This window comes from Agromyces arachidis (genome assembly GCF_052805135.1).
This window is the reverse complement of the sequence record NZ_JBRBDK010000001.1, coordinates 336,686-393,313: the sequence shown is the minus strand read 5'-3', so window position 1 is coordinate 393,313 and position 56,628 is coordinate 336,686. Positions and strand designations below refer to the sequence as shown.

General features: G+C 71.8%; 49 protein-coding genes and 6 tRNA genes (2 of these 55 only partly in view). 23 read left to right on the top strand and 32 right to left on the bottom strand.

Annotation, left to right across the window (positions count from 1 at the left end; translation table 11 throughout):
• Both pdxT and pdxS read right to left on the bottom strand, forming a co-directional pair.
• Positions 1–446, bottom strand: the 5' portion of a protein-coding gene (gene pdxT / locus ACUY4T_RS01910; protein ID WP_446017195.1) for a pyridoxal 5'-phosphate synthase glutaminase subunit PdxT. 220 nt of this gene lie to the left of the window's left edge; the window shows 446 of its 666 coding nt (coding positions 1–446); its start codon is at positions 444–446; the stop codon falls past the left edge of the window.
• On the bottom strand, positions 440–1,330 hold the full coding sequence (pdxS, locus tag ACUY4T_RS01905; protein WP_446017194.1) for a pyridoxal 5'-phosphate synthase lyase subunit PdxS: 891 nt from the start codon (positions 1,328–1,330) through the stop codon (positions 440–442). The genes pdxT and pdxS overlap by 7 nt, the downstream gene beginning before the upstream one ends.
• Positions 1,331–1,441: 111 nt before the next feature.
• Here pdxS and ACUY4T_RS01900 point away from each other — a divergent pair, with 111 nt between their 5' ends.
• Together ACUY4T_RS01900 and pdxY are read left to right on the top strand one after the other, a co-directional pair.
• Complete coding sequence (locus ACUY4T_RS01900) at positions 1,442–2,797, top strand: aminotransferase class I/II-fold pyridoxal phosphate-dependent enzyme (protein WP_446017193.1); 1,356 nt, start codon at positions 1,442–1,444, stop codon at positions 2,795–2,797.
• 7 nt (positions 2,798–2,804) lie between these two features.
• A complete protein-coding gene (gene pdxY, locus ACUY4T_RS01895; protein WP_446017192.1) occupies positions 2,805–3,656 on the top strand; it encodes a pyridoxal kinase PdxY in 852 nt (283 codons plus the stop codon).
• A 7-nt stretch (positions 3,657–3,663) separates the two neighbouring features.
• Here pdxY and ACUY4T_RS01890 read toward each other — a convergent pair whose 3' ends face one another.
• Positions 3,664–4,233 (bottom strand): HIT family protein, encoded by a 570-nt coding sequence (locus ACUY4T_RS01890; RefSeq protein WP_446017191.1) that lies wholly within the window; start codon positions 4,231–4,233, stop codon positions 3,664–3,666.
• On the bottom strand, positions 4,230–6,128 hold the full coding sequence (gene thrS / locus ACUY4T_RS01885) for a threonine--tRNA ligase (RefSeq protein WP_446017410.1): 1,899 nt from the start codon (positions 6,126–6,128) through the stop codon (positions 4,230–4,232). The genes ACUY4T_RS01890 and thrS overlap by 4 nt, the downstream gene beginning before the upstream one ends.
• Before the next feature lie 243 nt (positions 6,129–6,371).
• Between thrS and ACUY4T_RS01880 the strand changes: the two genes are divergently transcribed.
• On the top strand, positions 6,372–7,220 hold the full coding sequence (locus ACUY4T_RS01880) for a lysyl oxidase family protein (RefSeq protein ID WP_446017190.1): 849 nt from the start codon (positions 6,372–6,374) through the stop codon (positions 7,218–7,220).
• Between the two features lie 43 nt (positions 7,221–7,263).
• Here ACUY4T_RS01880 and ACUY4T_RS01875 read toward each other — a convergent pair.
• The 3 genes from ACUY4T_RS01875 to ACUY4T_RS01865 form a co-directional block, all read right to left on the bottom strand.
• A tRNA-Val gene (locus ACUY4T_RS01875) sits at positions 7,264–7,338 on the bottom strand.
• A 31-nt stretch (positions 7,339–7,369) separates the two neighbouring features.
• A tRNA-Cys gene (locus ACUY4T_RS01870) sits at positions 7,370–7,440 on the bottom strand.
• Between the two features lie 57 nt (positions 7,441–7,497).
• Positions 7,498–7,570: transfer RNA gene (locus ACUY4T_RS01865), tRNA-Gly, on the bottom strand.
• A 305-nt stretch (positions 7,571–7,875) separates the two neighbouring features.
• Between ACUY4T_RS01865 and ACUY4T_RS01860 the strand changes: the two genes are divergently transcribed.
• Positions 7,876–7,951: transfer RNA gene (locus ACUY4T_RS01860), tRNA-Val, on the top strand.
• A gap of 57 nt (positions 7,952–8,008) precedes the next feature.
• Here the strand turns inward: ACUY4T_RS01860 and ACUY4T_RS01855 are convergent.
• From ACUY4T_RS01855 to zapE, 3 genes are all read right to left on the bottom strand, one after another.
• Complete coding sequence (locus tag ACUY4T_RS01855; protein WP_446017189.1) at positions 8,009–8,560, bottom strand: type II toxin-antitoxin system PemK/MazF family toxin; 552 nt, start codon at positions 8,558–8,560, stop codon at positions 8,009–8,011.
• A 42-nt stretch (positions 8,561–8,602) separates the two neighbouring features.
• Positions 8,603–9,826 carry an ammonium transporter gene (locus ACUY4T_RS01850; RefSeq protein WP_446017188.1) on the bottom strand — a complete coding sequence of 408 codons (1,224 nt, stop codon included), beginning with the start codon at positions 9,824–9,826 and terminating at the stop codon, positions 8,603–8,605.
• 198 nt (positions 9,827–10,024) lie between these two features.
• Positions 10,025–11,080 carry a cell division protein ZapE gene (gene zapE, locus ACUY4T_RS01845; protein ID WP_446017187.1) on the bottom strand — a complete coding sequence of 352 codons (1,056 nt, stop codon included), beginning with the start codon at positions 11,078–11,080 and terminating at the stop codon, positions 10,025–10,027.
• A gap of 143 nt (positions 11,081–11,223) precedes the next feature.
• Here zapE and ACUY4T_RS01840 point away from each other — a divergent pair, with 143 nt between their 5' ends.
• Complete coding sequence (locus tag ACUY4T_RS01840; RefSeq protein WP_446017186.1) at positions 11,224–12,126, top strand: sulfurtransferase; 903 nt, start codon at positions 11,224–11,226, stop codon at positions 12,124–12,126.
• A 35-nt stretch (positions 12,127–12,161) separates the two neighbouring features.
• Positions 12,162–12,602, top strand: a complete 441-nt coding sequence (locus ACUY4T_RS01835; RefSeq protein WP_446017185.1) for a SufE family protein — start codon at positions 12,162–12,164, stop codon at positions 12,600–12,602.
• Positions 12,603–12,629: 27 nt separating this feature from the next.
• Here the strand turns inward: ACUY4T_RS01835 and ACUY4T_RS01830 are convergent, their stop codons facing one another.
• Positions 12,630–13,850, bottom strand: coding sequence for an alpha/beta hydrolase family protein (locus ACUY4T_RS01830; RefSeq protein ID WP_446017184.1), 1,221 nt, complete (start codon positions 13,848–13,850; stop codon positions 12,630–12,632).
• Between the two features lie 94 nt (positions 13,851–13,944).
• On the opposite strand from ACUY4T_RS01830, the gene ACUY4T_RS01825 reads away from it, so the two are divergent.
• The 5 genes from ACUY4T_RS01825 to ACUY4T_RS01805 all read left to right on the top strand — a co-directional run bounded on the left by ACUY4T_RS01825 (position 13,945) and on the right by ACUY4T_RS01805 (position 19,753).
• Positions 13,945–14,535, top strand: coding sequence for a DUF3000 domain-containing protein (locus ACUY4T_RS01825; RefSeq protein WP_446017183.1), 591 nt, complete (start codon positions 13,945–13,947; stop codon positions 14,533–14,535).
• Complete coding sequence (locus ACUY4T_RS01820) at positions 14,528–15,724, top strand: HRDC domain-containing protein (RefSeq protein WP_446017182.1); 1,197 nt, start codon at positions 14,528–14,530, stop codon at positions 15,722–15,724. Before ACUY4T_RS01825 ends, ACUY4T_RS01820 begins: the two co-directional genes overlap by 8 nt.
• A 77-nt stretch (positions 15,725–15,801) precedes the next feature.
• Positions 15,802–17,007 carry a thiolase family protein gene (locus tag ACUY4T_RS01815; RefSeq protein WP_446017181.1) on the top strand — a complete coding sequence of 402 codons (1,206 nt, stop codon included), beginning with the start codon at positions 15,802–15,804 and terminating at the stop codon, positions 17,005–17,007.
• A 5-nt stretch (positions 17,008–17,012) separates the two neighbouring features.
• Positions 17,013–19,157: a 3-hydroxyacyl-CoA dehydrogenase NAD-binding domain-containing protein gene (locus ACUY4T_RS01810; protein ID WP_446017180.1), complete on the top strand. Its 2,145-nt coding sequence runs from the start codon at positions 17,013–17,015 to the stop codon at positions 19,155–19,157.
• A 65-nt stretch (positions 19,158–19,222) separates the two neighbouring features.
• Entirely contained in the window at positions 19,223–19,753 is a 531-nt protein-coding gene (locus tag ACUY4T_RS01805; RefSeq protein WP_446017179.1) for a dihydrofolate reductase family protein, read from the top strand.
• A 13-nt stretch (positions 19,754–19,766) separates the two neighbouring features.
• On the opposite strand, the gene dxs is transcribed toward ACUY4T_RS01805, so the two are convergent.
• From dxs to dut, 5 genes are all read right to left on the bottom strand, one after another.
• Complete coding sequence (gene dxs / locus ACUY4T_RS01800) at positions 19,767–21,710, bottom strand: 1-deoxy-D-xylulose-5-phosphate synthase (RefSeq protein ID WP_446017178.1); 1,944 nt, start codon at positions 21,708–21,710, stop codon at positions 19,767–19,769.
• Between the two features lie 128 nt (positions 21,711–21,838).
• Entirely contained in the window at positions 21,839–24,649 is a 2,811-nt protein-coding gene (acnA, locus tag ACUY4T_RS01795) for an aconitate hydratase AcnA (RefSeq protein ID WP_446017177.1), read from the bottom strand.
• Positions 24,650–24,803: 154 nt separating this feature from the next.
• Positions 24,804–25,586, bottom strand: coding sequence for a DUF3159 domain-containing protein (locus ACUY4T_RS01790; protein ID WP_446017176.1), 783 nt, complete (start codon positions 25,584–25,586; stop codon positions 24,804–24,806).
• Positions 25,583–26,203, bottom strand: a complete 621-nt coding sequence (locus ACUY4T_RS01785; protein ID WP_446017175.1) for a DUF3710 domain-containing protein — start codon at positions 26,201–26,203, stop codon at positions 25,583–25,585. Before ACUY4T_RS01785 ends, ACUY4T_RS01790 begins: the two co-directional genes overlap by 4 nt.
• Positions 26,200–26,658, bottom strand: a complete 459-nt coding sequence (gene dut / locus ACUY4T_RS01780) for a dUTP diphosphatase (protein WP_446017174.1) — start codon at positions 26,656–26,658, stop codon at positions 26,200–26,202. Before dut ends, ACUY4T_RS01785 begins: the two co-directional genes overlap by 4 nt.
• A 38-nt stretch (positions 26,659–26,696) precedes the next feature.
• On the opposite strand from dut, the gene ACUY4T_RS01775 reads away from it, so the two are divergent.
• On the top strand, positions 26,697–27,164 hold the full coding sequence (locus ACUY4T_RS01775) for a DUF3093 domain-containing protein (RefSeq protein ID WP_446017173.1): 468 nt from the start codon (positions 26,697–26,699) through the stop codon (positions 27,162–27,164).
• Here ACUY4T_RS01775 and ACUY4T_RS01770 read toward each other — a convergent pair.
• Positions 27,161–27,454 carry a DUF4193 domain-containing protein gene (locus ACUY4T_RS01770; RefSeq protein ID WP_446017172.1) on the bottom strand — a complete coding sequence of 98 codons (294 nt, stop codon included), beginning with the start codon at positions 27,452–27,454 and terminating at the stop codon, positions 27,161–27,163. The genes ACUY4T_RS01775 and ACUY4T_RS01770 overlap by 4 nt on opposite strands.
• Positions 27,455–27,647: 193 nt before the next feature.
• On the opposite strand from ACUY4T_RS01770, the gene sepH reads away from it, so the two are divergent.
• Positions 27,648–28,745 (top strand): septation protein SepH, encoded by a 1,098-nt coding sequence (gene sepH / locus ACUY4T_RS01765; protein WP_446017171.1) that lies wholly within the window; start codon positions 27,648–27,650, stop codon positions 28,743–28,745.
• On the opposite strand, the gene ACUY4T_RS01760 is transcribed toward sepH, so the two are convergent.
• Positions 28,742–29,056, bottom strand: a complete 315-nt coding sequence (locus ACUY4T_RS01760) for a hypothetical protein (RefSeq protein WP_446017170.1) — start codon at positions 29,054–29,056, stop codon at positions 28,742–28,744. The genes sepH and ACUY4T_RS01760 overlap by 4 nt on opposite strands.
• Positions 29,057–29,198: 142 nt before the next feature.
• Between ACUY4T_RS01760 and ACUY4T_RS01755 the strand changes: the two genes are divergently transcribed.
• Positions 29,199–29,483 (top strand): DUF6504 family protein, encoded by a 285-nt coding sequence (locus tag ACUY4T_RS01755; protein ID WP_446017169.1) that lies wholly within the window; start codon positions 29,199–29,201, stop codon positions 29,481–29,483.
• A gap of 57 nt (positions 29,484–29,540) precedes the next feature.
• Here the strand turns inward: ACUY4T_RS01755 and clpX are convergent, their stop codons facing one another.
• The 6 genes from clpX to ACUY4T_RS01725 form a co-directional block, all read right to left on the bottom strand.
• Positions 29,541–30,818 carry an ATP-dependent Clp protease ATP-binding subunit ClpX gene (clpX, locus tag ACUY4T_RS01750; RefSeq protein ID WP_446017168.1) on the bottom strand — a complete coding sequence of 426 codons (1,278 nt, stop codon included), beginning with the start codon at positions 30,816–30,818 and terminating at the stop codon, positions 29,541–29,543.
• 141 nt (positions 30,819–30,959) lie between these two features.
• Positions 30,960–31,628, bottom strand: coding sequence for an ATP-dependent Clp protease proteolytic subunit (locus ACUY4T_RS01745; protein ID WP_446017167.1), 669 nt, complete (start codon positions 31,626–31,628; stop codon positions 30,960–30,962).
• Positions 31,629–31,645: 17 nt separating this feature from the next.
• Positions 31,646–32,251, bottom strand: coding sequence for an ATP-dependent Clp protease proteolytic subunit (locus tag ACUY4T_RS01740; RefSeq protein ID WP_446017166.1), 606 nt, complete (start codon positions 32,249–32,251; stop codon positions 31,646–31,648).
• Positions 32,252–32,356: 105 nt separating this feature from the next.
• Positions 32,357–32,860 carry a tetratricopeptide repeat protein gene (locus ACUY4T_RS01735; RefSeq protein ID WP_446017165.1) on the bottom strand — a complete coding sequence of 168 codons (504 nt, stop codon included), beginning with the start codon at positions 32,858–32,860 and terminating at the stop codon, positions 32,357–32,359.
• 84 nt (positions 32,861–32,944) lie between these two features.
• Positions 32,945–34,399 (bottom strand): trigger factor, encoded by a 1,455-nt coding sequence (gene tig, locus ACUY4T_RS01730; protein ID WP_446017164.1) that lies wholly within the window; start codon positions 34,397–34,399, stop codon positions 32,945–32,947.
• Positions 34,400–34,450: 51 nt separating this feature from the next.
• Positions 34,451–34,525: transfer RNA gene (locus tag ACUY4T_RS01725), tRNA-Pro, on the bottom strand.
• A 198-nt stretch (positions 34,526–34,723) separates the two neighbouring features.
• Here ACUY4T_RS01725 and ACUY4T_RS01720 point away from each other — a divergent pair.
• The 4 genes from ACUY4T_RS01720 (at position 34,724) to ACUY4T_RS01705 (ending at position 40,068) form a co-directional block, all read left to right on the top strand.
• Entirely contained in the window at positions 34,724–38,530 is a 3,807-nt protein-coding gene (locus ACUY4T_RS01720; RefSeq protein WP_446017163.1) for an SCO7613 C-terminal domain-containing membrane protein, read from the top strand.
• Positions 38,531–38,580: 50 nt separating this feature from the next.
• A tRNA-Gly gene (locus ACUY4T_RS01715) sits at positions 38,581–38,651 on the top strand.
• 136 nt (positions 38,652–38,787) lie between these two features.
• Positions 38,788–39,294: a Dps family protein gene (locus ACUY4T_RS01710; RefSeq protein WP_446017162.1), complete on the top strand. Its 507-nt coding sequence runs from the start codon at positions 38,788–38,790 to the stop codon at positions 39,292–39,294.
• Between the two features lie 63 nt (positions 39,295–39,357).
• Positions 39,358–40,068, top strand: coding sequence for a hypothetical protein (locus tag ACUY4T_RS01705; protein WP_446017161.1), 711 nt, complete (start codon positions 39,358–39,360; stop codon positions 40,066–40,068).
• Between the two features lie 22 nt (positions 40,069–40,090).
• Here ACUY4T_RS01705 and ACUY4T_RS01700 read toward each other — a convergent pair whose 3' ends face one another.
• From ACUY4T_RS01700 to ACUY4T_RS01675, 6 genes are all read right to left on the bottom strand, one after another.
• Positions 40,091–40,750: a response regulator gene (locus ACUY4T_RS01700; protein ID WP_446017160.1), complete on the bottom strand. Its 660-nt coding sequence runs from the start codon at positions 40,748–40,750 to the stop codon at positions 40,091–40,093.
• 9 nt (positions 40,751–40,759) lie between these two features.
• A complete protein-coding gene (locus ACUY4T_RS01695; protein WP_446017159.1) occupies positions 40,760–42,244 on the bottom strand; it encodes a sensor histidine kinase in 1,485 nt (494 codons plus the stop codon).
• On the bottom strand, positions 42,231–43,754 hold the full coding sequence (locus ACUY4T_RS01690; RefSeq protein ID WP_446017158.1) for a multicopper oxidase family protein: 1,524 nt from the start codon (positions 43,752–43,754) through the stop codon (positions 42,231–42,233). Before ACUY4T_RS01690 ends, ACUY4T_RS01695 begins: the two co-directional genes overlap by 14 nt.
• Before the next feature lie 63 nt (positions 43,755–43,817).
• Positions 43,818–45,311: an amidohydrolase gene (locus ACUY4T_RS01685; RefSeq protein ID WP_446017157.1), complete on the bottom strand. Its 1,494-nt coding sequence runs from the start codon at positions 45,309–45,311 to the stop codon at positions 43,818–43,820.
• Between the two features lie 7 nt (positions 45,312–45,318).
• The gene (locus tag ACUY4T_RS01680; RefSeq protein ID WP_446017156.1) at positions 45,319–46,323 is read right to left on the bottom strand and encodes an Fpg/Nei family DNA glycosylase; all 1,005 of its coding nucleotides are present in this window, start codon (positions 46,321–46,323) and stop codon (positions 45,319–45,321) included.
• A gap of 3 nt (positions 46,324–46,326) precedes the next feature.
• Positions 46,327–46,836 (bottom strand): ribose-5-phosphate isomerase, encoded by a 510-nt coding sequence (locus ACUY4T_RS01675; protein ID WP_446017155.1) that lies wholly within the window; start codon positions 46,834–46,836, stop codon positions 46,327–46,329.
• Positions 46,837–46,958: 122 nt separating this feature from the next.
• Here ACUY4T_RS01675 and pepN (ACUY4T_RS01670) point away from each other — a divergent pair, with 122 nt between their 5' ends.
• Complete coding sequence (pepN, locus tag ACUY4T_RS01670) at positions 46,959–49,511, top strand: aminopeptidase N (protein ID WP_446017154.1); 2,553 nt, start codon at positions 46,959–46,961, stop codon at positions 49,509–49,511.
• 3 nt (positions 49,512–49,514) lie between these two features.
• On the top strand, positions 49,515–52,076 hold the full coding sequence (gene pepN, locus ACUY4T_RS01665) for an aminopeptidase N (protein ID WP_446017153.1): 2,562 nt from the start codon (positions 49,515–49,517) through the stop codon (positions 52,074–52,076).
• 24 nt (positions 52,077–52,100) lie between these two features.
• On the opposite strand, the gene ACUY4T_RS01660 is transcribed toward pepN (ACUY4T_RS01665), so the two are convergent.
• The gene (locus ACUY4T_RS01660; RefSeq protein WP_446017152.1) at positions 52,101–52,805 is read right to left on the bottom strand and encodes a hypothetical protein; all 705 of its coding nucleotides are present in this window, start codon (positions 52,803–52,805) and stop codon (positions 52,101–52,103) included.
• 194 nt (positions 52,806–52,999) lie between these two features.
• Here ACUY4T_RS01660 and ACUY4T_RS01655 point away from each other — a divergent pair, with 194 nt between their 5' ends.
• The 3 genes from ACUY4T_RS01655 to ACUY4T_RS01645 are packed head-to-tail and all read left to right on the top strand — an operon-like array spanning position 53,000 to position 56,252.
• Entirely contained in the window at positions 53,000–54,142 is a 1,143-nt protein-coding gene (locus tag ACUY4T_RS01655; RefSeq protein ID WP_446017151.1) for a mechanosensitive ion channel family protein, read from the top strand.
• Complete coding sequence (locus ACUY4T_RS01650) at positions 54,139–54,528, top strand: globin (RefSeq protein WP_446017150.1); 390 nt, start codon at positions 54,139–54,141, stop codon at positions 54,526–54,528. The genes ACUY4T_RS01655 and ACUY4T_RS01650 overlap by 4 nt, the downstream gene beginning before the upstream one ends.
• Before the next feature lie 44 nt (positions 54,529–54,572).
• Entirely contained in the window at positions 54,573–56,252 is a 1,680-nt protein-coding gene (locus tag ACUY4T_RS01645; protein WP_446017149.1) for an FAD-binding dehydrogenase, read from the top strand.
• A gap of 34 nt (positions 56,253–56,286) precedes the next feature.
• Here the strand turns inward: ACUY4T_RS01645 and ACUY4T_RS01640 are convergent, their stop codons facing one another.
• Positions 56,287–56,628, bottom strand: the 3' end of a protein-coding gene (locus tag ACUY4T_RS01640; protein WP_446017148.1) for a DUF8185 domain-containing protein. 345 nt of this gene lie beyond the right edge of the window; the window shows 342 of its 687 coding nt (coding positions 346–687); its start codon lies beyond the right edge, outside the window; its stop codon occupies positions 56,287–56,289.

Genomic DNA, 56,628 nt, shown 5'->3' with positions numbered 1-56,628 from the left:
GCGTGCACCGGCGGGTCGCCGAGCACGGGCACGTCGAGCTCGGTCTCGAACGACTCGTTCTGCGACCCGAACGCATTGCGGCGCACGACGACATCGAGGCCGCCGAGGTTCCGCTGGCCGTCGATCGCGCCGACCAGGGTGTCGGCGATCATGATGAGGCCCGCGCAGGTGCCGTAGACCGGCAGCCCGTCGGCGATGCGGCGCTTCAGCGGCTCGGCGACGCCGAACGCCCGCGAGAGCTTGTCCATCACGGTCGACTCGCCGCCGGGGATCACGAGCCCGTCGATGCCCTCGACGTCCTCGGGCCGGCGGACGAGCACGACGCGCGCGCCGAGCTCGCCGAGCACCCGGGCGTGCTCGCGGAAGTCGCCCTGCAGGGCGAGGACGCCGACGGTCGGACCCGCGGCGTCCGTCGCCCCCAGGGAGTCGTCGCGCAGACTCACCATCCGCGCTCGGCGAGACGGTGCGGCGCGGGCAGGTCGCCCACGTTGATGCCGACCATCGCCTCGCCCAGGCCGCGCGACACCTCGGCGACGACCTTCGGGTCGTCGTAGAACGTGGTGGCCTTGACGATCGCGGCGGCGCGCTGCTCGGGGTTGCCCGACTTGAAGATGCCGGAGCCCACGAACACGCCGTCGGCGCCGAGCTGCATCATCATCGCGGCGTCCGCCGGGGTGGCGACGCCGCCCGCGGTGAAGAGGACGACGGGGAGCTTGCCGGTCTCGGCGACCTCGAGCACGAGCTCGTACGGGGCCTGCAGCTCCTTCGCGGCGACGTAGAGCTCGTCGCGCGTCATCGACTTGAGCTGGTTGACCTCGGAGGTGATCTTGCGGATGTGCTTGGTCGCCTCGGAGACGTCGCCGGTGCCGGCCTCGCCCTTCGAGCGGATCATGGCCGCGCCCTCGTTGATGCGGCGCAGCGCCTCGCCGAGGTTCGTCGCCCCGCAGACGAAGGGGGTCGTGAAGCCCCACTTGTCGATGTGGTTGACGTAGTCGGCGGGCGAGAGCACCTCGGACTCGTCGATGTAGTCGACGTCGAGCGCCTGGAGCACCTGCGCCTCGACGAAGTGGCCGATGCGCGCCTTCGCCATGACGGGGATCGAGACCTCGGCGATGATCGCCTCGATGAGGTCGGGGTCGCTCATGCGGGCGACGCCGCCCTGGGCGCGGATGTCGGCGGGAACCCGCTCGAGGGCCATGACGGCGACGGCGCCGGCGTCCTCGGCGATGCGCGCCTGCTCGGGCGTGACGACGTCCATGATGACGCCGCCCTTCAGCATCTCGGCGAGGCCGCGCTTCACGCGGCTCGAGCCGGTCTCGGACGTGCTCATCGGTGGTTCCCTTCGACGGATGGCGCGGACACGCGCGATTTTCGAGGACAAGAGACTTGCTTGGCCTAGGCCAAAAGATAGCATGGGCGGAGCCCTACGTTCGGAGCAGCCATGGATCACGACCTGACCCTCGAGATCGGCGGCCGGTCGGCCGCCGAGATCGCCGCGAGCGTGCGCGCGCTGATCGAGCGGGGCGCGCTCCGTCCCGGCGATCCGCTCCCCCCGGTCCGCAACCTCGCCGACGACCTCGGGGTCAATCGCAACACCGCCGTCGCGGCGTACCGGCAGCTCACCGCCGCCGGGATGGTCGTGACGCGCGGCCGCGGCGGCACGCGCGTGGCCGACCGCTCCCCCGTGCCGCAGGAGGGCTTCGCCTCCGACAGCGTGCTCCGCGACGTCGCCACCGGGAACCCCGACCCGGACCTGATCCCCGACCCGTCGCGCGCGCTCGCGGGGATGGCGGGCAGGCCCGTGCTCTACGGCGAGCCGGTGATCGACCCCGCGCTCGAGCGATGGGCCATGCAGTGGATGGCCGCCGACCTCGCGCCCGCCGATCTCAGACTCACCATCACGAGCGGTGCGGCCGACGCCGTCGAGCGCCTCCTCGCCCAGGCGCTGGTGCGCGACGACGCGGTCGCCCTCGAGGACCCGTGCTTCCTCACGAGCATCCACACCGTCCGAGTCGGCGGGTACCGCCCGGTGCCCGTTCCCGTCGACGGCGAGGGCATGACCGTCGACGGGCTGCGTGCGGCGCTCGCGCAGGGCGTCCGGGCGGTCGTGTGCACGCCGCGTGCGCAGAACCCGACCGGCGCGAGCCTGTCCGAACGACGGGCCGCCGAGCTGCGGGCCGTGCTGGCGGACCATCCGTACGTCCTGGTGATTGAGGACGACCACTTCTCGATGCTCTCCCGACGCCCGTTCCGCTCCCTGATCGGTCCGGGCCACCGGCGCTGGGCGCTCGTGCGATCGGTGTCGAAGTTCCTCGGCCCCGACATGTGCCTGGCCGTCACCGCCTCCGACTCGGAGACCGCCGACCGGCTCGCCATGCGCCTCACCCCGGGCACGACCTGGGTCAGCCACCTGCTGCAGCGACTCGTGCTCGCCATGGTCACCGATCCGGATGCCGCTGCGCGGATCGCCGAGGCCGGCGCGCACTACGCCGAGCGCAACGACGCCTTCGCCGCGCGACTGGGCGCGCTCGGCCTGCCCACCGAGGCGGGCGACGGCCTGAACCTCTGGGTGCCACTGCCCGTTCCGGCGCGGGACGTCTCGGAACAGCTCATGCGACGGGGGTGGCTCGTGCGGGCCGGCGACGAGTTCGCCCTCGCCGACTCCCCGGCGGCGAGCCGGCGGCTCCGCCTCACCGTCCACGACCTCGGAGATGCCGACGCGGAGCGGCTCGCGGACGATGTCGCCGCCGCCGTCCGGGCCGCGGGCGGACGACTGGTCGCGGCCGGGGTGGAATGATCGAAGCGTGAAGGTCCTCTCGATCCAGTCCGCCGTCGCCTACGGCCACGTCGGCAACTCCGCGGCCGTCTTCCCCCTCCAGCGCATCGGCGTCGAGGTGATGCCGGTCTACACCGTGAACTTCTCCAACCACACCGGGTACGGCGCGTGGCGCGGTCCGCTCATCGCCCCCGACGACGTCCGCGAGGTGATCGCGGGCATCGAGGACCGGGGCGCCTTCCCCGAGATCGACGTCGTCCTGTCGGGGTACCAGGGCTCCGAGGGCATCGCCGACGTCATCCTGGACGCCGTGGCGCGGATCAAGGCGGCGAACCCCGACGCGATCTACTCGTGCGACCCGGTGATGGGCAACGCCAAGAGCGGATGCTTCGTGGCGCCCGCCATCCCGGTGCTCCTCCGCGAACGCGTCGTCCCCGCCGCCGACCTGATCACGCCGAACCAGTTCGAGCTCGGCTACCTGACCGGCACGGAACCCGGCTCGCTCGAGTCGACGCTCGAGTCGGTCGACCTCGCCCGCGACTCGGGCCCCCGCACCGTCCTCGTGACGAGCGTCGAGCGCCCCGACCGCGAGCCGGACACCATCGAGATGCTCGCGGTCGACGATCGCGGGGCGTGGATCGTGCAGACGCCGCGGCTGCCCCTGAAGGCCAACGGGTCGGGCGACGTCACCGCGGCGCTGTTCACGGCGCACTACCGCCGCACGGGCGACGCCGCCGACGCGCTGGCGCGCACGGCGTCGAGCGTCTACGACCTGCTCGCGAACACCCACGAGTCGGGCGAACGCGAACTCCGGCTCGTGGAGTCCCAGGAGGCGTACGCGCACCCCCGCCTGCAGTTCGAGGTGCGGCAGGTCCGCTGACCCCGGGTCAGCGCGGCCAGCCGTCCGCGATCTCCTGGCGGACCTCGCCGAGGAGGCGGGGCAGCGCCTTGGTCCCGGCGATGATCGGGAAGAAGTTCGAGTCGAGCGCCCAGCGCGGCACGATGTGCTGGTGCAGGTGCTCGGCGATGCCGGCGCCGGCGATCCGACCCTGGTTCATGCCGATGTTGAAGCCGTCGCAGCGCGAGACCTGCTTGACGGTGCGCATGGCGATCTGCGTCAGCTCGCCGATCTCGGCGACCTCCTCCGGCGTCGCCTCGTCGTACGTCGCGATGTGACGGTACGGGCACACGAGCAGGTGCCCGCTGTTGTAGGGGAAGAGGTTGAGCAGCACGTAGGCGTGCTCGCCGCGGGCGACGATGAGCGACTGCTCGTCGCTGAGCTCGGGCGCCCGGCAGAACGGGCAGGCGTGCTCGTCGGGCTGCTGCCCGTGCTGGATGTAGACGAGCCGGTGCGGCGTCCACAACCGCTGGAACGCGTCGGGCACGCCGGCGAGGTCGGCCGCGTCATCCGTCGGCACGGCGTCGCGCTCGAACTCGTCCGGTCGGTAGTGCGTCATGCGAACAGGTCGTCCCGGGTCGTCACCTGGCGACGGTCGGCGATCGCCTCGAGGATGCGCCGCTCCGCCTCGGCGATCGTCACGCCGTTCTCCTGCGTGCCGTCGCGGAACCGGAAGCTCACCGTCTCGCCCGAGCGGTCGTTCTCCCCGGCGATCAGCTGGATCGGCACCTTCTGCGTGGTGTGCGTGCGGATCTTCTTCTGCATGCGGTCGTCGCTCGTGTCGAGCTCGGTGCGCACGCCCGCGCCCGCGAGCTGGGTGAGGATGCCGCCGAGGTAGGGCGCGTACTCGTCGGCGACGGGGATGCCGACGACCTGGACGGGTGCGAGCCAGACCGGGAACGCACCGGCGTAGTGCTCGGTGAGCACGCCGAAGAACCGCTCGATGGACCCGAACTTCGCCGAGTGGATCATGACCGGTTGCTGGTGCGTGCCGTCGGCGGCCGTGTACTCGAGGCCGAAGCCCTCGGGCTGGTTGAAGTCGTACTGGATCGTCGACATCTGCCAGGTGCGGCCGATGGCGTCGCGCGCCTGCACGGAGATCTTCGGGCCGTAGAACGCGGCACCGCCCGGGTCCATCACGAGCTCGAGCCCGGAGGCCTCGGCGACGTCGCGCAGCACGTTCGTGGCCACCTCCCACTGCTCGTCGGTGCCCTTGAACTTGTCGGAGTCGGCGTCGCGGGTGGAGAGCTCGAGGTAGTAGTCGTCGAGCCCGAAGTCGCGCAGCAGGCCGAGGACGAACTCCAGCAGGTGCTTGATCTCGCCCGGCGCCTGCTCGGGCGTGACGTAGCTGTGCGAGTCGTCCTGCGTGAGGCCCCGCACGCGGGTGAGGCCCTGCACGACGCCCGACTTCTCGTACCGGTACACGGTGCCGAACTCGAAGAACCGCAGCGGCAGCTCGCGGTACGAGCGCCCGCGCGAGCGGAAGATGAGGTTCTGCATCGGGCAGTTCATCGCCTTGAGGTAGTACTCGCTGTTCTCGAGCTCCATCGGCGGGAACATCGTGTCCTTGTAGTACGGCAGGTGGCCGGACAGCTCGAAGACGTGGGCCTTCGTGATGTGCGGCGTGGAGACGTACTGGAAGCCCTCCTCGATGTGGCGCCGGCGGACGTAGTCCTCCATCTCGCGCTTGATCACGCCGCCCTTGGGGTGGAACACCGGCAGGCCCGAACCGATCTCATCGGGGAAGCTGAACAGGTCGAGTTCGACGCCGAGCTTGCGGTGGTCGCGGCGGGCGGCCTCCTCGAGGCGGTGCTGGTACGCGCGGAGCTCGTCCTTCGTGGGCCACGCGGTGCCGTAGACGCGCTGCAACTGCGGGTTCTTCTCCGAACCGCGCCAGTAGGCCGCGGCGACGCGCATGAGCGCCCAGCCGTTGCCGATCATGCGCGTGTTCGGCAGGTGCGGTCCGCGGCAGAGGTCCTTCCAGGCGACCTCGCCGGTCTTCGGGTCGACGTTGTCGTAGATCGTCAGCTCGCCGCCGCCGACCTCGACGTTCTCGTTGTCGTCGCCGGATGCCGCGGCGCCCTTCAACCCGATGAGCTCGAGCTTGTACGGCTCGTCGGCGAGCTCGACGCGCGCTTCGTCATCGGAGACGACGCGCCGCACGAAACGCTGGCCCGAGCGGATGATGCGGGCCATCTCCTTGTCGAGCACCTTCAGGTCCTCGGGGGTGAACGGCTCGGCGACGTCGAAGTCGTAGTAGAAGCCGTCGGTCACGGGCGGGCCGATGCCGAGCTTCGCGTCGGGGTTGACCTTCTGCACCGCCTGCGCGAGCACGTGCGCCGTCGAGTGACGCAGGATCGCCAGCCCGTCGGGCGAGTCGATCGTGACCGGCTCGACGGTGTCGGCATCCGTCACGGTCGTCGCGAGGTCCCTGAGCTCGCCGTTGACGCGCATCGCGACAACGGATCGATCGGTGAAGAGCTCGAAGCCGTCGGCCACTGTGATCCACTTCCTGTCGGTCGGAACGAACCCTTCAACTGTAGTGCCGGGAGCCCGGACCGCCGTTCGGGGCCCGGGCCGCCGTCGACCGCGGGACGCGCGTCGCCCGTACCCCGAAGCGGGGCGTTGCGGCCGTCTGTGGCGACTGCCACGCTCGGCCCAGAGGCGCCACGAGTCACCTTCAGGATTGGACGCGACATGCTCCGCTCGGCTCTTCTCCCCGCAACCCTCACCGCCATCCTCCTGGCCGCCGGCGGCGGCTCGATCGCGCAGGCGCACGCGACGGACGCCCCGGTCCTGCCGCCGGGCGCCCTGCTGCCGGACGTGATCGAGGAGGTGCCGCACCACCTCCAGATCCAGAACACGCAACAGCGGGAATCCCTGCGCTTCTCCACGACCCACATCAACATCGGCGAGGGCAACCTTCAGATCCGCGGCGGCGGCCAGGTCGAACCCTGCGAGATCGACGGCGTCGCCTACGACGAGTGCACGATCGCCACCCAGGAGATCCTCGACGCCTCCGGGAACGTCGTGGCGACGCACGACGCCGGCTCCGCGGTCTTCCACCCCGAGCACAACCACTGGCACCAGTCGGCGGTCGCGACCTTCGACATCCGCAGCGCGGCGGAAGGCGACGATCCGGACGATCCGGCGTCGATGACGAACGTATGGGTCGAGGGCGTGAAGATCACGTTCTGCTTCGTCGACGTCGAGTTCATCGGCGAGACCGGCAGCGAGAAGAAGGAAAAGCCGCGCACGTACTGGGAGTGCAACGGCGACCTGCAGGGCCTCGCCTCGTGGTGGGCGGACTCCTACCACCAGTCGACCCCGCTGCAGGAGCTGGACGTCACCGACCTGCCCGACGGCGATTACTACCTGACCCACCTCGCCGATCCCCACGGGCACTGGATCGAGTCGGACGAGACGAACAACTTCACCTGGGTGGAGTTCCGGCTCACGCGAGAGAGCGCGAACGCCAAGGTGGAGGTGCTCGACCACTCGCCGTGCGAGCCCGAGATCATCTGCGGCTTCGGCGGCAATCCCTGAGCCCCGGAACGACGAAGACCCCCGGCGATGCCGGGGGTCTGGGTGGTGGGCGATACTGGGATCGAACCAGTGACCTCTTCCGTGTCAGGGAAGCGCGCTACCGCTGCGCCAATCGCCCGGATCAAGCGAACTGCGAGGAGTTCGTCTCGAGGTGGATACGGGATTCGAACCCGTGTATACGGCTTTGCAGGCCGCTGCCTCGCCTCTCGGCCAATCCACCGTTGCTTGGGTTCACCACCAAAGAACAAGAACCGGCTTTCGCCGGTTTCCTGATCAGAGCGGATGACGAGACTCGAACTCGCGACCCTCACCTTGGCAAGGTGATGCGCTACCAACTGCGCCACATCCGCGTTGCTTTCGCATTTCTGCGTGCAGAAAGACAATAACCGAAGACCTGAACGAATGACAAACCGAGCGACCCCGGCGAAGCAGAGCGGCCGGTCACGCGGCGAATCGGCGCGTGCATCCCGGGCGTGTCGAGAGGGGTGGGGGCCGGGTGCTGCAGCGCGGATCCCCGGGTCCGGCGTGCGCATGACGGCCGGCCGCCCTCGGCTGCGGCACGGCGCGCCCGGCCGCCGCGCCGATGTGCGTTCGACGGCGCTCGTGGGCTAGTATCGACTCCGCGGCACCGGCTGGTCCGGCCCGCATCCCTGATGGGCGATTGGCGCAGCTGGTAGCGCGCTTCCTTCACACGGAAGAGGTCGTCGGTTCGAGCCCGGCATCGCCCACCACCAGGCCCCCGGTTCACCGGGGGCCTTTCGCATGCGGCCGCCGTCCCGCCGAGCCGGTCAGCTCCAGCCGTACCTGGCCCGCAGCGCCTCGGTCACCAGGGCGAACCGGCGGTCGTCGAGCGCGGCGGCCTCGCGCCGCATCCCGCCGGCGTGCACCCGGAACACCCGGTCGATGCGGGCCCAGCTCGGGCGCCCCTCGCCGTCCCACGCGCCCGCACCGAGCGCGACCAGGTCCGGATCGGCGGCCTTTCCCTTACTCGTGAGCTGGACGGCCAGGAACTCCCCCGGCGCGCCGGCTGCGACGATGACGACCGGGCGGTCCTTGCCGCGGCCGTCGCGCTCCTCGTAGGGCACCCAGGTCCAGACGACCTCGCCCGGGTCGGGCTCTCCGTCGCGCTCCGGAGCGTACGCGAAGCGCACGCGCCGCACCCGGTCCGGGTCGAGTTCGACGGTGGCGTCGGGGCCCGTGCGGCCCGGCCACTCCTCGAGGTCGTCCGCACGCGACCCCGGCGCGGCATCCGTCCGGAATCGGACCGGCGCCGTGCCGGGTGCGGCGATCGAGCGGACGGCACGCCGGAGGGCGGTGAGGATGTCGCGGGCGTCGGGCACCCCCGCAGACTATCCTCACCGCCCTCGCGGTGGTCGGACCGATCAGACGGACTCGAGCTTGTAGCCCTCCTCGCCGTGGACGATCGTGTCGATGCCCGCCAGCTCGTCCTCGTTCTTCACGCGGAATCCGATGGTCTTCTCGATCGCGAAGCCGACCACGAAGGCGACGATGAACGAGTACACGAGGACGCCGAGGGCCGCGATCGCCTGCACGGCGAGCTGGCCGAGGTCGCCGCCGACGAACAGGCCGGTCTCGGTGGCGAAGAAGCCGAGGTAGAGGGTGCCGATGAGGCCGCCGACGAGGTGGATGCCCACGACGTCGAGCGAGTCGTCGAAGCCCCACTTGAACTTCAGCTCGATCGCGATGGCGCAGACCGCGCCGGCCACGACGCCGAGGAGCGTCGCCCAACCCGGGGTGAGGTTGGCACAGGCCGGGGTGATCGCGACGAGACCCGCGACGGCACCCGAGGCGGCACCGACCGACGTCGGCTTGCCGTCCTTGAACTTCTCGACGACGAGCCACGCGAGGATCGCGGCGGCCGTGGCGACGAGCGTGTTGACGGCGATCAGGCCGACGCCGGGCATGCCCTCCGCGAGGAACTCCGCACCCGCGTTGAAGCCGAACCAGCCGAACCAGAGGATCGACGCGCCGAGTAGGGTCAGCGGCACGTTGTGGGGCTTGTCCATGCCCTTCTGGAAGCCGACGCGCTTGCCGAGGACCAGGGCGAGGGCCAGGGCCGCGGCACCGGCGTTGATGTGCACCGCGGTGCCACCGGCGTAGTCGATGACGCCCGGGAGGCCCAGCGTGTCGCCGAGCGAGAGGATCCAGCCGCCGCCCCACACCCAGGCCGCGACCGGGAAGTAGACGAGCGTGGCCCAGATGCCGGCGAAGATCATCCAGGCGCCGAACTTCGCGCGGTCGGCGATGGCGCCCGAGATCAGGGCCACCGTGATGATGGCGAACGTCGCGCCGAAGACGACGCCGAGCAGGTCGGCATTGGCCGACTCACCGGAGGCGATGCCCGCGAGGCCGAAGTCGGAGAACGGGTTGCCCGCGAACTCCCACGCGCTGCCGACCGCGCTCATGTTGAAGCCGTAGAGCACCCACAGGACGCTGATCAGTCCCATGGCGCCGAAGCTCATCATCATCATGCTGACGACGCTCTTCGCCTTGACCAGGCCGCCGTAGAAGAAGGCGACGCCCGGCGTCATGAAGAGCACGAGCGCGGATGCCGTGACGGCCCACGCGATGTTGCCGCTGTCCATAGGTATTCCTCACACCTCTCGGTTTGCAGGGGACGTACCGCGAGAGGGTTGAGACTGGGGCTCGGTCCCGAGGTACGTGGTTCACCTTGGTGCGGGAACGTTTCGTCGACGGGGCACGGGACGTTTCGCAGCGGTTACGAAATCGCCGCGAACGTAACGAGCGTGTTTCGGGAGGCTGCGACGGCACCCGGAATGGGGTCAGTCGTGCGGCGGCAGCTCGCCGGTCGTCAGGGCGATCATGCGCGACATCGAGCGCTGGTACTTCTTGCGGAACCCGCCGTCGAGCATTCCGCCGCCGAACACCGAGTCGAGCGTCGCGCCGCTGGCGACGATGGGCACCTCGGCGTCGTACACGCGGTCGATGAACGCGACCAGTCGGAGGGCGGCGTTCTGGTCGGTGAGCTCGTGCACGCCGGTGAGCGCGATGACCTCGACCCCGTCGATCAGCTTGATGTACTTCGAGGGATGCACGGTGGCCAGGTGCGCGACGAGCGCGTCGAACGAGTCGAGCGAGACCCGGTGACCGCGACCGGCCAGGGCGGATGCCGCGTGCTCGACCGCCGCGTCGTCGGGCATCGCCTCGGCGTGGCCCTCCGTGTCGCGGCGGCGGTAGTCGAGACCGTCGATGCGGAGCGTCTCGAAGTTCGAGGAGAGCGCGTGGATCTCGCGCAGGAAGTCGGCCGCGGCGAACCGGCCCTCGCCGAGCGCGTTCGGCGGGGTGTTGCTCGTCGCGGCCACGCGCGTGCCGCCGGCCATGAGCTCGCCGAGGAACCGCGTCATCAGCATGGTGTCGCCCGGGTCGTCGAGCTCGAACTCGTCGATGCAGAGCAGGCGCGCGCCGCGGAGCAGCTCGACCGCCGGCGCGTACCCGAGCGCGCCGACGAGGGCCGTGTACTCGATGAACGTGCCGAAGTACTTCGGGCCGGGTGCCACATGCCAGAGCGCCGCGAGCAGGTGCGTCTTGCCCACGCCGAACCCGCCGTCGAGGTACACGCCCGGCAGTTCCGTCTTCGGCTTGCGGTTGCGCGAGAAGAACCCGCCGGGGTTGCGCTGGCCGCGCCATCCGTTCGCGAACTCGTGGAGCTTCTCGAGCGACTGCTGCTGCGAGGGGAAGTCGTGGTCGGGCCGGTACGACTCGAACGAGGCGTGCTCGAACTGCGGCGGCGGGACGAGCTCGGAGGCGATCTCGGCCCCCGTGATCGACGGGTTGCGGTCGACGAGGTGCTCGACGACGGATGCCGCTGCAGTGGTCATAGGCGTGGGGCTCCCCTGTTGCACCTCGTGACGGGTGCGGTGACTCCGTCCGGCGCGCCGCGTAGATTCGTGGTGGACAGGTGACCAGCCTAGTCCGCTCCCCCCGCACGCCCCGCCCGACCGGGCGACCACTGGAGGTTCCCATGTCCGTCGAGTCCGACCACGCCGCCAAGCTCGCGGAGTACGCGCACCCGGAGCGCCTCGTGACCACCGACTGGCTCGCCGAGCACCTCGGCCGGCCGGGACTCTCGGTCGTCGAGTCCGACGAGGACGTGCTGCTCTACGAGACCGGGCACATCCCCGGCGCGGTCAAGGTCGACTGGCACACCGAATTGAACGACCCGGTGATCCGCGACTACGTCTCGAGCGAGCGCTTCGCCGAGCTGCTCGGCTCGAAGGGCATCTCGCGCGACGACACCGTCGTGATCTACGGCGATCGCAACAACTGGTGGGCCGCGTACGCGCTGTGGGTGTTCACGCTGTTCGGCCATGAGGACGTGCGCCTGCTCGACGGCGGGCGCGACAAGTGGATCGCCGAGGGCCGGCCGCTCACCACCGGCGCGCCCGAGGTCGAGCCGGTCGAGTACCCCGTGGTCGAGCGCGACGACACGGCCGTGCGCGCGTTCAAGGAGGACGTGCTGGCGGCGCTCGGCACCCAGCCGCTCATCGACGTGCGGTCTCCCGAGGAGTACACGGGCGAGCGCACGCACATGCCGGCGTACCCCGAGGAGGGAGCGCTCCGGGGCGGCCACATCCCGACCGCGGCATCCGTGCCCTGGGCGCGTGCCGCCGCCGAGGACGGCACGTTCCGCACGCGCGCCGAGCTCGACGCCGTGTACCGCGACGAGGCCGGCCTGCGCGACGGCGACGAGGTGATCGCCTACTGCCGGATCGGCGAGCGCTCCGCGCACACGTGGTTCGTCCTGACGCACCTGCTCGGGTTCGAGCGCGTGCGCAACTACGACGGCTCCTGGACGGAGTGGGGCAGCGCCGTGCGTGTGCCGATCGTGACCGGGACGGAGCGCGGCGAGGCGCCGGGGCGCTGAGGCCCGGCCCACCTCCGGGTGCGAGAATGCCAGCGATGGATGCCACGACGCTGCCCGCTGCCCTCGCCGAGACGCGAGAGGACTTCCTCGCGCTCGGCGTGAAGGACCGCCTGACGCTCCTGCTCGACTTCGCGAACGAGCTCCCGGAGCTCCCCGAACGCTACCGCGACCATCCCGACCTGCTGGAGCGCGTCGAGGAGTGCCAGTCGCCGGTGTTCATCTTCGTCGAGGTCGACGACGCCGGGCTCGTGCACATGCACGCGACGGCCCCGGCGGAGGCGCCGACGACCCGCGGCTTCGCCTCGATCCTCGCCCAGGGCCTGGACGGGCTCACCCCCGAGCAGGTGTTCGCGATCCCCGCGGACTACCCCCAGTCGCTGGGCCTCGGCGAGGCCGTCTCACCGCTGCGGGTCCGGGGCATGTCGGGCATGCTCGCGCGGGCCCGGCGCCAGCTGCGGGAGCGCCTCGACGGCTGAGCCCGCCCGCCTCGGGAGGGACGCGGTTCAGCGTTCGGCGGTGACCGCCGGCCGGACCGCGGGCGCGCGACGCTCCGCGAGCCAGTCGCGGACGAGCGCCGTCCACCGGTCGGGATCGTGGTTCCAGAGCTTGGTGTGGCGCGCACCGTCGAACACCTCGAACCTGACGAGGTCGGCGCGCACGGCGGCCAGCCGGCGCGAGCCCTCGATCGGGACGAATCCGTCGTCCTCGCTGTGCATGAGCAGCACGGGGACGTCGAGCTCGTCGGCGCGCGCGACCGCGTCGAGCGCCTCGAGGTCGATCGGCGCCGCGAGCCCGGTCAGCGTGCCGCCCACCGGTGCGCTGAGCACGCGCGCGACCGCGCCGCCCAGCTCGGCGGGCAGGCCCAGGGCGCGCGCCTGGAAACGCAGGATGTCGGACCAGTCCACCGCGGGCGACTCGAGGATGATGCCGACGAGGTGCTCGCGGACCTCGGCCGACCGGAACACGGTCTGCAGCGAGATCGACCCGCCCATGGACCATCCCATGAGCACGATGCGGCGGGCCCCGCGCCGCACCGCGAAGCGCACGGCGGCGACGAGGTCCTCCCACTCGGTGCCGCCCAGCCCGTAGCGGCGGTCCTCGCTCTCGGGCGCCTCGCCGTCGTTGCGGTAGGAGATGAGCAGCGTCGACCAACCGGCCTCGCGTGCCGGCTCGACGGCGCGCAGCCCCTCGTGGCGCTTCGCGGCACGCCCGTGCACCTGGACGACCCAGTCCGCGGACGTCGCGCCCGTGGCATCCGCCGCCGGCACGAACCACGCGGGGGCGGGGCCGAGCGGCGTCTCCACCATCACGTTCTCGTAGTGGTCGGCGACCTCCCACGGGCCGAGGTGGTACCAGCCGCTGATCCGGCCGCGGCCGGCGCGGTCCAGCCGGCCGAAGTCGACCGAGTCGACCCGGCGGCGCACGTGGTGGCCGTCGTCGTCGATGACGTCGCCGAGCCGGGCGTAGCCGGAGTCGTGCTCGAACCAGAGCCCGTAGCGTCCTCGCATCCGCGCGTCGTCCGATGCGGCGAGCACGACCTCGCCCGCGGCGAGGTCGACCCGCTCGAGCCGCTGGTCGTCCTCGCGCTGCGGCTCGGGACGGACGACGCGGCGGGCGAACACCACCGCCGTCGCCGTGACCGCGGCCACGAACGCCGCTCCCACGAGCGCCACGCCGCCGAGCACGACGGTCACCGGACCGATCGCCCGATCCACCCGTGACATCGCTCCCCCCGATCCGCTCGCCCGCACTGCCGGTCGCCGAGGGCTCGCGGCGTGCCGCCGACGCAGCCCCCGTTCGAGACTCTAGTCTGCACACGTGTCCGACACGGCGACCACGCCTCCCCCAGAGTTCGCCGCGGCGCTCGAGTCGCTGCGGGCGGCGGCTCCGCGCCCGGAGCTGCGCGTGACCGAGATCGCGGCGCCGTCCTCGCTCGCGCCCTGGGCCGTCGCGCTCGCAGCCGACGTCGCCACGGGCCCGCACGACGAGGACTCCGAGCTCGGCACCGGCCGCTTCGTCCTCATGTACGACCCCTCGGAGCCGGAGTCGTGGGGCGGACGGTTCCGCGTGGTGTGCTTCACGCAGGCGCCGCTCGAGACCGACATCGGCATCGACCCGTTCCTGGCCGACGTCGCATGGTCGTGGCTGGTCGACGCGCTCGACGCGCGCGGCGCGCGATACGTCGCGGCATCCGGCACGGTGACCAAGATCCTGTCGACGGGGTACGGCGAGCTCGCCCGCCAGGGCGACGGCGCCCAGGTCGAGCTGCGCGCCTCGTGGACGCCGCTCGACGAGCATGCGGCGCCGCATGTGGAAGGGTGGAGTGAGTTGTTGTGCATGCTGGCGGGGCTGCCTCCCCGGTCCGAGGGGGTGACGGCCCTTCCCCGACGGAGGAGGAACCGTGGCTGACGAGTTCCGGGTGATCGAGTCCCGCGGGGCGTACGACGAGGCCGTCGAGCGCATCGCCGGCGGACTCGGACCCGTGGCGGTCGACGCCGAGCGCGCGAGCGGATTCCGCTACTCGCAGCGGGCCTACCTCATCCAGGTCTTCCGGCGGGACGCGGGCACGTTCCTCTTCGACCCGATCGCACTGGACGGGTTCGGCGACCTGCAGTCCGTCATCGGCGACGAGGAGTGGGTCCTCCATGCCGCCAGCCAGGACCTCGCCTGCCTTCGCGAGGTCGGCCTGGACCCCGACGCGATCTTCGACACCGAACTCGCCGCCCGGCTGCTCGGGATGCCGCGCGTCGGGCTCGCCTCCGTCGTCGAGGAGCTGCTCGACATCCGGCTCGCGAAGGAGCACTCGGCCGCGGACTGGTCCACGCGGCCGCTCCCCCAGTCCTGGCTGCGGTACGCGGCCCTCGACGTCGAGCTCCTCGTCGACGTGCGCGACCGCCTCGCCGAGCGCCTCGTCGACGCCGACAAGGAGGAGATCGCGCGACAGGAGTTCGACGCGACGCTGCGGCGGGAGGCGAAGCCGCCGGCCGCCGAGCCGTGGCGCCGGCTGAGCGGCATCCACTCGCTCCGATCGCCCCGCAACCTCGCGGTCGCGCGGGCCCTGTGGCACGCCCGCGATTCGCTCGCATCGGAGACCGACACCGCGCCGGGGCGGCTCGTGCCGGACGCGTCGATCCTCGCGGTCGCCAAGACGCTGCCCGAGTCCAAGCGGGCGCTCGCCGAGCTCAAGGCCTTCAACGGCCGGGCGAGCCGGACCGAGATCGACCGCTGGTGGGCGGCGATCGAGGAGGCGCGGACGGCGGAGCCGCCGGCGAGCCGTGTCCCGAGCGATGCGCCGCCGCCGCCCCGGTCCTGGGCCGCGCGCAATCCCGAGGCCGATGCGCGGCTGCGACTGGCGAAGTCCGCGGTGACCGAGGTCGCTGACGGGCTCCACATGCCGGTCGAGAACCTGTTGACCCCCGACCACCTGCGCCGGCTGGCGTGGCGCCCCCCGACCGAGGCGTCGCCGGAGGCCGTCTCCGCCGCCCTCGAGGGGCTCGGCGCGCGGCCGTGGCAGGTTGCCGCTACCGCACAGATAATCGCGACGGCATTTGTGAAGGCGGCACAATCGCTCGAGGATGCCGCGCACGAGGCTTCGTAGGAACCGCCAACCGATTCCCGGCTCCTCCCGGGCCTTCCTAGGATCGTGTGATTCCTCATTCGAAAGGGAGCTGCAGCGTGGCTGAACGAGCTGATGTCGTGTTCGTCGACGGGGTCCGGACCCCGTTCGGACGGGCCGGCGAAAAAGGCATGTACTGGAACACCCGAGCCGACGACCTCGCGGTCAAGGCCATCACCGGACTGCTGGAGCGCAACCCGAACCTCCCGAAGGATCGCGTGGACGACGTGGCCATCGCCGCCACGACGCAGACGGGCGACCAGGGACTCACGCTCGGCCGCACCGCGGCGATCCTCGCGGGCCTGCCGCTGAGCGTTCCGGGCTTCGCGATCGACCGCATGTGCGCGGGCGCGATGACCGCCGTGACGACCACCGGGTCGGGCATCGGCTTCGGCCAGTACGACGTGGTGATCGCCGGCGGCGTGGAGCACATGGGCCGGCACCCGATGGGGCTCGACGCCGACCCCAACCCGCGATTCCTCGCCGAGAAGCTGGTCGCGGCCGACGCCCTCAACATGGGCAACACGGCCGAGCGGCTGCACGACCGCTTCCCCGAGCTGACCAAGGAGCGCAGCGACCGGTTCGGCATGCGCAGCCAGCAGAAGGTGCAGGCCGCCTACGAGGCCGGGCACATCCAGCCCGACCTGGTCTCCGTCGCGCTCCGCACGGAGGAGGGCTGGGGCCTCGCTGCCGAGGACGAGGGCCGCCGCCCCGAGACCACGATGGAGGGACTCGCGACGCTGAAGACGCCGTTCCGCCCCCACGGGCGCGTCTCGGCGGGCAACGCCTCGCCCCTCACCGACGGCGCCACCGCCGCCATCCTCGCGAGCGCGGATGCCGCGAAGGAGCTCGGCCTCTCGGTGAAGATGCGCATGGTGAGCTTCGGCTTCGCCGGCGTCGAGCCCGAGGTCATGGGCATCGGGCCGATCCCGTCGACCGAGAAGGCGCTGAAGAACGCCGGCCTGACCATCGACGACATCGGCCTGTTCGAGCTGAACGAGGCCTTCGCCGTGCAGGTGCTGAGCTTCCTCGACCACTTCGGCATCGACGACGACGACCCGCGCGTGAACCCGTGGGGCGGTGCGATCGCGATCGGCCACCCGCTGGCCGCCTCCGGCGTCCGCCTGATGATCCAGCTCGCGCGCCAGTTCGAGCAGCACCCGGAGGTGCGCTACGGCCTCACCGCCATGTGCGTCGGCCTCGGCCAGGGCGGCAGCGTCATCTGGGAGAACCCGCACCACAAGCGCTACGGAAAGGGCCGCTGAGCGACATGACGGACTACTCGAAGATCGACTTCTCCGAGCTGACGGCCGCCTTCGCCGACGACGAGGTCGTCACGCACTCGTACGTGCGCGACGTCCGGCTGCCCTCGGGCAAGGTGCTCGCGCTGATCACGCTCGACAACGGCCGCGACCACACGCGCCCCTCGACGCTCGGCCCGGTCACCCTGCTCGAGCTGAACGAGCGCCTCGAGGAGCTCCGCGCGCGGGCCGCCTCCGACGCCATCGACGCCGTGGCCATCACGGGCAAGCCGTACTTCCTGGCCGCGGGCGCCGACCTCTCCAAGGTGGGCGAGATCCCGAGCCGCGACGTCGCACTGAAGATGGGCCAGCTCGGCCACATGGTGTTCGGCAAGTTCGGCGAGCTCGGCGTCCCCACGTTCAGCTTCATCAACGGGCTCGCCCTCGGCGGCGGTCTCGAAGTGGCGCTGAACTGCGACTACCGCACGGTCGACGCCTCCGCACCCGCGATCGGGCTGCCCGAGGTCTTCCTCGGCATCGTCCCGGCCTGGGGCGGCGCCTACCTCCTGCCGAACCTGATCGGCATCGAGAACGCGCTGCGCGTCGTCGTCGAGAACCCGCTGAAGAACAACCGCATGCTCAAGGCGAAGGACGCCCTCGAGCTCGGCATCGCCGACGTGATGTTCTCCCCGGTCAACTTCCTCGAGGACTCGCTGAAGTGGGCCGACGGCGTGCTGGGCGGCAAGATCGCCGTCAAGCGCCCGAACGCCCCCGGCAAGCTCGAGCGGCTCGCCAAGTGGGACGTGGCCATCGGCATCGCCCGCAAGAGCATCGAGGGCAAGCTCGGGACGACCGCCAAGTCGCCCTACGTCGCGCTCGACCTGCTCAAGGCGGCCAAGAGCGGGACCAAGGAGGAGGGCTTCGCCCGCGAGGACGAGGCCCTGGCCGACCTGGTCTCCGGAGACCAGTTCGTCGCGTCGATCTACGCGTTCAACCTCGTGCAGAAGCGCGCGAAGAAGCCGGCGGGCGCGCCCGACCCGAAGCTCGCCCGCAAGGTCTCCAAGGTGGGCATCATCGGAGCGGGGCTCATGGCGAGCCAGTTCGCACTGCTGTTCGTGCGTCGCCTCCAGGTGCCGGTCGTGATCACCGATCTCGACCAGTCGCGCGTCGACAAGGGCCTGGCGTACATCCGCGACGAGATCGCGACGCTCGAGAAGAAGGGCCGTATCGACGCCGACGAGGCGAACCGCCTCCGTGCGCTCGTCACCGGCACGACCGACAAGTCGGACTTCGCCGACTGCGACTGGGTCATCGAGGCCGTGTTCGAGGACCTCGCGGTCAAGCAGGTCGTGTTCGCCGAGGTCGAGCCGTTCCTGTCCGAGACCGCGATCCTCGCGACGAACACCTCGTCGCTGTCGGTCGAGCAGATCGGCGCGAAGCTCGCCCACCCCGAGCGCGTGGTCGGCTTCCACTTCTTCAACCCGGTCGCCGTCATGCCGCTGCTCGAGATCGTCAAGGCTCCCGCCACCGACGACGAGACGCTCGCGACGGCGTTCGCCGTGGCGGCGAAGCTGCGCAAGAGCGCCGTGCTGACGGCCGACGCGCCGGGCTTCGTCGTGAACCGCCTCCTCGCCAAGGTGATGGGCGAGGCCGCGCGCGCGGTCGACGAGGGCACCCCCGTTCCCGTCGTCGAGAAGGCGCTCGCCCCCATCGGCCTCCCCATGGGTCCCTTCGAGCTCATCGACCTCGTCGGCTGGGCGGTCGCGGCGCACGTGCAGGACACGATGGTGCGCGAGTTCCCCGAGCGGTTCTACTCGTCCGAGAACCTGCACGCGCTCGCCGCGCTCGGCGGGCCCGTCGTGGAGAAGGACAAGCACGGCAAGGTCACCGACCTCACCAAGGAGGCGAAGAAGGCGATCACGGTCGGCAAGTCCCCCGTCGACGAGGCCACCATCCTCCGTCGCGTCGAGGACGAACTGGCCGGCGAGATCCGCCTGATGCTCGACGAGAAGGTCGTGGCGGCCGCCGAGGACATCGACCTCTGCCTCATCCTGGGCGCGGGCTGGCCCTTCCAGGCCGGCGGGGCCACGCCGTACCTCGACCGGGTGGGCGCCTCGGAGCGGGTCTTCGGCGACACGTTCCACCACCCGCCCATCCGCGGCGTCGAGGCCTGACCCGACGTACTGCATAGGAACGGCCCCCGACACGCGATGTCGGGGGCCGTTCGTATGCTCGGACGGTGACCAGGATCCAGTACTACGTCGCCTCGACCCTCGACGGCTTCATCGCCGACGAGCACGACGATCTCGCCTGGCTGCTGCAGTTCGGCATGGCCGACTTCACCGACCACTACGAGCGCTTCGTCGCCGAGGTGGGCGCCCTCGTGCTCGGCGCGACGACCTACGAGTGGGTGCTGCGCGAGGGCGGCGGCTGGCCGTACGGGTCGCTGCCGACCTGGGTGCTCACGCACCGCGACCTGCCCGTTCCGGCGGGCGCCGACATCCGCTTCGCCTCAGGCGACATCGTGCCGGTCGCCGATGCCGCGTCCGCCGCCGCCGCCGGTCGCAACGTGTGGCTCATCGGCGGCGGGCCCGTCGCGGCCCGCTTCCTCGAGGCGGGCAGGCTCGACGAGATCCTCGTGACCTACATGCCCGTCGCCCTCGGCCGGGGCCGGCCGTTGCTGCCCGTCGGCGCCGTCACGCCGCCGCTGCGATTGACGGGCGTGACCCGGCTCGGCGACGCCGTGGAGCACGTGTATCGCGTGGGGTGAGTCCCCGCGAGCGTCAGACCCGCGGCCGCGAGCCGGTCTCCGCCGCCAGGTCCGCCCCGGCGTTGCGTGCGTGCGGGAGCTTGCTGCCGAGCACCATCGCGGTGACGTCGCGCGCGATGTGCTGCGGGGTCAGGCCGACCTGCTCCAGGATGTCGCCGCGCGACCCGTGGTCGAGGAACTCGTCGGGCAGGCCGACCTCGGTGACGGCCGTGTCGACGCCGGCTTCACGGAGGTCCTGGCGGATCCGCGTGCCGATGCCGCCGACGCGGATGCCGTCCTCGATGCTGACGACGATGCGGTAGTCGGCGGCGAGGTCCACGACGCTCCGGGGCACGGGCACGACCCAGCGCGGGTCGACCACCGCGGCGCCGATGCCCTGCGCCGCGAGGCGCTCCGCGACCTCGAGGCCGATCCCGGCCATCGGGCCGACCGTCACGATGAGCACGTCGCGCCGTTCGGACTCGACGAGCACGTCGACGCCGTCCTCGGTCCGGCGGACCGCGTCGTACTCGGTGCCGACCGTGCCCTTCGGGAACCTCAGCACCGTGGGACCGTCGTCCACCTGCACCGCCTCGCCGAGCTCCTCGGCGAGCCGGACGGAGTCGCGCGGCGCGGCGATGCGGATGCCGGGGACGACCTGCAGGATCGAGAGGTCCCAGACGCCGTGATGGCTCGGACCGTCGGGCCCCGTGACGCCCGCCCGGTCGAGCACGAACGTGACGCCGGCCTTGTGCAGGGCGACATCCATCAGCACCTGGTCGAAGGCGCGGTTGATGAACGTCGCGTAGACCGCGACGACCGGGTGGAGCCCGCCGAACGCCAGGCCGGCCGCCGACGTCGCCGCGTGCTGCTCGGCGATGCCGACGTCGAACACCCGCCCCGGGAAGCGCTCCGCCATGCGGTGCAGTCCGGTCGGGCGCAGCATGGCCGCCGTGATGCCGACCAGCCGCTCGTCGCGCTCGGCGAGGCTCACGAGCTCGTCGGCGAACACGCCCGTCCACGAGGGTGCCGAGGCCTTCTCGATCGACTCGCCGGTCTCGGGATCGATCTGCCCGACCGCGTGGAACTGGTCGGCGACGTCGCGACGGGCCGGCTCGTAGCCGCGGCCCTTGTCGGTGATCGCGTGCACGATCACGGGGGCGCCGTACGACTTCGCCTGCCGCAGCGCCTCCTCGACGGCGCGGGCGTCGTGCCCGTCGATGGGGCCGATGTACTTGATGTCGAGGTTCGAGTAGAGCGCCTCATTGCCGCTGAACCGGCTGAGGAAGCCGTGCAGCCCGCCGCGGACCCCGCGGTAGAAGGCCCGCCCCGGCGACCCGAGCTTCTCGAACGCACTGCGGCTGCGCAGGTGCAGCGTGCGATACGACTGCCTGGTGCGCACCGAGTTGAGGAACCGAGCCATTCCGCCGATGGTGGGCGCATACGAGCGGCCGTTGTCGTTGACCACAACGACGAGGTTGCGCGTGTTGTCGTCAGAGATGTTGTTCAGCGCCTCCCAGGTCATGCCGCCGGTGAGCGCGCCGTCACCGACCACCGCCACGACGTGGCGATCGCCCTGGCCCGTCATCTCGAACGCCTTCGAGATGCCGTCCGCCCACGAGAGCGAGCTCGAGGCGTGGGAGCTCTCGACGACGTCGTGCGCCGACTCGGAACGCTGCGGGTAGCCGGCGAGGCCGCCCGTCTGCCGAAGCGTGCTGAAGTCCTGGCGGCCCGTCAGGAGCTTGTGCACGTACGACTGGTGACCGGTGTCGAAGATGATGGGGTCGCGCGGGGAGTCGAACACGCGGTGGATCCCGATGGTCAGCTCGACGACGCCGAGGTTCGGTCCGAGGTGACCGCCGGTCTTCGACACGCTCGCCACGAGCACTTCGCGGATCTCCCTCGCGAGCTCCTCGAGCTGGTCGTGGGTCAGCGCGTCCAGGTCACGGGGACCTCGGATGGTGTCGAGCAGCCTCATTCGTCGTGCCTCCAAGACGGGGGCGTCGCCGCCCCTGGGGTTCGTTGAAGTCTACGCCGGACGACCTGAGAGCCCGGGCAGAGTACGAGGGCGGCGAGCTGCGCTCGCCGCCCTCGTGGGTCACCGCGTCAGACGAGGCTGCGCAGCACGTACTGCAGGATTCCGCCGTTGCGGTAGTAGTCGGCCTCACCCGGGGTGTCGATGCGGACGACCGCGTCGAACTCGACCGTCTGCTTGCCGGCGGGCGAGTGCTCGCTCGGCTCGGCGACGACGTGCACCGTCTTCGGCGTGGTGCCCTCGTTCAGCTGCTCGAGGCCGGTGATGGAGACCACCTCGGTGCCGTCGAGTCCGAGCGAGTCGGCGGTCTCGCCGGCCGGGAACTGCAGCGGGACGACGCCCATGCCGATGAGGTTCGAGCGGTGGATCCGCTCGAAGCTCTCGGTGATGACGGCCTTCACGCCCAGCAGGTTGGTGCCCTTCGCGGCCCAGTCGCGGCTCGAGCCCGAACCGTATTCCTTGCCGCCGAAGATCACGAGCGGGATGCCCTGCGCCTGGTAGTTCATCGACGCGTCGTAGATGAACGACTGGGGGGCGTCCGCCTGGGTGAAGTCCCGGGTGTAGCCGCCCTCGACGCCGTCGAGGAGCTGGTTCTTCAGTCGGATGTTCGCGAACGTGCCGCGGATCATCACCTCGTGGTTGCCGCGACGCGACCCGTAGGAGTTGAAGTCCTTGCGGTCGACGCCGTGCTCGGTGAGGTACCGGCCCGCCGGGCTGTCGGCCTTGATCGATCCGGCCGGCGAGATGTGGTCGGTGGTGACCGAGTCGCCGAGCTTCGCGAGCACCCGGGCGCCCGAGATGTCGGTCACGGGGGTGGTCTCGAGGGTCATGCCCTCGAAGTACGGAGGCTTGCGCACGTAGGTCGACTCGGTGTCCCACTCGAAGGTGGCACCCGTCGGGGTGGGCAGGTTGCGCCAGCGCTCGTCGCCCTCGAAGACGCTCGCGTACTGGCGGGTGAACATCTCCTCGTTGATCGACTCGTCGATCGTCTTCTGGACCTCGGCGGCGTCGGGCCAGATGTCCTTGAGGAAGACGTCGTTGCCGTCCGAGTCCTGCCCCAGCGGGTCGGTCTCGAAGTCGAAGTTCATCGAGCCGGCCAGCGAGTACGCGATCACGAGCGGGGGGCTGGCGAGGTAGTTCATCTTCACGTCGGGGTTGATGCGCCCCTCGAAGTTGCGGTTGCCCGAGAGCACCGCGGTCACCGCGAGGTCGCTCTCCTGCACCGCGGCCGAGACCTCCTCGATCAGCGGGCCGGAGTTGCCGATGCAGGTGGTGCAGCCGTAGCCGACCGTGTAGAAGCCGAGGTCCTCGAGGTCGCGGGTGAGTCCGGCCTTCTCGTAGTACTCGGTGACGACCTTGGAGCCCGGCGCGAGCGTGGTCTTGACCCACGGCTTGGCCTTCAGCCCCTTCTTCACGGCGTTGCGGGCGAGCAGGCCGGCCGCCAGCATGACGGACGGGTTCGACGTGTTGGTGCACGACGTGATCGCCGCGATGGTCACGGCGCCGTGGTCGAGCGTGTAGCTGGCGCCCTCCGGCGTGGTCACCGGGGTCGGCTTCGACGCCGAGGCCGGCGCGTGGCTGCGGTGGTGGTGCACATGCAGGTTGTGCTCGTCCTCCGGCGTGTTGCCGGGCGGGTCGGAGGCCGGGAACGACTCGGCGATCTCGAGGTCGACCAGGTCGTGGTCGACGTCGGCGTAGTTCGTGAGGTCCTTCTCGAACTGCGACTTCGCGTCCGACAGCACGATGCGGTCCTGGGGACGCTTCGGTCCGGCGATGGACGGGACGACCGTCGCGAGGTCGAGCTCGAGGTACTCCGAGTAGGAGGGCTCGTTGTCGGCGTCGTGCCAGAGCTTCTGGGCCTTCGCGTACGCCTCGACGAGCGCGAGCTGCTCCTCGCTGCGGCCGGTGAGTCGCAGGTAGTCGATCGTGACGCCGTCGATCGGGAACATCGCGGCGGTCGAGCCGAACTCCGGGCTCATGTTGCCGATGGTCGCGCGGTTGGCCAGCGGCACGGATGCCACGCCCGAGCCGTAGAACTCGACGAACTTGCCGACGACGCCGTGCTTGCGGAGCATGTCGGTGATGGTGAGCACGACGTCGGTCGCGGTGACGCCGGTCGGGATCTCGCCCGAGAGCTTGAAGCCGACGACCTTGGGGATGAGCATCGACACGGGCTGCCCGAGCATCGCGGCCTCGGCCTCGATGCCGCCCACGCCCCAGCCCAGCACGCCCAGGCCGTTGACCATGGTGGTGTGCGAGTCGGTGCCGACGCAGGTGTCGGGGTAGGCGCGCGTGACGCCGTCCACGTCGCGGTGGTAGATGACCTTCGCCAGGTGCTCGATGTTCACCTGGTGGACGATGCCGGTGCCCGGCGGGACGACCTTGAAGTCGTCGAACGCCGTCTGGCCCCAGCGCAGGAACTGGTACCGCTCGCCGTTGCGCTCGTACTCGATCTCGACGTTGCGCTCGAGGGCGTTCTCGGTGCCGAACAGGTCGGCGATGACCGAGTGGTCGATGACCATCTCGGCGGGCGAGAGCGGGTTGATCTTGTTCGGGTCGCCGCCCAGGGCGACGACGGCCTCGCGCATGGTCGCGAGGTCGACGATGCAGGGCACGCCGGTGAAGTCCTGCATGACCACGCGGGCCGGGGTGAACTGGATCTCGGTGTCGGGCTCGGCGGTCGGGACCCACGATCCCAGGGCCTCGATCTGCTCCTTGGTGACGTTCGCACCGTCCTCGGTGCGGAGCAGGTTCTCGAGGAGCACCTTCAGGCTGAAGGGGAGCTTCTCGTGACCGGGGACCGTCTCGATCCGGTAGATCTCATACGACTGGTCGCCGACGTGGAGCGTGTCCTTCGCCCCGAAACTGTTCACTGCAGACACGGTGTCCTCTCCTTCGCGGATGCCGCCCTCGCGGCGGCACGTGACGGTGCCCGGGTGATCCGTTGCCCGCCCCCAGCAAGGCTAGTGCAGGGCCCCGCCGGCCGACAGGCTCACTCCGGCATCCGGAAATTATCTTGATATCGAGATAACTCTATCACTCGGCCGATGCGGGTCGCGCCGGGTAGACCGCCCGCACCACGAGCCACGAGAACACCAGCAGGAGCGCGTAGAGCGGCACGCCCATCAGCAGTCGCGTGGCGCCGAGGGCCTCGACGTCGCCGGCGAAGTAGAACGGCACCTGCACCGACAGTCGCGCGACGAACATGCCGAGCCAGACCAGCGTGAGCAGCTGCATCGCGAGGAAGGTGCGCCGCCGCCCGCGCCACGCCGTCCCGTCGCCCTTCAGGAAGCCGACGATGATCCCGACCAGGGGCCAGCGCACCACCAGCGAGACGAGGATGGCGATCGCGTAGGCCGCGTTCGTGTAGAACCCGATGACGTAGTTGTCCTCCGCGCGCCCCGTCCACAACGACAGCGCAGCGGATGCCGCGACCCCGATGAGCCCCGCGATCGCCTGCGTGGGCTGGCTCCGGGTGACCAGGCGCACCCCGGTGAACACCACCGCGAGCCCGAGGGAGGCGGCGAGGGCCCACATGAGCTCGCGCGTGAACGTGTAGACGAGCAGGAACACCAGGCCGGGCAGGATCGCCTCCGCGAGCCCGCGCACGCCGCCGAGGGCGCCGAGGAGGTCGGCCGGGGTCAGCGTCTCCTCCCGGGCGATCCTGCCGAGGCCGGACCGCTCGGCGGCGGCGGCCAGCTGGCGGCCGAGGTCGTCGGCGTCGGGGCCGGGCGCCGGAGCCGCCTCGCCGCCCGGTGCGGGCGCGTCGGCGGGCTCGTCGCGAAGCGAGCCGTTCCCGTCCGGGTTCTCGGGCGTCACGCGGTCGGACCGCCCGTCGACGACGTCGGCATGCGGAGCGGGATGAGGTCGCGAGGGGGCATCGGGGTGTTGCCGCGCACCACGACGATCGAGCGGAACAGGTCCTCGACCTTCGCCGCCGCCGTCGGATCCGCCGCCGCCTCGCCGGCGATGACGCCGCGCAGGAACCAGCGCGGCCCATCGACGCCGATGAAGCGGGCGAGTCGAATCTGGCCCGCCTGGCCGTCCGCCGTGGTGACCGGGATCTGGGCCAGCAGTTCGGGGCCGAACGACCCCTCGCGCACCGTCGTGGTGCCGCCCTGCCGGGCGATCTGGTCGGCGATCTGGTCGCGGATCTCGTGCCACAGCCCACTCGAACGCGGCGCCGCGAAGGGCTGCACCTGCAGCGTCGAGTTGGCGTAGTCGAGCCCGACCGCCACGACCCGCTTGGAGCCCTCCTCGACCTCGAGCCTGAGGTGGAGGCCTTCGCGGGGAAGCACCTTGACGCCGCCCAGGTCGACGTAGGGACGGACGGGGTTCGCCTCGGACTCGTCGAGCGGGCCGTTGGCCGAGCGGTCGGCCGGCGCCGACTTCGGCTGGTCGACGGGGAAGTCGTCGATGTTCTCGATGTCGCTCACGCGTGTGCTCCTGACTGGTTCGCCCCGAATCCGGTCGACCCGAACCCTCCCTCGCCGCGCAGGCTGCCGGGAAGTCGCTCGACCTCCACGAACCGCGCGCGGCTCACCGGCATGACGACGAGCTGGGCGATGCGGTCGCCCGCCTCGATGCGGTAGGCCTCGCGCGCGTCGGTGTTCAGCAGCGCGACCTTGATCTCGCCGCGGTAGCCCGCGTCGACGGTTCCGGGGGCGTTGACGATGGTGATGCCGTGCTTGAAGGCGAGTCCGGACCGCGGCACCACGAACGCGACGTACCCGTCGGGCAGCGCGATGGCCACCCCCGTGCCGACCGTCGCGCGCTCCCCCGGCTCGAGGACGACGCCTTCGGCGGCGTGGAGGTCGGCGCCGGCATCGCCCGGATGGGCGTATGCGGGCAGGCGGTCGGCCGTGATCAGCACATCGACGGAATCGGTCACCGTTCGAGGGTAGTGCAGAAGTCTGGTCTGATAGTCCCATGCCCGACTACCGCGAACGGCTGTGGCCGACGCCCTGGATCTACCTCATCAGCCTGTTGCTCATCCCGTCGAGCATCCTCGTCCTCGCGCCGGTGTCGGTGCCCGCGGGGGTCGCGACGGGTCTCCTGCTGTACCTCGCCGTCGCCGGTTCGCTGACGCTCACGGCGCCCGTCATCGAGGTCGCCGACGGCAGGCTGCGCGCGGGGCGCGCCGAGGTGCCGCTGACCCTCGTCGGCGAGCCGGTTCCCGCCATCGGCGACGCCGCGCGGGTCGAGCGGGGAACGGGGCTGGACGCACGCGCGTTCCTCGTGATCCGCGGATGGATCCGCGACGTGGTGCGGGTGCCGATCGAGGACGCCGCGGACCCCGCGCCCTACTGGCTCGTGTCGACCCGGCACCCCAACGAACTGGCCGCCGCGATCCGACGAGGATCGCGGCGGCCGGAAGTCGGCGAGGAGCGCGCCTAGGCGGCGCACTCCAGGCAGATGGGCCCGAGCTTGGTCTCGTGGTCCATCTGGGAGCGGTGCTTCACGAGGAAGCAGCTGACGCAGGTGAACTCATCGGCCTGCGGCGGCAGCACGACGACGTCGAGCTCGACGTCGGACAGGTCGGCTCCCGCGAGGTCGAAGCTGCCGGGGTTGTCGGCGTCCTCGACGTCGACGGCGCTCGACATCTTGTCGGGCACGCGCTCCTTGAGGGCCTCGATCGACTCCGAGTCGTCTTCGGTCTTCCGCGGCGCGTCGTAATCCGTTGCCATTCCCATCCTTTTTTCCTGTGCCGAGGGTTCGGCGGCCATAGTCTGCATCAAATCAATGGCGTAAGCAAACCATTCCGGGGCCGCCTCTTCCGGTGGAATGCACAACTCGCGGCGCGCCCGCCGTATTCCCGTGCGCCGGGCCGGCGCCGTGGCATCCTTGGGCGGAGACGAAGGCACGGAAAGGCTTCTCGCGATGCAGGAACTGAAGGTGATCGGTGTCGAGGACGGCGCCCTCGTCGCAGCCTCCGATGACGGGGCGCGATTCCGGATCGAGATCGACGAGGTGCTCCAGTCGCGCATCCGCCACGCGGTCCCCGAGACTCACGCCGGCCCCAAGCTCTCCCCCCGCGAGGTGCAGGCCCACATCCGCTCCGGGCTCTCGGCCGAGGAGGTCGCCGAGCTGACCGGTGCGTCCGTCGACTACATCCGGCGATTCGAGGGGCCGGTGATCGCCGAGCGCGAACACATGGTGACCTCCGCGCTCGCCGTGCCGATGCATGCGCCCGGCGAATCCGATTCCGACGAGCCCGCCTCCTTCGGCAGCGTGGTGCGCGAGCGCCTCGCCGCCCTCGGCGCGCACGGCGAGCGATGGGCCAGCTGGAAGGACGTCGAGCGCGGCTGGATGGTGAAGCTCGAGTTCACCGCCGACGGGATCGACCACGACGCGCGCTGGTCGTTCGAACCCCGGAAGCAGGCCCTGCATCCGCAGAACGCCGATGCTTCGACGCTCTCCAAGCAGGGCGAGGCCCGCGGCGGGATGATCCCGCGACTGCGCGCCGTCTCGCCGGAGGACGAGTCCTCCCGGTTCGACAGCGGTGCGTTCACGTTCGACGCGACCGACGTCGCCGACGACGACACCGCCCCGCAGCCCGAGATCGGCGCGCCGCGCCAGTCGTCGCCCGCGTCGAGCGCGGCCGTCGCCCGCGCCGCCATCAAGCGGGCCGACGAACCCGCACCGCCGACCGGCGAGACCGCCGACCTGCTCGAAGCGCTGCGCCGACGTCGCGGTGAGCGCGAGTCGGTCACCGGCTCCGTCGAATCCGTGCCCGCCCCTCCCCCGTTCGCGCCGACCATCTCCGCGCCGGCCACGGCGACCGAGCTCCCCGCCCCGACCGCCGAGGCCTCGTCCGGACCGGAGGACGAGGCCGACGAGAGCCGGGCGGGTGCGGCCGCGCGGGCGCTCTGGGGCGGGAAGGCGTCGAGCTCGGCGCGTCCCAAGAAGGGCCGTGCGGCGATGCCGAGCTGGGACGAGATCGTCTTCGGAGCCCGGACGGACGACGACCTGGCCTAGCGGCGACCCCGCGCGCGGAGCGCGTGCTCGATCTGCTCACGGGTGGGCGCGCGAGCCGGACCCGACCCGGTCGCGTAGACGCGGCAGGCGAGCACACCGGTCCGACCCGGGGTCGGGAACAGGTCCTCGCCGTCGACGGTGATCGTCGGCGAGCCCGCGAAGCCGGCCCGGGCCGCCTGGGACGCGCTCCGGACGACGACGTAGTCGACCGGCACGTCCGCGAGTCCGACCGCGTCGAGGGCCTGCCTCGCACCGGCCCCCGCCTCGGCGCGATGCGGACAGCCCTCGATGTGCAGCACGTGAACCTCCACCCCGCCATTCTCGCCCCACGTCCTCGACGCGTCACCCGTGACCCGACGACGCCCGATCGGACGCCGCGCGACCCGACCGGTCCTGTTCGTCACGGCCGGACGCTGGTACCATTCGAACACACGTTCGAATGAAGGAGGGCGGATGCGTCTCACGACCGAACCCGCCGAGGTGTGGACCGACGAATCCGGCATCCCCGAGCGACTCGTCTGGCGCTCCCAGCGGTATCGGGTCACCGACATGCCGACTCCGCTCGTGGGACAGGCGGAATGGTGGCACGTGTTCGCGGCGCACGAGGTCGCGCCCGGGCGCGCCCCGCTGGCGATCACGGGGTGGCGCTTCCAGGCCACGGGCGACGACGGCGAGGCCCGCATGTTCGACGTGGGCCATGACGGCCGGCACTGGCACGTGCTGCGCGTGTTCGACTGACCGTCGACGCGACTCGGCGCGTCTCCGGCCCGACCCGGTGGCCTCGTCGTGGCGCTGCTAGGCGGACTTCTCCGCGCGTCGCGGCTTCGCCGGCACGATCGTCGGCGCGGCGTTGTCGATGACGGTCTCCTTCGTGACCACGACGCGCGCCACTCCCGTGGTGGAGGGCACCTCGAACATGATCGGACCGAGCACCTCCTCCATGATCGCGCGGAGGCCGCGCGCGCCGGTCTGGCGGAGCACGGCGAGGTCGGCGATGGCCTCGAGTGCGGCGTGCTCGAACTCCAGCTGCACCCCGTCGAGTTCGAACATGCGCTGGTACTGCCGCACGAGGGCGTTCTTCGGCTCGGTGAGGATCTCCATGAGGGCCGATCGGTCGAGCGGGGTCACGGTCGCGACCACGGGCAGTCGACCGATGAACTCCGGGATCAGCCCGAACTTGTGCAGGTCCTCCGGCAGCACCTCGCTGAACAGCTCCGCTTCATCCTGCTTGGAGTGCAGCGGCGCCCCGAAGCCGATGCCGCGCTTGCCGGCACGGGACGAGATGATCTCCTCCAGCCCTGCGAACGCACCCGCGACGATGAACAGCACGTTCGTCGTGTCGATCTGGATGAACTCCTGGTGCGGATGCTTCCGTCCGCCCTGCGGCGGCACGGAGGCGACCGTGCCCTCGAGGATCTTCAGCAGGGCCTGCTGGACGCCCTCGCCCGATACGTCGCGGGTGATCGAGGGGTTCTCCGCCTTGCGGGCGATCTTGTCGACCTCGTCGATGTAGATGATGCCCGTCTCGGCGCGCTTGACGTCGTAGTCGGCGGCCTGGATCAGCTTGAGGAGGATGTTCTCGACGTCCTCGCCGACGTAGCCCGCCTCGGTCAGGGCGGTGGCGTCGGCCACCGCGAACGGCACGTTGAGCTGCTTCGCCAGCGTCTGCGCGAGGTAGGTCTTGCCGCAGCCCGTCGGCCCGATCAGCAGGATGTTCGACTTCGCGATCTCGACGTCGTCGTTCGCTCGCTCGGCGGAGGAGATCGACGCCTTCGCCCGCACGCGCTTGTAGTGGTTGTAGACCGCCACGGCGAGGGCGCGCTTGGCCGCCTCCTGGCCGATGACGTACTCCTCGAGGAACGCGAAGATCTCCTTGGGCTTGGGCAGCTCGAACTCGCCCGACTCCGCCTCGCCCGCCTCGGCGAGCCGCTCCTCGATGATCTCGTTGCAGAGCTCGACGCATTCGTCGCAGATGTACACGCCGGGACCGGCGATCAACTGCTGCACCTGCTTCTGGCTCTTTCCGCAGAAGGAGCACTTCAGCAGGTCAGCACTCTCCCCGATCCGTGCCATCGTTTCCTCCCTCGAAACGCGTCTGCTCCGAGCCTAGCCCGACGAAGGTCGGGCGGGGTCGATCCGCCACGGTTTGGCGGAAACGTGACGGACGAAGGGGCGGATGCGGCATCCGCACCCGCCCCCTCGAGCGTCGGTCGATCAGCGCGAGAGCGCCGGCAGCGTCTTGCGCGACGTCAGCACCTGGTCGATCAGGCCGTACTCCTGGGCCTCCGCGGCCGACAGGATCTTGTCGCGGTCGATGTCGGCGTTGACCTGCTCGATGGTCCGGTTGGAGTGCTTCGCGAGCGTCTCCTCGAGCCACGTGCGCATGCGCAGGATCTCGGCCGCCTGGATCTCGATGTCGGACGCCTGGCCGTGGCCCGCCTCGCCCATCGCGGGCTGGTGGATCAGGACGCGGGCGTTCGGCAGCGCGAGGCGACGACCGGGCGTGCCGGCCGCCGCGATCACCGCCGCCGCGGAGGCGGCCTGACCCAGCACGACGGTCTGGATCTGCGGGCGGATGTACTGCATCGTGTCGTAGATCGCGGTCATGGCGGTGAACGAGCCGCCGGGCGAGTTGATGTACATCATGATGTCGCGGTCCGGGTCCATCGACTCGAGCACGAGCAACTGCGCCATGATGTCGTCGGCCGACGCGTCGTCGACCTGCACGCCGAGGAAGATGATGCGGTCCTCGAAGAGCTTGGCGTACGGGTCCTGGCGCTTGTAGCCGTAGGCCGTGCGCTCCTCGAAGCTCGGCAGGATGTAGCGCGACCCGGGGGCCTGGGCGCCGCTGAACGCGGTGCCGCCGAAAGCGGGGATGTTCATTCGCAGTTCTCTCTTCCTCAGGCCTGGGTGTCCTCGAAGCCGGGCTGGGTGCCGCCTCCGCCGGAGACGTCGACGGCCGACTCGCGGATGTGGTCGACGAAGCCGTACTCGAGGGCCTCCTGCGCGCTGAACCACCGGTCGCGGTCGCCGTCGCGGTTGATCTGCTCGACCGACTTGCCGGTCTGCGCGGCGGTGATCTCGGCGAGGCGCTTCTTCATGTCGAGGATGAGCTGCGCCTGGGTCTGGATGTCGCTCGCGGTGCCGCCGAAGCCGCCGTGCGGCTGGTGCAGCAGCACGCGGGCGTTGGGCGTGATGTAGCGCTTGCCCTTGGTCCCGGCCGTGAGCAGGAGCTGCCCCATCGACGCCGCCATTCCGATGCCGACCGTGACGATGTCGTTCGGAACGAACTGCATCGTGTCGTAGATGGCCATGCCCGCCGTGATCGACCCGCCGGGCGAGTTGATGTAGAGGTAGATGTCCTTCTTCGGGTCCTCGGCGGCGAGGAGCAGCAGCTTCGCGGCGATCTCGTTCGCGTTGTCGTCGCGCACCTCGGAACCGAGCCAGATGATGCGGTCCTTCAGCAGTCGATCGAACACACTGGGCTGCAGTGTCGGTTCGGCCATGGATTTCGCTCCGTTTCGTTCGTGCGTTGTGTCGAATCTATCCGGTGCAACACGCGGGAACCGGGCTGTTCGCCGTCGGCGGATGCCGCGCCGCCCCGGCGCCGGTCAGGCCTCCGCGGTCGCCCGGCCGGGCGAGCCGCCGAGTTCCCGGGCGTAGGCGTCGACGGCGCGGCGGTACTGCGGCAGGTGCGCCGCGAGGGCCACGAGTGCGACGGATGCCGCGTCATCCGCTCGGCCGCACGATGCGAGCGCGAGGGCGCGGAAGGCCTCGACCGCGTCGGCCAGATCGCCGGCGTCGTCGCGGACGACCTCGAGCACGTCGAGCGACTCCGCGGCACGGCCGAGGTTGCGCAGCGTCGACGCGAGCTGGATGTGCGCCTCCACGCGGGCCCGCCCAGAGAGGCCGAGCGCGAGCGCCCGACGGTACCCGGGCTCGGCCTCGGACTCGAGCCCGGCGGAGTCGCGGGCGCCCGCCGCCTCGAACGACCCGCGCGGGTCCTCGGCGGGGAGCTCGGCCACCAGCGCGTCGATGCGGGCGATCACCGCATCGTCCCCGAGTTCCGATGCCGTGCTCCACACGGCGTCGACGCGTCGCTGCCAGTCGTCCATGTCACCTTCCCTCACGCCGCGGAGACGACGGACGGGGCCGGGCATGATGCCCGGCCCCGTCGCATGCTCGCGGAACGACGCCGACTACTCGGCGTCGGCCTTCTTCGCGGTGCGCTTGCGCGCGGGCTTCTTCTCCTCCGCGGGCGCGTCCTCGGCGGGTGCGTCCTCGGCGGCGGCCTTCTTGGTGGTGCGCTTGCGCGCCGGCTTCTTCTCCTCGGCCGGCGCCTCCTCGGGCTCGGCCTCGGTGGAGTCGGCGTCCTCGACGTCGGCCGTGAACTCGGCGAGGTCGACGGAGTTGCCGGCGGCATCCTTCACCGTCACCTTGCCGAGCGCGATCGCGAGCGCCTTGTTGCGCGCGACCTCGCCGACCATGGCGGGGATCTGGCCGTTCTGGCTGAGGATCTGCACGAACTCGTTCGGGTCCATGCCGTACTGCGCGGCACCCTGGACGAGGTACTGCGTGAGCTCCTCCTGGCTGACCTGGACCTGGTGCTTCTCGGCGATCGCGTCGAGGACGATCTGCGTCTTGAACGCCTTCGTGCTCGCCTCGGTGACCTCGGCGCGGTGCTCGTCGTCCTCGAGGCGCCCCTCGGACTCGAGGTGGCGGTGCACCTCGTCCTCGATGACGCTGTCGGCGACCGGGACCTCGACGAGCTCCAGGAGCTTGTCGACGAGGGCGTCGCGGGCCTGGCTGCCCTGGCCGAACGACTTGTTCTTGGCGACCTGCTCGGTGAGGCTCGCGGTGAGCTCGTCGAGCGTGTCGAACTCGCTCGCGATCTGGGCGAAGTCGTCGTCGGCCTCGGGCAGCTCGCGCTCCTTCACCGCGGTGACGGTGACGGTGATCTCGGCGGTCTCGCCCTGGTGGTCGCCACCGAGCAGCTTCGACTCGAAGGTGGTGGTCTCACCCGCGGTGAGCGAGTCGAGCGCCTCGTCGATGCCCTCGAGCAGCTCGCCCGAACCGAGCTCGTACGAGACGCCGCTGGCCGTGTCGACCTCGGTGCCGTCGATCACGGCGACGAGGTCGAGCGTCACGAAGTCGCCGGTCTTCGCCGGACGGTCGACGGTGATCAGCGTGCCGAAGCGGCTGCGCAGTCGCTCGAGCTCCTCGGTGACCTCGTCGTCGCCGACCTCGACCGTGTCGACGGTGAGCTCGAGGCCCTCGTAGTCGGGCAGCTCGATCTCGGGACGGACGTCGACCTCGATGGCCAGCAGCAGGTCGCCCGAGAAGTCCTTCTCGTTCGGCCACTCGACGATGTCGGCCGACGGACGGCCGAGCGGGCGGAGCTCGTGCTCGGTCACCGCGGCGCGGTAGAACCCGTCGAGGCCCTCGTTGACCGCGTGCTCGAGCACGGCGGCCTTGCCGACCCGCTGGTCGATGATGGGCGGCGGCACCTTGCCCTTGCGGAAGCCGGGCACGGCGATCTGCTCGGCGATGTGCTCGTAGGCGTGGGCGATGCTGGGCTTCAGCTCCTCGGGCGTCACCGAGATGGTGAGCTTGGCGCGAGTCGGGCTCAGCTTCTCAACCGAAGTGGTCGGCATGGGGGAGATTCTCCTGTTTGGTGGAAGTTCGTGTCGAGCCTGTGCGACTCGTCGGGGCGACAGGATTCGAACCTGCGACCTCCCGCTCCCAAAGCGGGCGCTCTAGCCAAGCTGAGCTACGCCCCGAGCCGTCGGCTTGACTCGTCGTCCGGCCGCGTCGGCACGCCGGAGCGCGTCGAAGTGCGGATGGACCCCCGAAAGTCTACTGCACGCGCCGTGCGGGCCCACGACCGCCCCTCCTCCCGGACCGTGCGGCCGCCGCTCTGCGCGTGTCGGGGTCTCCACCGAGGCGCCGGCGCCGATCACCGTGCCAGAGTGAGCCGCATGACCGATCCGACGCGTCCCGCGGCGTCCGCTCTGCCCCGATGGCCCAGCCGTCCCGAGCTGCTGGTCGACACGACGCGCTGCCCCGCATGCTTCTCCGAGCTCACGAGCTCGGTGTGCGCGACGTGCGGCCTGCGACTCGACGTCCCCGAGGCGAACCTGGTGCTCGCCGCGGGCGCGCGGGTGCACGAGGCCGAGCGCGATCGCCGACGTCTGGTCTCGGAGATGTTCGCCCGCCAGGCCGAGGCCGTCCGCGGTGCGACCGCTCCCCCGGTCGGCGCGGTCGCCGCGACGCCGGCGCTCCATGCCGCGATCCCGGCGACCACCGGCTCGTCGCTGCCCGTCGAGCTGCCGCCGCCGGCGACGCCGGGGGGCCCGCCGCTCTCGCCGCCGTCCACCCGGATGCCCGAACCCGCGACGCCGGCGCCGTCGGCCGCCGAACCCGGCCCGCCCACCGGACCGCGACGCTCCGGCGTGCAGGTCTTCCTGCTCGCGCTCGGCGTGGTGCTGCTGTCGGTGGCCGCCGTGGTCTTCCTGCTGGTCGCGTACCTCATCGCCACGCTCGAAGTCCGCTCGGTGATCATCGGCGTGGCGAGCATCATCGTGCTGGCGCTGGCGTGGCTCCTGCGCGTCCGGCGCTTGGCCGGCACGGCCGAGGGCGTCGCCGCGGTCGGCGTAGTGCTCATCGTGCTCGACATCTGGATCGTGCGGGCGAACGGCCTCTTCGGCGCCGACCGTCCCGACGAGGCCGGCTACTGGGGCACCGCGCTCCTGGTCGTGGCCGCCCTGCTCGCGGGGATCCGTGTGCTCACCGGCGTGCGGGTGCCCGGACTCGCTGCGGCGCTCGCGGCGCCCGTCGCGGCGTTCCTGCTCGGCTTCGCCGCGGCGCCGGCCGATCGTCCGGCGACGGGTGCGTGGCTCGGCGGGCTCGCGGCATCCGCCGTCGGCACGGCCGCCGTGTTCCTCCCCGCACGAGCCGAGCGCCTCATCGCCGTGGTGGCGGGGCTCGTCGGATCCTCGATCGCGACGGTCGCCGCCGTGGGGGCGCTCCCGGATGTCGCGTGGGGCGTGACGTGGGCGTTCCTGGCGGCCGCCGTCGCGTGGGCCGCGGTCGCCGTCACCGTGCGGTTCCGGGGGCGATCGGCCGACGGCGGTGCCGCGCTCGCCGGGTCGATCGGCGCCGGCACGGCATCCGCCCTCGGCGTCGCGCTCGGCGCGGCACGCGAACTCGATGCGACCCTCGCGATGTGGGTGGCCCCGACGGCGGCCGGCGTCGTCGTCGTGCTGCTGAGCCTCGGCGCGCGGCACGGACGACGGCTCGCGCGCGATGCCGCCGCCGCCGGCATCGCCGCCGCCGGCATCGCCGCGGCGGCGCTGCTCCCCGCGATCGCCGTCGCCGTGCTCGCCGGCGTCCAGCTCATCGGATCGACGTCGATCGCCTGGTCCGTCGAGGCGCTGGCGGAGCGGCCGGAGGTCGCGACCGGGGCGGCGTTCGGCGCCGTGCTCGCTCCCCTCGGCGCCGCCGCGGCGTCGGCGGGCGCCATCGCCGTCGTTCCGCGCCTGCGTCGGGCGATCGCGCTGCCGATCGCGCTGGCCCTGTTCGCGGGACTCGCCGCCGCCACCACCGCGGCCACCCTCCTCGCCGCGGTCGTGCTGCTCGGCGCGGTCGCCGTGCTGGCGCTCGCGCTGGCGTGGTGGCCGCCGCTGCGTCCCGTCGGCGGGACGCGTGCGGTCCTCGCCGTCGCGGGCATCCCCGCCGCCGCCGCGGCATGGTGGATGTCGCACGCGAGCCCGGCCCTGTGGCCGTGGCTCGTCGTCGCGGCGATCATCGTCGCCGTCGCCGGGCGCCTGCTCGCACGAGGGGTGTGGGGACCGCGCTTCGGGCCCGCGATCGGGTCCGCGCACGTCGTCGTCGCGGCGCTCCTCATCGTCGCGGCGGCCGTGGTGCTGCCGTCCTGGGCCCAGGCCGCCGGTACGCCGCTCGCGGCGCCGTGGTCCGCTCCCGCGTTCACCACCGCGGCCGCCGGCACCGCTGCGCTGGCGCTGCTCCTCGCGCCGCGCTGGCCGAAGGCCGACCGGACAGCCGCGACGATCCCCCTGCTCTCGGCTGCGGCGCTCGGCACGACGGTCCTGGCCGTCCCGACGATCGCACAGGCGTTCGACCGTCTCGAGGGCGTGCCGTTCGTCGAGGACCCCTGGGCGTGGTCGCCCGCGGCGGCGCTCACGATCGTCGGTCTGGGCTGGATCCGCTGGGACCGCTCCTGGGCGCGGACCGCCTTCGCCGCGATCGTGCCGCTGGCCACCGTGCTCGCCCTCGCGGGCGCGGCGACGACGGCGGGCGAGGGGCCTCGGGCCGCGATCGGCGCCGCGATCGGCGTCCTCGGCGCCGCCGCCCTCGGCCTCCTCGTGCTCCCGGCCGCCGACCCGGTGCGCCGGGCCTGGACGGCGTCGGTCTCGATGCTCACCCTGATCACCGCCGTCGCCGGACTCGCCCCGCCGAGCGCGCCCGGGCTCACGTGGCTCGTGCTGCTCGTCCTCGCGCCGGCTCCGGTGCTGCTCGCCGCGCGGTTCGGCGACCCGATCGCCGGAGCGGATCCGATGCGGCACCTGGCGTGGGCCACGCCGATCCTGCTGATCGGGAGCGCGTGGAGCTGGTTCGCCGGCGCGGGCGTCGACGACGTGGAGGCCTATACGCTCCCGGCCGCCGCCGTCGTGGCCGCGGTCGGGCTCCTCCTGGCCTGGCGGCGGCCGACCCGCTCGACGGTCGAGCCCGCGCGCACCGCATTGGCCGCGACCGCCCTGGCCGTGGCCGTGCTGCCGAGCGCCGCCATGGCCGGCGAATCCGAGCTGCGCGCGCTCGTCCTCGTCGCCTCCGGTGGCGTGGCGGTCCTCGCCGCCGCGTTCCTTCCCGACCACCTGCGCGGCGTCCCGATCCGCCTGCTCGTCCTGCTCGCGGGATGGGCTGCCGCCACGGTCGCCGGCGTCGTCCGCGGCCTCGCGATGGCGTCGGGCTCCGCCGAGGGACTCCCGGTGGAGTTCTGGCCGGCCCTCGCGCTGGCCGTCGGCGTCGTCGCCTCCGTCACCTCGGTTCGATGGCGCAGCGGGCCATCGTGGCTGCCCGACGCGCTGTTCCCCTCCTCGATCGTGATCGCCGCGATGCCGACGGTCGTCGCCATCGTCGCCGGCGAGCAGTCGACCCTGCGCACCGCCCTGCTCCTGGCCGCGCTCGGCACGCTGCACGTCGCCTCGGTCGCCGTCGCGACGCGACCCGTCGCCGGAGCGGCCACCGGCTGGACGTCGCTCGCGCTGATGGCGGTGACCGCCGGGGTCGCGCTGCCGCTCCGCGTGCTGGAACCCGTCGGCGTCGTCGGACCGGTCGACCTCGTCACCTCGCTCATCGGCACGACCCTGATCGTCGCGGGCGCGCTGCGCCTCCGACGGTCCGGGGACGCCGGGAGCTGGGCCGCCCTCGGACCGGGCCTGGCGATCGTCCTGCTGCCGGCGCTGATCGCCGACTGGACCGATCCCGAGCTCTGGAGGATCGTCGCACTCGGTGCGATCGCGCTCGCCGCGGTCGTCGTGGGCGTCGCCCTGCGCCTGCAGGCGCCGTTCGCGCTCGGCGGCGGCGTGCTGCTCGTCCACGCGGTCGCCCAGCTCTGGCCCTGGATCAGCCGGCTGTACCAGGCGGAGTGGTGGTGGCTCTGGCTCGGGATCGCGGGCGCGGTGCTCATCGCGGTCGCCGCGACCTACGAACGCCAGCTCCGCTTCGCGCGGGGCGCGATCCGATCGTTCGCGGCCCTGCGCTGAGCAGCGGCGCGCGTGTACTACGATGATCGGGTGCCCGCTCGCGGGCGCTCGGGGATGTAGCTCAATGGTAGAGCCTCAGTCTTCCAAACTGATGGTGCGGGTTCGATTCCCGTCATCCCCTCCGAATCGGATCTTCGTCGCAACTGCCGCGGTCGCCGCATCCCGTCAACCCCCTGCGAATCGCACCCCCTCGCTGGGCCCTCCCGCGGCCCCCGGCGTAGCGTGATGGCGTACGTCATCGAGTGGAAGGGGACCACATGACCGACTCCAAGACGGCTCCGAAGAAGTCCGCCGCGAAGAAGGCCGGCGCCGACCCCGAGGTCGCCTCGGGCGTCTCGCAGTTCTTCACGCCCGTCGTCCACGAACTCACGGCGCTCGCCGTCAACGGCAAGCAGGCGCACTGGAACGTCCGCGGCCGCGACTTCCTCGAGGTGCACGAGTTCCTCGACACGGTCGTCGACCACGCTCAGGAGTGGGCCGACCTCGCCGCCGAACGCGTCGTCGCCCTCGGGCTGCCCATCGACGCCCGGCTCTCGACGATCGCGAGCGAGAGCGAGGCCGTGAACCCCAAGGCCGGGTTCAAGCAGTCCGACGACACGATCGCCGACGTCGTCGCGCAGATCGACGTGGCCACCGAGAAGGTGAACGCCGCGATCGAGGGGCTCGAGGAACTGGACCCGGCGAGCCAGGACGTGGCGATCGCGATCCGTCAGGGCCTCGACAAGGACCGCTGGTTCCTCGCCGCGCACACGAGCGTGGAGTAGGCCGCCGCTCCCGCCCGGGCGTTCCCGGGTGCGGAATCCCGGGCCCGGGTGCACAATGCCACTATGGCGGCAGCACCCGGGCCCGAGCCGACTCCGCCGGCATCGGGCGGCGGTCCGGATGGCGGCGAGTTGACCGACGCGCAGAAGTCGCTGCGTGCGCAGATGCTCGCCACCGAGCACTGGAGCCTCCTCGCCTCGCGGAGCACCACCCAGAGCGAGCTGCTCACCCGCATCGCGATCTACCTCACGCTCGTGTCGGCGGGCCTGGTCACGCTGAGCGTGCTCGGCAACGCGACCGGGTTCCGAGGCTGGTTCGGCGTCGCGGCGATCAGCGTGCTGGCGCTGCTCGCGCTCCTCGGCTTCATCACGCAGACGCGGGTGCTCAACGGCATGACCGAGGACCTCGCCTACGTCATCGCGATGAACCGGTTGCGGGGCGCGTACCTCGACCTCGATCCCGGGTTGGCCCCGTACCTGCTCAGCTCGGCGAACGACGACGAGCTCGGCGCGCACCGGACGTACTTCCCGTTCGGTGCGCGCCCGAGCCAGCCCTTCGCCAGCTCGATGACCGTGATCGCCTCGGTGGAGAGCGCCATGGTCGGCCTGCTGGTCGGCGCCGTCGTGACCTCGTTCGGCGGTGCGACCGCCGTCGCCGTGGGTGTCGGCGTCGCCGTCGCGGTCGGCTGGTTCGTGCTCTGGGCGCGAATCGGCTACGTCCGCTACCGCGACGTCTTCGGCACCTACACGGCGCTTCGCCCGACGCCCTCCGACTGACGCCCGCCGCCCGGGGCCGTGGTCAGCGCCGGAGCCAGGCGAGCACCGCCAGCACGCGCCGGTGGTCGGTGCCGGAGTCCTCGAGGCCGAGCTTCTGGAAGATCGAGGTCACGTTCTTCTCCACGGCGCCGACGCCGATGAACAGCTGCGAGGCGATGCCCGCGTTCGTGCGCCCCTCGGCCATGAGCTCGAGCACCTCGCGCTCGCGAGGCGTGAGCGATGCGAGCGGGTCGCCGCGCCGCGCGAGCAGCTCGCGCACGACCTGCGGGTCGAGCACCGTGCCGCCGTCGCGGATGCGGAGCACCGCGTCCTGCAGGTCGTCGAGCGAGGCCACGCGGTCCTTCAGCAGGTAGCCCATGCCCCCGTCGGCCGACGCGAGCAGCTCGTGCGCGTACGTGCCCTCGACGTACTGGCTGAGCAGCAGCACGCCGAGCCCCGGCACGCGACGGCGCAGCTCGATCGCGGCGCGCACGCCCTCGTCGCGGAACGTCGGCGGCATGCGCACGTCGAGCACCGCGACATCCGGGGACGCGCGATCGAGGTCGGCGAGGAGCGCGTCGGCGTCGCCGTAGGCGCCGACGGTCTCGAACCCCGCCTCGTCGAACAGCCGCACGAGCCCCTCCCGGAGCAGCATCGAATCCTCGGCGAGGACGACGCGCACGGGCGCACCCTGATCGGTCACCGTCCCACCCTAGCGAGGGTCCGAGGCGGCCGGCCCGGCCGTCGGAGGCGCTTCGACGAGCCCCGAGGCGGATGCCTCCGACACGGGTTCCGGGACGAACGGGAAGTGCGCGCCCACCACGGTGGGCCCTCCGGCGGGGCTGTCGACGAGCAGGACGCCGCCGAGCCCCCGCACCCGCTCGGCGAGGCCGTCCAGCCCGTGCCCGGGGACCGGGGCGGCGCCCCCGCGGCCGTTGTCGGTGACCCACAGGTCGAGCCAGTGGCCGCTCGCACCCGTGTCACGGGTGGACGCGCGCAGTCGGACGGCGCTCGCCGACGCATGCTTGACCGCGTTGGTGAGCAATTCGGCGGTGATGAAGTACGCGTTCCGCTCGATGGCCGCCGGGAGCGCGGCATCCGTCGGCAGGAGGAGTTCGAGCGTCACGGGGACGGGACTGCGCGCGGCGAGCGACTCCAGAGCGCTGGGCAGCCCGCGGTCCTGGAGCAGCGGCGGGGCGAACCCGCGTGAGAGTGCGCGCAGCTCGTCCAGCGTGTCGCGAGCCTGTTCGCGGGCCTCGCCGAGCAGAGCACGGGCCGCGTCCGGGTCGGCGTCGAGCTTGCGCTCGATCGCGGCGAGGTCCATCTGCAGGCGCACGAGCCGCTGCTGGGGTCCGTCGTGGATGTCGCGCTCGAGCCGACGCAACGCGGCATCCTCCGCTTGGACCGCCGCGCCTCGTGACGCGGACAGCTGCGCGACCTGGCGTTCGAGCGCCTCCGAGCGCCACGCGCCGAGCATGCCCCGGTCGATCGCCTCATGCAGGCGGGTCAGGCCGCCCGTGATGAGCGGCAGGGTGAGGAGGAACACCACGCCGAGCAGGAACTGCACGACGCCCTCCACGATGAGCGGCTCGACGCCGAGGGCGTCGGCCCCACCCGGAACCAGCCGATCGAGCAGCCACTCGCTCGCGCGAACGCCCCGATCGAAGGAAGGCAGGGTCCAGGCGAAGAGCCAGTAGGTGAGTCCGCCGAGCGCGATCGCAGTCCACACGACCGTCACCACCCAGCTGAACAGCGCGACGACCGGGAAGACCACCATGCCGTGCAGGAGGTAGAGCCAGTAGTGCCCGTCGATGAGCGGTCGGAGGAACGCCGCCCAGCCGTCCTCGCCGGCGGGACCGCGCTGCCAGCGAGGCTCGCGTACGGGCGGCCGGCCCGCCCAGCGCAGCCGCATGAGCTCGAAGGCACCCACGCCGCGCGCCGTGTAGAGGGCGCCGAGCACGACGACGACGCCGACCGCGATGACGATGAGGCTCACGCCGGTCGAGAAGAGCGTGACGAGGACCGTGAACGCGACGATGGCGACGGGGAAGCCGAGCAGCAGGTACGCGAGCTCGCGGGGCAGCGCCGCCCAGCGGGCGCCGTAGCCGCGGCGCCGGGTCGCGGCATCCGTGAGCGTGGTGGCGGGATCCGCAGCCGGCGGCCTGGCGGCCGGCACGGCGGGCTCAGTCGTGGTCATGGTCGGTCATCTCCTCGCTCATGGTCGCACGCTGACCGGGCTCGACGACGGCGAACTGGCCCATCATCCCCTGGTCCTCGTGCCACAGCAGGTGGCAGTGGTACATGTACGGCGCGTCCGGGTCCGCGAAGTCGTCGAACCGCAGGATGAGTTCGTACTCGGTCTCGGGGCGGACGTAGATCGTGTCCTTCCATCCGGCGAGCTCGGGCGGCGGCGCGGCGCCGTCGACGGAGGCCACGCGGAACTGCACGTCGTGCACGTGGAAGCTGTGCGGCATGCCGCTCGGGTTCGACACGACCCACCGCTCGGCGGTGCCCACGGTGACGGTCTCGTCGATGCGGTCCATGCGCATCTGCTCGCCGTTGATCTGGAAGCCCTCGAGGTCGAACGTGCGGGTGGCGGCGAGGTCGGTCTCGACCGGCGGCAGGTCGGCCAGCCTGCCGGGCACCTCGGGCGCTGGGTCGAGCAGGTCGGCAGCCCGCAGCTCGAGCACGTCGAACGCGTCGGTCGCGCCGTTGATGCCCGCCACGACCGGGTTCAGCCCTGCCGCGTCGGGCGTCATGACGGACTGCAGCGTGCGCCGCTCCTCCGGTTCCATGCGGACGAGCACCTCGGCGCGCTCGCCCGGCGACAGCATCACCCGGTCGAGGGCGACGGATGCCGCGAGCAGCCCGCCGTCGGTCGCGATGACGTCGACCGGCCGGCCGTCGCCCCACGCGAACGCGTAGCTGCGCGCGGTCGACGCGTTGAGCAGGCGCAGCCGCACGAGCTCGTCGCCGACCTCGGCGTACGCGCCGCGCGCGCCGTTCACGAGGGCTTCGTCGCCGAGGCGCCCGGCGAAGCCCTGCGGCGCGGCCTCGAGGCGACCGTCGTCGGCGAGCGCGACGTCCTGGACGATGACCGGGAGATCGTCGACGCCGTACTCGCGCGGCAGCGGCAGCGCCGACTCGGCGTCGTCGCGCACGAGGAACATCCCCGCGAGGCCGCGGGCGACGTGCTGCTCGGTCTCGCCGTGCGGGTGCGGGTGGTACCAGAGCGTCGCGGCGGGCTGGTCGACGGTCCATGCGGGCGACCAGGTGTCGCCGGGGTCGACCATCTGGTGGGGGCCGCCGTCCATCTCGGCGGGCAGGTGCATGCCGTGCCAGTGCACGGTCGTGGGTTCGTCGAGCGAGTTGACGACGTCGACGCGCACGCGCTCGCCGCGTTCGGCGACGAGCGTCGGGCCGAGGTAGGCGCCGTTGAAACCCCAGGTCTCGCTCGGGGCTCCGGGGACGAACGCGGTCGTCCCGGCCTGCGCCACGAGCCGGAAGACTCGCGTGCCGTCGGCGTCGACCGTCGACTCGGCGAGTGGCGGCACGGGCAGCGGCGTATCGAAGTCGACCTCGCCGACGGTCGTGACGCGGCCGGGCCCGCCGACGGAGCAGGCGGCGAGCGCAAGCGCCGTCGCGGCGGCGGTGACGCCGACCGCGGCGGAGACGAGGACGGCACGTGGGCGGCGGAGTTCGGGCATGCTCCAAGCCAACCGGCCGGGGAACTGCCGCCCCAGCCGGTCGGCACCCGGATCTGGCGGGGGCTATCCCCCGTGGGTGATCCGGCCGCCGAGCACGGTGAGTGCGACCGGCATGCGGCGCAGGTCGTCGACGGATGCCTCCGCCGGGTCGAGCTCGACGACGGCGAGGTCGGCGGCCATGCCCTCGCGCACGTCGGCGCCGACGCCGTCGGTCGATGCGGCGAGCGCGGCGCGCACGTCGACGGCCTGCTCCGGATGCCACGGCCCGCGTCCGTCGCGGGTGCGGCCGACGGCGGCGGCGATCGCGACCCACGGGTCGAGGGGCGCGACGGGCGCGTCGGACCCGAGGGCGAGCTCCACGCCGGCGGCAGCGAGGTCGCGGAGCATGAAGGCGCGGTCGGTGCGTCCGGCCCAGTAGCGGTCGGCGACGTCGCGGTCGTCCATGGCGTGCTCGGGCTGCACGGACGCGACGATGCCGAGGCGGGCGAATCGCGCGACGTCCTCGTGGCGGAGCAGCTGGGCGTGCTCGATGGTCGCGCGACCGTGCCATCCGCTCGGCTGCACCGCTTCGAGCGCGTCGAGGGCGCGTTCGTTGGCGCGGTCGCCGATGGCGTGCACGGCGGGGTCGAGGCCGATCTCGCCGGCGCGGCGCAGGTGCGGCACGAGCTCGTCGTAGGGCACGTTGGCGACGCCGTAGGGGTGCTCGTCCGGCCCGAGGCCCGGGTAGGGGTCGGCGCACCACGCGGTGCGCGTGTTGAGGGAGCCGTCGGTGATCACCTTGTAGCCGCCGACCCGGACGAGTCCCCCCGTGCCCTCCACGGCGTCTCCGGTTCGGAGCCCGGCCTCCTCCGCGCGGTCGAGGTGCTGCGTGTAGACGCCGAACCGCACCCGCAGGGCGTCGAGCCCGTCCGCCGCGCGCCGCGCCCAGTCGTCGCGGTTCCAGCGCATCTCGTAGTCGACGACGCCCACCACGCCGCGCGCTGCGGCGGCTCGGGCGGCGTCGGAGATCCACCCGTCGAGGACCCGGTCGGCGACGTCGTCGAGTTCGCGCACGAGGCGGAAGCAGTCCTCCTCGCGGAGCACGCCGCTCGTCCCGGCCGCGTCGAGCATGCCGTGCCGGCGCGCGGCCGCGGTGTTGACCCAGCACGAGTGCAGGTCGCCGGAGACGAGCACGACGGGCACGTCGCCGCCGATGCGGTCGAGCAGTGCGATCGTCTGCGTGTCGGGCCAGAGCCCGTCGCGGTACCCCATGCCGATCACCTCGTCGGCACCGGCGCGAACGGATGCCGCGGCGAGCTCGGCCGCCTCGGCCGCCGAGTCGGCACCGCCGAGGTCGATGCGCCGGGCGGCCATGGCCCACTGCGCCATGTGCACGTGGCGGTCCCAGAGCCCCGGCACGACCCAGCGGCCGGCGAGGTCGATCCGTTCGCCGCGGGTCTTTCCGCCCGCTCCGCGGGCCAGGACGCGCACCCGGCCGTCCTCGATCCGGAGGTCGACGGGTGCATCGCGGCCGGGCAGGCGCGCGTCTGCGAGGGTGAGGTCGGGTCGTGGGCTCATCGGGGTCCTATGCCTGGCAGGAAGGGCACCAGTACAGCTTTCTGGCGCCCATCTCCTCGAGGAGGATGTTCGTGCCGCACACCCGGCAGGGCAGGCCCTCGCGCTTGTACACCCAGTGGCGGTCGTCGCGGTCGGCCATCGCCCGCCGCCATGCATCCTCATCCAAGCCGTCCATGGTCATCATCTGGCCGGTCTCGACGCCGATGCGCAGGAGCCTCGACCAGTCGTGCCACAGCGCTCGGACCGTCTCCTCGGGTACGAGCCGGCCGGGCGTGTGCGGGTTCAGTCGCGCGCGGAACAGCAGTTCGGCGCGGTAGACGTTGCCGATGCCCGAGACGACGTTCTGGTCCATGAGGAGCAGGCCGATGGGCGTGGGCTTGCGGCGGACGACGCTCGTGAAGCGCTCCTCGGCGTCGGGTCCGTCGTCGAGGAGCGGATCGGGGCCGAGCCGTCCGACCACCTGCTCGACCTGGGCCGGGTCGAGCACCTCGCACGCGGTGGGGCCGCGGAGGTCGGCGACGACCGTGTCGGTGAGCAGCCGCACCCGCACCTGGCCGACGGGCTCGGGCGGGAAGGCGTCGAACCCGTCCTGCTCCTTCTCCGACTCCGACATGCGCAGCCGGGTGCGCCGCGGCGCGCCGATCGAGTGCAGCGAGTTCTCGCCGGCCGCATCGAGCACGACGGCGTCGGGGTTCGGCCCGTCGAGGAACGTGCCCTTCTGGTTCGTCTGCCCCATGCGGCCGTTGGACGACGCGATCGTGGCATCCATCAGGATGTCGCCCGCGAAGTCCCACGCGCCGTACATGCCGAGGTGCACGCGCAGCCAGCGGTCCCCCTCGAAGCCGAGGAACATCTGCTTGCCGACCGCGCGGGCGTCCGTCATCCGCCGCCCGTCGAGGTCGGCCGCGCCCTCGGCGAACCGGCCCTGCGGGCTCGAGGCGCGCACGACGCGACCGACGAAGTTGCGTTCGAACTGCCGGGTGATGCGGTGGACGGAATGGCCCTCGGGCACTCGCTACTCCCCCGCGGCCGGCGCCTCGACGTCGACGCCCTTGCCCGCGATGTCGCCGGTCGTCTCGTACTCGGCGAGCTGCGCGATGCGGCGCACGTGGCGCTCGTCACCCGAGAACGGCTCGGCGATGAAGGCGTCGATATAGCGGATCGCCTCCTCGACCGTGTGCTGGCGGGCGCCGATCGAGATGACGTTGGCGTCGTTGTGCTGGCGGGCGAGGATCGCGGTGTCCATGCTCCAGACGAGGGCGGCGCGGATGCCCCGCACCTTGTTGGCCGCGATCTGCTCGCCGTTGCCCGACCCGCCGAAGACGATGCCGAGCGCCTTCACCCCGGCGGCCTGGTCGCGCGCCACGGCGAGCGCGGCGTTGACGCAGAAGGCCGGGTAGTCGTCGAGCGGGTCGTAGTCGGCGGGGCCGTGGTCGACGACGTCGTGGCCGCCGTTGGCCAGGTGCGCCTGCAGCGTCCGGCTGAACTCGAGGCCGGCGTGGTCGGTCGCGATGTGGATGCGCATGCGCCAAGTCTAGGGAGCGCGCACCCCTCCCGGACGCGGTGTCGCCGGACTAGGCTGTTCGGGTTGCCCGGACCCACGAACGCCCGCGGCGACGCATCCGTTCGACGCAGATGGAGAGCCGAGTGCCTGGAGAGAACCTCACCCGCATCGAAGCCGAGGAGCGCGCGGCGCTCGTCACGGTGCACGACTACGACGTCCGACTGGACGTCACCACGGGGCCGGAGGTGTTCCGGACCGAGACGACCGTGCGCTTCAGCGCGCGCGAGGGCGCGTCGACGTTCATCGACGCGATCATGGCAGCGGTGCATTCGGTGACGCTGAACGGGGAGTCGCTCGACCCCGCCGAGGTGAGCGACGGGGCGCGCATCCAGCTGCCGAACCTCGCGGCCGAGAACGAGCTGGTCGTCGTCGCCGACGGCCGGTACATGCACACCGGCGAGGGCCTGCACCGCTTCGTCGACCCGGTCGACGACGAGGTCTACCTCTACACGCAGTTCGAGGTGCCCGACTCGCGCCGCGTGTTCGCCGTGTTCGAGCAGCCCGACCTGAAGGCCGCGTTCCGCTTCGCCGTGACCGCCCCGGCGCACTGGCAGGTCGTGTCGAACTCGCCGACGCCCGAGCCGGCTGAGGCGCACGAAGGTGCGAAGACCTGGGCGTTCGAGCCGACCCCGCGGATCTCGAGCTACATCACCGCGCTCATCGCCGGCCCGTACGACGTGGTGCGCGACGAGCTCACGAGCGCCGACGGCCGCGTGGTCCCGCTCGGCGTGTTCGCGCGCAAGAGCCTGTCCGAGTACCTCGACGCCGACTACGTCTTCGAGAAGACCAAGCAGGGCTTCGAGTACTTCGAGGCGAAGTTCGGCGTGCCGTACCCGTTCGCGAAGTACGACCAGCTCTTCGTCCCGGAGTACAACGCGGGGGCGATGGAGAACGCCGGCGCGGTCACGTTCACCGAGGTGTACGTCTTCCGCTCGAAGGTGACCGACGCCGTCAAGGAGCGCCGCGTCGTCACGATCCTGCATGAGCTCGCCCACATGTGGTTCGGCGACCTCGTCACCATGAAGTGGTGGAACGACCTGTGGCTGAACGAGTCGTTCGCCGAGTGGGCCTCGACCATCGCCACGGCCGAGGCGACCGAGTGGTCGGGAGCGTGGACCACGTTCAACGCGATGGAGAAGAGCTGGGCGTACCGCCAGGACCAGCTGCCCTCCACCCACCCGATCGTCGCGGAGATCCGCGACCTCGAGGACGTGCTCGTCAACTTCGACGGCATCACGTACGCCAAGGGCGGATCGGTGCTCAAGCAGCTCGTCGCCTGGGTCGGGGTCGACGCCTTCTTCGAGGGCGTGTCCGCGTACTTCCGCAAGCACGCCTGGGGCAACACGACGCTCGCCGACCTGCTCGTCGAGCTCGAGGCTGCGAGCGGCCGCGACCTCTCGGACTGGGGCCGGCTCTGGCTCGAGACCGCGGGCGTCAACACGCTGCGTCCCGAGATCGAGACGGACGACGACGGGCGCATCGCCTCGTTCGCCGTGCTGCAGTCCGCGGTCGCCGAGTACCCGACGATCCGTCCGCACCGCCTCGCGATCGGCTTCTACAACCTGAAGGACGGCAGACTCGTCCGCGACCACCGCGTCGAGCTCGACGTCGACGGCGAGCGCACCGAGGTCGCCGAGCTCGTCGGCATCGAGCGACCCGACCTCGTGCTGCTGAACGACGAGGACCCCGCGTACGCGAAGATCCGCCTCGACACCGCGTCGCACGGGGTGGCGCTCGCGAACCTCTCCGAGATCGACGACCCGCTCGCACGGGCCCTCGTCTGGGGCTCGGTGTGGGATGCCACCCGCGATGCCGAGACGCGGGCGAGCGACTACCTGGCGCTCGTGCTGGGCAACATCGCGAGCGAGACCGAGTCGACCACGCTGCGGGTCGTGCTCGCGAACTCGATCCTCGCCGCGAGCGCCTACACCGAGCCGGCTCGACGCCCGGACGCACTCCGGCAGCTGGCCGACGGCTTCTGGGAGCTCGCGGGCCAGGCCGAGCCCGGCAGCGACGCGCAGTTCCAGTTCGTGAAGGCGTTCGCCTCGATCGCCGAGCACGGCACCCGACAGGAGGACCTGCTCGCCCTATACAACGGCGCGCTCTCGCTCGACGGGCTGTCGGTCGACACCGACCTCGGCTGGGAGCTGCTCGTCGCGCTCGCCGCGGCCGGCCGGGCCGACGACGCCGACATCGACGCGCGGCTCGCGACCGACGACACCGCCACCGGCCGCGAGGCCGCCGCGAAGGCGCGCGCCGCCATCCCGACCGCGGAGGCCAAGGAGCGCGCCTGGGCGTCGCTCGTCGACGTGGACACCGCGTCGAACTCGGTCGTGCGCGACACCGCCGCCGGATTCCTGCGCTCGGCCGACCCGGCGCTGCTGCAGGCGTTCGTGGAGCGCTACTTCGCCATGATCGGCACGGTCTGGGAGTCGCGCAGCTACGCGATCGCCGAGAAGCTCGTCGACGGCCTGTACCCGTCGCCGCTCGCCGACGCCGAGCTCGCCGCGGCGAGCCGGGCGTGGCTCGAATCGCACGCCGACGCCCCGCCGGCGCTGCGACGCCTCGTGGTCGAGAGCCTCGCCGGCGTGGACCGGGCGGTCGCCGCGCAGGCGCGCGACGCGCAGGAGGCATAGGCCGTGGGCCGCCCCGACCTGACGCGGGCGGAGGCCGAGGAGCGCGCCGCGCTCCTCGGCTCCCCCTCCTACGAGGTCACTCTGGACCTCACCGGCGACGACCGGCGTTTCCGCTCCGACACGATCGTGCGGTTCACGGCGCGACCCGGCGCGTCGACCTTCATCGAGTCGACGACGTCCGAGCTGCACGAGGTCACCCTGAACGGGGTGGCCCTCGACACGGCCTCCGTGTCGGACGGGTTCCGGATCCGCCTCGACGGGCTCGCCGCCGACAACGAGCTCCGCGTCGTCTCGACGCGCAAGTACACCAACACGGGCGAGGGCCTGCACCGCTTCGTCGACCCGGTCGACGGCGAGGCGTACCTGTACACCGAGTTCGCGGTCGCCGAGGCGAACCGCGTCTACGCCGTGTTCGACCAGCCCGACCTCAAGGCGTCGGTGCGCTTCACGATCACCGCGCCCGGGCACTGGACGGTGCTGAGCAACGCGCCGTCGCCCGAGCCCGACCCGGGCGCGGCATCCGGCACCGCCACCTGGGCGTTCGAGACCGGACCGGTCATCTCGAGCTACATCGTGGCGATCATCGCCGGACCGTACGCGTCGTGGCATTCGTCGGCGACGAGCACCGACGGGCGCGACGTGCCCCTCGGCCTGTTCACCCGCCGCTCGCTCGCGCAGTACGCCGAGCCCGACGTCATGTTCGAGCTGGTGCGCGACGGGCTCGGGTTCTACGAGGATGCGTTCGGCGTGCCGTACCCGTACGGCAAGTACGACCAGATCTTCGTCCCCGAGTACAACTGGGGCGCGATGGAGAACGTCGGCGCAGTCACGTTCAACGAGGGCTACCTGTTCCGGTCGCGCGTGTCCGACGCGCGACGCGAGCAGCGCGCGATCGTCGTGCTGCACGAGCTCAGCCACATGTGGTTCGGCAACTCGGTGACGATGCGCTGGTGGAACGACCTCTGGCTGAACGAGTCGTTCGCGACCTGGGCGTCGACCCTCGCGACCTCGCGCATCACGGAGTTCGCCGACGTGTGGGCGACGTTCGCCAGCGACGAGAAGACCCACGCCGCCGAGCAGGACCAGCTGCCCTCGACGCACCCGATCGTCGCCGTCATCGACGACATCGGCGATGTCGAGGTGAACTTCGACGCGATCACGTACGACAAGGGCGCCTCGGTGCTGAAGCAGCTCGTGGCGTGGGTCGGCCTGGAGGCCTTCCAGCGCGGCGTCGGCGCGTACCTGTCGGCCCACGCCGGCGCGAACGCGACACTCGGCGACCTGCTCGCCGAGCTCGAGGCCGCAAGCGGTCGCGACCTCGCCGACTGGTCGGCGAAGTGGCTCGAGACGGCCGGCGTGAACACGCTGCGCCTCGAGGTCGAGACGGATGCCGCCGGTGCGGTCACCGCCGCCCGTGTGCTGCAGGCCGCCGCCGCGTCGCACCCCACCCTGCGTCCGCACCGCATCGCGATCGGCCTGTACGACGACGTCGACGGCCGTCTCGAGCGGGTGCACCGCATCGAGCTCGACATCGACGGCGCGTCCACCGAGGTCGCCGACCTGGTCGGGCGCGCCCGGCCGGCGCTGCTCCTCCCCAACGACGACGACCTGACCTACGCCAAGGTCCGGCTCGACGATCCGTCGTTCGCCGTCGCGCGCGACCGCCTCGCGGAGATCGCCGATCCGGTGGCGCGCGCCGTCGTCCTCGGCTCGGCGTGGGACGCCGTGCGCGACGCCGAACTGCCGGCCTCCGAATTCGTGCGACTCGTCGTCGCGAACATCGGCCACGAGACCCAGTCCGCGGCGCGCGGCCTCGCCCTCGCCCGCCTCGAACTCGCGTCGTCGCGCTACCTGGCCGACGCCCATCGAGACGAACTCGCCGAGGAGGCCGCCGACGCCGTCTGGGCGCTGGCCGAACTCGCGCCCGTCGGCTCGGACGCGCAGCTGCAGTTCGTGAAGGCGTTCACGCGCCTGGCCTGCGCGCCCGCCCACGGCGACGTGCTCGACGCGCTCCGCACCGGGGAGAAGCGGCTGGACGGGCTCGAGGTCGACCTCGACCTGCGCTGGGAGATCACGATCGCGCGGGCGGCCCTCGGCGCGGCATCCGACGACGAGATCGACGCCGCGCTCGCCGCCGACGACACCGCCAAGGGCCGCCAGCTCGCCGAGACCGCCCGCGCGGCCCGTCCGGAGCAGTCCGTGAAGGATGCCGCCTGGCACCGGGTCGCGACCGACGCGACGCTCTCGAACGACGTCGCCCGGGCGATCGCCGACGGCTGGCAGCGGACCGTCGACCCGGGCCTGCTCGCCGGCTCCGTCGACGACTACCTCGGCATGCTCGAGCGCGTCTGGGCCGAACGGAGCTTCACCATGGCCTCGCTCATCGTGCGACGGCTCTTCCCGGCGCCCGTGGTCGACGCCGAGCTCGCCCGCCGCACCCGCGCCTGGCTGGACGAGCACCCGGAGCCGGCTCCGCTGCACCGGCTGGTCGCCGAGCAGCTCTCGGAGCTCGAACGGGCCCTCGCCGCGCGCGAGCGCGACGCGGCGTCGGTCACCGTGGGCTGATCCGCGGACCGCCGTCGCGGTGCCCTACCTCGACACGACGAACAGCAGTGTTCCCGTGATCGCCACGAGACCGGACACCGCGACGGCGGCTCGGTAGCTGCGCGTTCGAAGCCGCAAGTGGATCAGGTCGACGACCACGAGCGCGACGAGCAGCGCCGCCGCGGCCGGAAGCGAATGGAAGTGGAGGACGAGCATGGCTGCCGCCGCCGCGCCGACCCCTTCGAAGAGCGCGAGCGCGAGCATCCAGCCCACGGGCCCGACGCCGGTCGAACGCACGTCCATCTCGGTCAGCTGCTGCCAGCCCTGCCGTGCCGACGGTGAGGGGTCGCGCAGCACCGCGAGCGGCAGGTCCAAACGGGCCGAGGTGAACGCGAGCGTCGCCGCGATGATGCCGGGAGGCACCAGCCACATGGCCGCTGGCCGGTCGATCATCGCGATCAGGGAAGCGGCCGTGATCCAGGTCGCATCGAAGACGACCACGGTGGCGATCGAAGCGATGCGTCCCGCCGGATCGCCGACGCGGCGGAAGACCGACCCGAACGTCGCGACCGCGGCCGCATGGAAGGCGACACCGAGGGCGACGCCGAGCAGGAACCACCCGAAGAGCTCGACGATGAACGCCGGCTCGCCCTCGGACGGGCGAGCCAGCACTCCGATGGCCATCATGAGGATCGCGAAGCACGCCGCGACCGGAATCGCGATGCCGCCCACGAGCCTGCGGACGCGCACCGCGCGGGCGGACAGCGCCTCGAAGTCGAAGCCCGACGCTGCTGCGCGCTCGGACGGCGACGCGCGCGCCCACGCCGCGTCGTCGAGGGATTCGGAGGTCGCGGTGCGCGACTGCGGCGTTCGAGCGCTCGGGCACCGGTCAACCCTAGTGCCGGCGACGTCCGCCGACCGAGCGTCGAATAGACTTCCGAACCATGCTCCGACTCGAAGAGCCGCTCCCCGACCCGGTGGACGTGACGACGCAGATCGACGTGTTCTGGGCCAGCTGGTGGGGTCTCCTGCTCACCGACGCCATCACGGTCGTCGCGATCGTGGTGATCGCGCTGCTGGTGCGGTGGGCGCTGCACTTCGCGATCCGGCGCACCGTGAACCGCATCGTCTCCGGGGTCAAGCGCAAGCAGGACGTCGATGACACCCAGGCACTCGCGGCCTCGCCGCTCGCCGCGGTCCGCGTCGTGCAGCGCACGCGAACACTGGGCTCGGTGCTCACGAACTTCGTCAACATCACGCTGTTCATCGTCGTCACCCTCGCGGTCGTCAACGTGCTCGCGCCCGACATCCTCGGCTCGTTCACGCTGCTGTCCGCCGCGCTCGGTGCGGGCCTCGGCTTCGGCGCGCAGAACATCGTCAAGGATGCGCTCAACGGCTTCTTCATGGTGATCGAGGACCAGCTCGGCGTCGGCGACATCGTCGACCTCGGCCACGCGTCCGGCATCGTCGAGGACGTGCGCATCCGCGTCACGTCGGTGCGCGACGTGAACGGCACCCTCTGGTTCGTGCGCAACGGGGAGATCAACCGGGTGGGCAACATGTCGCAGGGCTGGGCCCGCGTCATCATCGACCTCGCCGTGCCCTACGAGGCCGACGTGGACGAGGTCGAGACGGCCCTCCTGCGCACGGCGACCGAGATGGCGCAGTCGTCGAAGTGGCGCCCGCGCATCCTCGAGAAGCCCGAGGTGTGGGGTCTCGAGTCGATCTCGGCCGACGCGATGGTGATCCGGGTGGTGATGAAGGCGCGGACCTCGTCGAAGGACGATGTGGCACGCGAACTGCGGATGCGGCTCAAGCGCACGCTCGACGACCAAGGGCTCCGGCTGCCGAGCCTGTCGAGCGTCGTGCTCTCCGGGTTCGAGGGCGTCACCCGGGTCAAGGGCGCGAAGCCGCCGAAGACCGCGCCCAGCCCGGTCGTTGCCGACACGAAGGACCGGCGCGCCCTCCGGGCGAAGCGTGCCGTGGAGTCGATCACGGGCTCGGGCAGCGTACCCGGGCCGGACTCCGCGACCCCGCCCGCCGACCCGCTCGCACCGACCGACGCCCCGCCGAAGGACGCCCCGTGAACCTCCCCTCCCCCAGCTTCTACGAGCAGGTCGGCGGCCGGCCGACCTTCGAGCGACTCGTGCACGAGTTCTACCGCGGCGTCGCCGACGACCCCGTGCTCAAGCCGATGTACCCCGAGGAGGACCTCGGGCCGGCCGAGGAGCGACTCCTGATGTTCCTCGAGCAGTACTGGGGCGGCCCGACCACCTACAGCGAGCAGCGCGGACACCCGCGACTGCGGATGCGTCACCTGCCGTTCAAGGTCAACCCCGATGCCCGCGACCGGTGGCTCGCGCACATGCGCGCCGCGGTCGACACGCTCGAGCTCCCGCCGGTCGCGGATGCCACCCTGTGGGACTATCTGCAGCGCGCCGCATTCGCCATGGTCAACACGTTCGAGGAGTAGTCCCGAACCGCCCGACCGCCCCATCCGAGACGAAGGAGTCCGAAGTGGCCGACCCGATCCGAACGACCCGCGCCGAGCGCTCCGAGTACGACGCCGTCATCGTCGGGGCGGGCCTGGCCGGCCTGGTCGCCGCCGCCGAGCTCGTCGACGCGGGCAAGCGGGTCGCGATCGTCGAGCAGGAGCCCGAGGCGAGCCTCGGCGGGCAGGCGTGGTGGTCGTTCGGCGGGCTCTTCCTGGTCGACTCCCCGGAGCAGCGGCGCCTCGGGGTGCGCGACTCGCTCGCGCTCGCGCGCGAGGACTGGCTGGGCAGTGCGGCGTTCGACCGCGCTGAGGACGAGTGGGGGCGACGGTGGGCCGAGGCCTACCTCGAGTTCGCCGCCGGCGAGAAGCGCGCCTGGCTGCGCGAGCGGGGCCTGCGGTTCTTCCCCGTCGTGGGCTGGGCCGAGCGCGGCGCGGGAACGGCGCGCGGCCACGGCAACTCCGTGCCCCGCTTCCACATCACCTGGGGCACCGGTCCGGGCGTGTTGGCCCCGTTCATCGCGAGGGTGCGCGCCGGCGAGGCCGCCGGCCTCGTCGACCTCCGGTTCCGCCACCGGGTCGACGAGCTCGTCACGGAGGCGGGGGCGGTCGTGGGCGTGCGCGGTGCGAATCTGGCCCCCGACGACGCCCCACGCGGCGCGCCGTCCAACCGCGACGAGACCGGCGACTTCGACCTGCGCGCACCCGCTGTGCTCATCGCGTCGGGCGGCATCGGCGGCAACCACGACCTCGTCCGCGCCGCGTGGCCCGACCGCCTCGGCACGCCGCCCGAGCGCATGCTGTCGGGAGTACCGGCCCACGTCGACGGCCGCGCGCTCGGGATGGCGGCGGCATCCGGGGCACGGCTCGTCAACGGCGACCGGATGTGGCACTACACCGAGGGCATCCGCAACCACGATCCCGTGTGGCCGTCGCACGGCATCCGGATCCTGCCCGGGCCCTCCTCGCTGTGGTTCGACGCGACCGGGCGCCGCCTGCCGCCGCCCCTGTTCCCCGGGTTCGACACGCTCGGCACCCTGGAGCACCTCGCCCGGACGGGACACGGCCACTCCTGGTTCGTCCTCACCCAGCGCATCATCGAGAAGGAGTTCGCGCTCTCGGGCAGCGAGCAGAACCCCGACCTGACCGGCAAGGACCTGAGGCGACTCGCCGAGCGACTCGGCCCGGGCGCGCCGGGTCCGGTGGAGCGGTTCAAGGAGCGCGGGAAGGACTTCGTCGTCGCCGATTCGCTGACGGAGCTGCTCGACGGCATGCGCCGGCTCGACCCCGACAGCGTGCTCGACACCGCCAATGTCGAACGGGAGATCATCGCACGCGACCGGCAGGTCGACCACGAGTTCTCGAAGGACCTCCAGCTCACCGCCATCCGGGGTGCGCGGAACTACCGCGGCGACCGCCTCATCCGCGTGGCGCCCCCGCATCGGCTCCTCGACCCGAAGGCCGGGCCGCTCATCGCCGTGAAGCTGCACCTGCTGACGCGCAAGAGCCTCGGCGGCATCCAGACCGATCTCGACGCGCGCGCGCTCGACGCCGACGGCGCACCCGTGCCGGGTCTGTACGCGGCCGGCGAGGCGGCGGGGTTCGGCGGAGGAGGCATGCACGGCTACCGGGCGCTCGAGGGCACGTTCCTCGGGGGCTGCCTCTTCACGGGCCGGGCGGCCGGGCGGGCGATCGCGGCCCGCTGACCGCATCGGCCCTCGGGTCGGGCGGATGCCGCGGCTACGACCGCAGCGTCCACGCCTTCCGGCGCACGAGCACGTGGCCGCGCCTCGAACTGAGCCGCGTCCACGGCCCGGTCTCGAAGACCGAGATGGGGTCGTCGCCGAGGAAGCCGAGGCTGAAGGCCGCGAACGCGGCACCCGCCGGGACGTACTCCAGCCCGTCGATCCCGCGGCCCCACACCTCGGCGCGCACGCGCTGGACGAGCTGCTCCCCCGTGCCGTCCGGGATGACCTTCGCGACCTCGTCGATGCCCTCGCGGGCGGCGCGCTCGAGGGTGGCGGCGTCGGTCTCGCCGAGCGGACGCCATCCGCCGCGCGGCGGGGAGATCCCCGCCCAGGT

Excerpts from the sequence above, each read along its gene's own strand:
- pdxS (WP_446017194.1), bottom strand. The coding sequence starts at position 1,330 with ATGAGCACGTCCGAGACCGGCTCGAGCCGCGTGAAGCGCGGCCTCGCC.
- ACUY4T_RS01900 (WP_446017193.1), top strand. The coding sequence starts at position 1,442 with ATGGATCACGACCTGACCCTCGAGATCGGCGGCCGGTCGGCCGCCGAG.
- ACUY4T_RS01890 (WP_446017191.1), bottom strand. The coding sequence starts at position 4,233 with ATGACGCACTACCGACCGGACGAGTTCGAGCGCGACGCCGTGCCGACG.
- thrS (WP_446017410.1), bottom strand. The coding sequence starts at position 6,128 with ATGCGCGTCAACGGCGAGCTCAGGGACCTCGCGACGACCGTGACGGAT.
- ACUY4T_RS01880 (WP_446017190.1), top strand. The coding sequence starts at position 6,372 with ATGCTCCGCTCGGCTCTTCTCCCCGCAACCCTCACCGCCATCCTCCTG.
- ACUY4T_RS01850 (WP_446017188.1), bottom strand. The coding sequence starts at position 9,826 with ATGGACAGCGGCAACATCGCGTGGGCCGTCACGGCATCCGCGCTCGTG.
- zapE (WP_446017187.1), bottom strand. The coding sequence starts at position 11,080 with ATGACCACTGCAGCGGCATCCGTCGTCGAGCACCTCGTCGACCGCAAC.
- ACUY4T_RS01840 (WP_446017186.1), top strand. The coding sequence starts at position 11,224 with ATGTCCGTCGAGTCCGACCACGCCGCCAAGCTCGCGGAGTACGCGCAC.
- ACUY4T_RS01835 (WP_446017185.1), top strand. The coding sequence starts at position 12,162 with ATGGATGCCACGACGCTGCCCGCTGCCCTCGCCGAGACGCGAGAGGAC.
- ACUY4T_RS01830 (WP_446017184.1), bottom strand. The coding sequence starts at position 13,850 with ATGTCACGGGTGGATCGGGCGATCGGTCCGGTGACCGTCGTGCTCGGC.
- ACUY4T_RS01810 (WP_446017180.1), top strand. The coding sequence starts at position 17,013 with ATGACGGACTACTCGAAGATCGACTTCTCCGAGCTGACGGCCGCCTTC.
- dxs (WP_446017178.1), bottom strand. The coding sequence starts at position 21,710 with ATGAGGCTGCTCGACACCATCCGAGGTCCCCGTGACCTGGACGCGCTG.
- ACUY4T_RS01775 (WP_446017173.1), top strand. The coding sequence starts at position 26,697 with ATGCCCGACTACCGCGAACGGCTGTGGCCGACGCCCTGGATCTACCTC.
- ACUY4T_RS01770 (WP_446017172.1), bottom strand. The coding sequence starts at position 27,454 with ATGGCAACGGATTACGACGCGCCGCGGAAGACCGAAGACGACTCGGAG.
- sepH (WP_446017171.1), top strand. The coding sequence starts at position 27,648 with ATGCAGGAACTGAAGGTGATCGGTGTCGAGGACGGCGCCCTCGTCGCA.
- ACUY4T_RS01755 (WP_446017169.1), top strand. The coding sequence starts at position 29,199 with ATGCGTCTCACGACCGAACCCGCCGAGGTGTGGACCGACGAATCCGGC.
- clpX (WP_446017168.1), bottom strand. The coding sequence starts at position 30,818 with ATGGCACGGATCGGGGAGAGTGCTGACCTGCTGAAGTGCTCCTTCTGC.
- ACUY4T_RS01745 (WP_446017167.1), bottom strand. The coding sequence starts at position 31,628 with ATGAACATCCCCGCTTTCGGCGGCACCGCGTTCAGCGGCGCCCAGGCC.
- ACUY4T_RS01740 (WP_446017166.1), bottom strand. The coding sequence starts at position 32,251 with ATGGCCGAACCGACACTGCAGCCCAGTGTGTTCGATCGACTGCTGAAG.
- ACUY4T_RS01735 (WP_446017165.1), bottom strand. The coding sequence starts at position 32,860 with ATGGACGACTGGCAGCGACGCGTCGACGCCGTGTGGAGCACGGCATCG.
- tig (WP_446017164.1), bottom strand. The coding sequence starts at position 34,399 with ATGCCGACCACTTCGGTTGAGAAGCTGAGCCCGACTCGCGCCAAGCTC.
- ACUY4T_RS01720 (WP_446017163.1), top strand. The coding sequence starts at position 34,724 with ATGACCGATCCGACGCGTCCCGCGGCGTCCGCTCTGCCCCGATGGCCC.
- ACUY4T_RS01710 (WP_446017162.1), top strand. The coding sequence starts at position 38,788 with ATGACCGACTCCAAGACGGCTCCGAAGAAGTCCGCCGCGAAGAAGGCC.
- ACUY4T_RS01705 (WP_446017161.1), top strand. The coding sequence starts at position 39,358 with ATGGCGGCAGCACCCGGGCCCGAGCCGACTCCGCCGGCATCGGGCGGC.
- ACUY4T_RS01695 (WP_446017159.1), bottom strand. The coding sequence starts at position 42,244 with ATGACCACGACTGAGCCCGCCGTGCCGGCCGCCAGGCCGCCGGCTGCG.
- ACUY4T_RS01690 (WP_446017158.1), bottom strand. The coding sequence starts at position 43,754 with ATGCCCGAACTCCGCCGCCCACGTGCCGTCCTCGTCTCCGCCGCGGTC.
- ACUY4T_RS01685 (WP_446017157.1), bottom strand. The coding sequence starts at position 45,311 with ATGAGCCCACGACCCGACCTCACCCTCGCAGACGCGCGCCTGCCCGGC.
- ACUY4T_RS01675 (WP_446017155.1), bottom strand. The coding sequence starts at position 46,836 with ATGCGCATCCACATCGCGACCGACCACGCCGGCCTCGAGTTCAGCCGG.
- ACUY4T_RS01655 (WP_446017151.1), top strand. The coding sequence starts at position 53,000 with ATGCTCCGACTCGAAGAGCCGCTCCCCGACCCGGTGGACGTGACGACG.